This window comes from Cellulosimicrobium funkei, assembly GCF_900155925.1.
Classification (GTDB): domain Bacteria; phylum Actinomycetota; class Actinomycetes; order Actinomycetales; family Cellulomonadaceae; genus Cellulosimicrobium; species Cellulosimicrobium funkei.
Genome location: NZ_FTMI01000008.1, coordinates 171,204 through 227,730, shown reverse-complemented (window position 1 = coordinate 227,730; position 56,527 = coordinate 171,204). Strand labels below are relative to the sequence as shown.

At 75.2% G+C, this 56,527-nt stretch carries 54 protein-coding genes and 1 riboswitch (1 of these 55 running past the window's edge); of the genes, 14 read left to right on the top strand and 40 right to left on the bottom strand.

The window, feature by feature from the left end; genetic code table 11:
• Both argC and BXA05_RS18300 read right to left on the bottom strand, forming a co-directional pair.
• Positions 1–934, bottom strand: partial view of an N-acetyl-gamma-glutamyl-phosphate reductase gene (gene argC / locus BXA05_RS18305; protein WP_076406578.1) — the 5' portion only. It extends 161 nt beyond the left edge of the window; the window shows 934 of its 1,095 coding nt (coding positions 1–934); it begins with the start codon at positions 932–934; its stop codon lies off the left edge, out of view.
• A gap of 503 nt (positions 935–1,437) precedes the next feature.
• Positions 1,438–3,192, bottom strand: a complete 1,755-nt coding sequence (locus BXA05_RS18300) for a 2-isopropylmalate synthase (protein ID WP_076406577.1) — start codon at positions 3,190–3,192, stop codon at positions 1,438–1,440.
• Positions 3,193–3,372: 180 nt separating this feature from the next.
• Between BXA05_RS18300 and BXA05_RS18295 the strand changes: the two genes are divergently transcribed.
• Genes BXA05_RS18295 through BXA05_RS18280 form a run of 4 tightly spaced genes read left to right on the top strand, consistent with a single transcriptional unit; the run spans position 3,373 to position 6,466 of the window.
• The gene (locus BXA05_RS18295) at positions 3,373–4,065 is read left to right on the top strand and encodes a FadR/GntR family transcriptional regulator (RefSeq protein WP_076406575.1); all 693 of its coding nucleotides are present in this window, start codon (positions 3,373–3,375) and stop codon (positions 4,063–4,065) included.
• Between the two features lie 26 nt (positions 4,066–4,091).
• Positions 4,092–5,141, top strand: coding sequence for a quinone oxidoreductase family protein (locus tag BXA05_RS18290; RefSeq protein ID WP_076406573.1), 1,050 nt, complete (start codon positions 4,092–4,094; stop codon positions 5,139–5,141).
• Positions 5,138–5,419 carry a hypothetical protein gene (locus BXA05_RS18285; RefSeq protein WP_076406572.1) on the top strand — a complete coding sequence of 94 codons (282 nt, stop codon included), beginning with the start codon at positions 5,138–5,140 and terminating at the stop codon, positions 5,417–5,419. The genes BXA05_RS18290 and BXA05_RS18285 overlap by 4 nt, the downstream gene beginning before the upstream one ends.
• Positions 5,420–5,455: 36 nt before the next feature.
• A complete protein-coding gene (locus BXA05_RS18280; protein ID WP_076406570.1) occupies positions 5,456–6,466 on the top strand; it encodes a DUF4862 family protein in 1,011 nt (336 codons plus the stop codon).
• Between the two features lie 91 nt (positions 6,467–6,557).
• On the opposite strand, the gene thiD is transcribed toward BXA05_RS18280, so the two are convergent.
• On the bottom strand, positions 6,558–7,418 hold the full coding sequence (thiD, locus tag BXA05_RS18275; protein ID WP_244550512.1) for a bifunctional hydroxymethylpyrimidine kinase/phosphomethylpyrimidine kinase: 861 nt from the start codon (positions 7,416–7,418) through the stop codon (positions 6,558–6,560).
• 104 nt (positions 7,419–7,522) lie between these two features.
• Positions 7,523–7,617, bottom strand: a riboswitch (TPP riboswitch).
• 77 nt (positions 7,618–7,694) lie between these two features.
• Here thiD and BXA05_RS18270 point away from each other — a divergent pair.
• Entirely contained in the window at positions 7,695–7,919 is a 225-nt protein-coding gene (locus BXA05_RS18270; protein WP_076406567.1) for a hypothetical protein, read from the top strand.
• Positions 7,920–7,991: 72 nt separating this feature from the next.
• Here the strand turns inward: BXA05_RS18270 and BXA05_RS18265 are convergent, their stop codons facing one another.
• From BXA05_RS18265 to infC, 8 genes are all read right to left on the bottom strand, one after another.
• Complete coding sequence (locus BXA05_RS18265) at positions 7,992–8,876, bottom strand: SDR family NAD(P)-dependent oxidoreductase (RefSeq protein ID WP_076406566.1); 885 nt, start codon at positions 8,874–8,876, stop codon at positions 7,992–7,994.
• A complete protein-coding gene (gene pheT / locus BXA05_RS18260; protein WP_076406564.1) occupies positions 8,873–11,494 on the bottom strand; it encodes a phenylalanine--tRNA ligase subunit beta in 2,622 nt (873 codons plus the stop codon). Before pheT ends, BXA05_RS18265 begins: the two co-directional genes overlap by 4 nt.
• Positions 11,494–12,615 (bottom strand): phenylalanine--tRNA ligase subunit alpha, encoded by a 1,122-nt coding sequence (pheS, locus tag BXA05_RS18255; protein WP_083712017.1) that lies wholly within the window; start codon positions 12,613–12,615, stop codon positions 11,494–11,496. The genes pheT and pheS overlap by 1 nt, the downstream gene beginning before the upstream one ends.
• Positions 12,616–12,901: 286 nt before the next feature.
• A complete protein-coding gene (gene thpR, locus BXA05_RS18250; protein WP_076406563.1) occupies positions 12,902–13,546 on the bottom strand; it encodes an RNA 2',3'-cyclic phosphodiesterase in 645 nt (214 codons plus the stop codon).
• Complete coding sequence (locus BXA05_RS18245; RefSeq protein WP_076406622.1) at positions 13,543–14,421, bottom strand: TrmH family RNA methyltransferase; 879 nt, start codon at positions 14,419–14,421, stop codon at positions 13,543–13,545. Before BXA05_RS18245 ends, thpR begins: the two co-directional genes overlap by 4 nt.
• A 68-nt stretch (positions 14,422–14,489) precedes the next feature.
• Positions 14,490–14,876, bottom strand: a complete 387-nt coding sequence (gene rplT, locus BXA05_RS18240) for a 50S ribosomal protein L20 (RefSeq protein ID WP_024840664.1) — start codon at positions 14,874–14,876, stop codon at positions 14,490–14,492.
• Positions 14,877–14,943: 67 nt separating this feature from the next.
• The gene (rpmI, locus tag BXA05_RS18235) at positions 14,944–15,138 is read right to left on the bottom strand and encodes a 50S ribosomal protein L35 (protein ID WP_034653792.1); all 195 of its coding nucleotides are present in this window, start codon (positions 15,136–15,138) and stop codon (positions 14,944–14,946) included.
• A 108-nt stretch (positions 15,139–15,246) separates the two neighbouring features.
• Positions 15,247–16,215, bottom strand: coding sequence for a translation initiation factor IF-3 (gene infC / locus BXA05_RS18230; protein ID WP_240696753.1), 969 nt, complete (start codon positions 16,213–16,215; stop codon positions 15,247–15,249).
• Between the two features lie 432 nt (positions 16,216–16,647).
• On the opposite strand from infC, the gene BXA05_RS18225 reads away from it, so the two are divergent.
• The 6 genes from BXA05_RS18225 (at position 16,648) to BXA05_RS18200 (ending at position 21,386) form a co-directional block, all read left to right on the top strand.
• Positions 16,648–17,112, top strand: a complete 465-nt coding sequence (locus BXA05_RS18225) for a Fur family transcriptional regulator (protein ID WP_081600341.1) — start codon at positions 16,648–16,650, stop codon at positions 17,110–17,112.
• 113 nt (positions 17,113–17,225) lie between these two features.
• Positions 17,226–18,740, top strand: coding sequence for a catalase (locus tag BXA05_RS18220; protein ID WP_076406559.1), 1,515 nt, complete (start codon positions 17,226–17,228; stop codon positions 18,738–18,740).
• 154 nt (positions 18,741–18,894) lie between these two features.
• Positions 18,895–19,257 (top strand): DUF1844 domain-containing protein, encoded by a 363-nt coding sequence (locus BXA05_RS18215; RefSeq protein WP_043659864.1) that lies wholly within the window; start codon positions 18,895–18,897, stop codon positions 19,255–19,257.
• Positions 19,254–20,009: a hypothetical protein gene (locus BXA05_RS18210; protein ID WP_241005853.1), complete on the top strand. Its 756-nt coding sequence runs from the start codon at positions 19,254–19,256 to the stop codon at positions 20,007–20,009. Before BXA05_RS18215 ends, BXA05_RS18210 begins: the two co-directional genes overlap by 4 nt.
• Positions 20,006–20,767, top strand: a complete 762-nt coding sequence (locus BXA05_RS18205) for a S1 family peptidase (protein ID WP_061267597.1) — start codon at positions 20,006–20,008, stop codon at positions 20,765–20,767. Before BXA05_RS18210 ends, BXA05_RS18205 begins: the two co-directional genes overlap by 4 nt.
• A 94-nt stretch (positions 20,768–20,861) precedes the next feature.
• Positions 20,862–21,386, top strand: coding sequence for a hypothetical protein (locus tag BXA05_RS18200; protein ID WP_051028483.1), 525 nt, complete (start codon positions 20,862–20,864; stop codon positions 21,384–21,386).
• A gap of 72 nt (positions 21,387–21,458) precedes the next feature.
• Here BXA05_RS18200 and BXA05_RS18195 read toward each other — a convergent pair whose 3' ends face one another.
• The 6 genes from BXA05_RS18195 to BXA05_RS18170 form a co-directional block, all read right to left on the bottom strand.
• Positions 21,459–22,205 (bottom strand): SseB family protein, encoded by a 747-nt coding sequence (locus BXA05_RS18195; protein ID WP_076406558.1) that lies wholly within the window; start codon positions 22,203–22,205, stop codon positions 21,459–21,461.
• A complete protein-coding gene (priA, locus tag BXA05_RS18190; protein ID WP_085951364.1) occupies positions 22,202–22,945 on the bottom strand; it encodes a bifunctional 1-(5-phosphoribosyl)-5-((5-phosphoribosylamino)methylideneamino)imidazole-4-carboxamide isomerase/phosphoribosylanthranilate isomerase PriA in 744 nt (247 codons plus the stop codon). Before priA ends, BXA05_RS18195 begins: the two co-directional genes overlap by 4 nt.
• A 70-nt stretch (positions 22,946–23,015) precedes the next feature.
• On the bottom strand, positions 23,016–23,690 hold the full coding sequence (hisH, locus tag BXA05_RS18185; RefSeq protein WP_051028482.1) for an imidazole glycerol phosphate synthase subunit HisH: 675 nt from the start codon (positions 23,688–23,690) through the stop codon (positions 23,016–23,018).
• The gene (locus BXA05_RS18180; protein WP_061267595.1) at positions 23,687–24,199 is read right to left on the bottom strand and encodes a hypothetical protein; all 513 of its coding nucleotides are present in this window, start codon (positions 24,197–24,199) and stop codon (positions 23,687–23,689) included. Before BXA05_RS18180 ends, hisH begins: the two co-directional genes overlap by 4 nt.
• Positions 24,196–24,795, bottom strand: a complete 600-nt coding sequence (gene hisB, locus BXA05_RS18175; protein WP_009862956.1) for an imidazoleglycerol-phosphate dehydratase HisB — start codon at positions 24,793–24,795, stop codon at positions 24,196–24,198. The genes BXA05_RS18180 and hisB overlap by 4 nt, the downstream gene beginning before the upstream one ends.
• Positions 24,792–25,955 carry a histidinol-phosphate transaminase gene (locus tag BXA05_RS18170; protein ID WP_076406556.1) on the bottom strand — a complete coding sequence of 388 codons (1,164 nt, stop codon included), beginning with the start codon at positions 25,953–25,955 and terminating at the stop codon, positions 24,792–24,794. The genes hisB and BXA05_RS18170 overlap by 4 nt, the downstream gene beginning before the upstream one ends.
• Before the next feature lie 304 nt (positions 25,956–26,259).
• Between BXA05_RS18170 and adhP the strand changes: the two genes are divergently transcribed.
• Complete coding sequence (gene adhP / locus BXA05_RS18165; protein WP_061267614.1) at positions 26,260–27,282, top strand: alcohol dehydrogenase AdhP; 1,023 nt, start codon at positions 26,260–26,262, stop codon at positions 27,280–27,282.
• Between the two features lie 363 nt (positions 27,283–27,645).
• Complete coding sequence (locus BXA05_RS18160) at positions 27,646–29,913, top strand: RecQ family ATP-dependent DNA helicase (RefSeq protein WP_076406619.1); 2,268 nt, start codon at positions 27,646–27,648, stop codon at positions 29,911–29,913.
• A gap of 28 nt (positions 29,914–29,941) precedes the next feature.
• Here BXA05_RS18160 and BXA05_RS18155 read toward each other — a convergent pair whose 3' ends face one another.
• Complete coding sequence (locus BXA05_RS18155) at positions 29,942–30,397, bottom strand: GNAT family N-acetyltransferase (RefSeq protein WP_061267613.1); 456 nt, start codon at positions 30,395–30,397, stop codon at positions 29,942–29,944.
• A gap of 65 nt (positions 30,398–30,462) precedes the next feature.
• A complete protein-coding gene (gene hisD / locus BXA05_RS18150; protein ID WP_076406555.1) occupies positions 30,463–31,788 on the bottom strand; it encodes a histidinol dehydrogenase in 1,326 nt (441 codons plus the stop codon).
• Positions 31,789–31,921: 133 nt separating this feature from the next.
• On the opposite strand from hisD, the gene BXA05_RS18145 reads away from it, so the two are divergent.
• A complete protein-coding gene (locus BXA05_RS18145; protein ID WP_034652908.1) occupies positions 31,922–32,158 on the top strand; it encodes an RNA-binding S4 domain-containing protein in 237 nt (78 codons plus the stop codon).
• A gap of 28 nt (positions 32,159–32,186) precedes the next feature.
• On the opposite strand, the gene BXA05_RS18140 is transcribed toward BXA05_RS18145, so the two are convergent.
• The 21 genes from BXA05_RS18140 to BXA05_RS18040 form a co-directional block, all read right to left on the bottom strand.
• On the bottom strand, positions 32,187–32,591 hold the full coding sequence (locus BXA05_RS18140) for a pyridoxamine 5'-phosphate oxidase family protein (protein ID WP_076406553.1): 405 nt from the start codon (positions 32,589–32,591) through the stop codon (positions 32,187–32,189).
• Between the two features lie 58 nt (positions 32,592–32,649).
• Positions 32,650–32,781, bottom strand: a complete 132-nt coding sequence (rpmF, locus tag BXA05_RS20810) for a 50S ribosomal protein L32 (protein ID WP_082774420.1) — start codon at positions 32,779–32,781, stop codon at positions 32,650–32,652.
• A 24-nt stretch (positions 32,782–32,805) separates the two neighbouring features.
• Entirely contained in the window at positions 32,806–36,342 is a 3,537-nt protein-coding gene (gene dnaE, locus BXA05_RS18130) for a DNA polymerase III subunit alpha (RefSeq protein WP_061267591.1), read from the bottom strand.
• 98 nt (positions 36,343–36,440) lie between these two features.
• The gene (locus tag BXA05_RS18125) at positions 36,441–36,962 is read right to left on the bottom strand and encodes a GNAT family N-acetyltransferase (RefSeq protein WP_076406551.1); all 522 of its coding nucleotides are present in this window, start codon (positions 36,960–36,962) and stop codon (positions 36,441–36,443) included.
• Positions 36,959–37,888, bottom strand: coding sequence for an RluA family pseudouridine synthase (locus tag BXA05_RS18120; protein ID WP_043655591.1), 930 nt, complete (start codon positions 37,886–37,888; stop codon positions 36,959–36,961). The genes BXA05_RS18125 and BXA05_RS18120 overlap by 4 nt, the downstream gene beginning before the upstream one ends.
• Entirely contained in the window at positions 37,885–38,571 is a 687-nt protein-coding gene (locus tag BXA05_RS18115) for a signal peptidase II (protein WP_083712015.1), read from the bottom strand. The genes BXA05_RS18120 and BXA05_RS18115 overlap by 4 nt, the downstream gene beginning before the upstream one ends.
• A 59-nt stretch (positions 38,572–38,630) precedes the next feature.
• A complete protein-coding gene (locus BXA05_RS18110; protein WP_021482712.1) occupies positions 38,631–39,092 on the bottom strand; it encodes a TraR/DksA family transcriptional regulator in 462 nt (153 codons plus the stop codon).
• A gap of 138 nt (positions 39,093–39,230) precedes the next feature.
• Positions 39,231–39,905 carry a DivIVA domain-containing protein gene (locus BXA05_RS18105; RefSeq protein WP_061267590.1) on the bottom strand — a complete coding sequence of 225 codons (675 nt, stop codon included), beginning with the start codon at positions 39,903–39,905 and terminating at the stop codon, positions 39,231–39,233.
• 225 nt (positions 39,906–40,130) lie between these two features.
• Positions 40,131–40,421, bottom strand: a complete 291-nt coding sequence (locus BXA05_RS18100; protein ID WP_240696747.1) for a YggT family protein — start codon at positions 40,419–40,421, stop codon at positions 40,131–40,133.
• 150 nt (positions 40,422–40,571) lie between these two features.
• On the bottom strand, positions 40,572–41,057 hold the full coding sequence (locus tag BXA05_RS18095; protein WP_009861904.1) for a cell division protein SepF: 486 nt from the start codon (positions 41,055–41,057) through the stop codon (positions 40,572–40,574).
• 139 nt (positions 41,058–41,196) lie between these two features.
• Entirely contained in the window at positions 41,197–42,003 is an 807-nt protein-coding gene (gene pgeF / locus BXA05_RS18090) for a peptidoglycan editing factor PgeF (protein WP_244550511.1), read from the bottom strand.
• 34 nt (positions 42,004–42,037) lie between these two features.
• The gene (ftsZ, locus tag BXA05_RS18085; protein ID WP_076406550.1) at positions 42,038–43,375 is read right to left on the bottom strand and encodes a cell division protein FtsZ; all 1,338 of its coding nucleotides are present in this window, start codon (positions 43,373–43,375) and stop codon (positions 42,038–42,040) included.
• Between the two features lie 149 nt (positions 43,376–43,524).
• A complete protein-coding gene (locus BXA05_RS18080) occupies positions 43,525–44,595 on the bottom strand; it encodes a cell division protein FtsQ/DivIB (protein WP_076406548.1) in 1,071 nt (356 codons plus the stop codon).
• Positions 44,595–46,073 (bottom strand): UDP-N-acetylmuramate--L-alanine ligase, encoded by a 1,479-nt coding sequence (murC, locus tag BXA05_RS18075; RefSeq protein WP_076406547.1) that lies wholly within the window; start codon positions 46,071–46,073, stop codon positions 44,595–44,597. The genes BXA05_RS18080 and murC overlap by 1 nt, the downstream gene beginning before the upstream one ends.
• Entirely contained in the window at positions 46,070–47,218 is a 1,149-nt protein-coding gene (gene murG / locus BXA05_RS18070; RefSeq protein ID WP_128957523.1) for an undecaprenyldiphospho-muramoylpentapeptide beta-N-acetylglucosaminyltransferase, read from the bottom strand. Before murG ends, murC begins: the two co-directional genes overlap by 4 nt.
• Before the next feature lie 127 nt (positions 47,219–47,345).
• Positions 47,346–48,692 (bottom strand): putative lipid II flippase FtsW, encoded by a 1,347-nt coding sequence (gene ftsW, locus BXA05_RS18065; protein WP_082774411.1) that lies wholly within the window; start codon positions 48,690–48,692, stop codon positions 47,346–47,348.
• A gap of 12 nt (positions 48,693–48,704) precedes the next feature.
• Positions 48,705–50,153 (bottom strand): UDP-N-acetylmuramoyl-L-alanine--D-glutamate ligase, encoded by a 1,449-nt coding sequence (murD, locus tag BXA05_RS18060; protein WP_076406545.1) that lies wholly within the window; start codon positions 50,151–50,153, stop codon positions 48,705–48,707.
• The gene (mraY, locus tag BXA05_RS18055; protein WP_021483305.1) at positions 50,153–51,235 is read right to left on the bottom strand and encodes a phospho-N-acetylmuramoyl-pentapeptide-transferase; all 1,083 of its coding nucleotides are present in this window, start codon (positions 51,233–51,235) and stop codon (positions 50,153–50,155) included. Before mraY ends, murD begins: the two co-directional genes overlap by 1 nt.
• On the bottom strand, positions 51,232–52,680 hold the full coding sequence (locus BXA05_RS18050; protein ID WP_076406544.1) for a UDP-N-acetylmuramoyl-tripeptide--D-alanyl-D-alanine ligase: 1,449 nt from the start codon (positions 52,678–52,680) through the stop codon (positions 51,232–51,234). Before BXA05_RS18050 ends, mraY begins: the two co-directional genes overlap by 4 nt.
• A complete protein-coding gene (locus tag BXA05_RS18045; RefSeq protein WP_076406542.1) occupies positions 52,677–54,332 on the bottom strand; it encodes a UDP-N-acetylmuramoyl-L-alanyl-D-glutamate--2,6-diaminopimelate ligase in 1,656 nt (551 codons plus the stop codon). Before BXA05_RS18045 ends, BXA05_RS18050 begins: the two co-directional genes overlap by 4 nt.
• A gap of 115 nt (positions 54,333–54,447) precedes the next feature.
• Entirely contained in the window at positions 54,448–56,391 is a 1,944-nt protein-coding gene (locus tag BXA05_RS18040) for a peptidoglycan D,D-transpeptidase FtsI family protein (RefSeq protein WP_143311202.1), read from the bottom strand.
• Positions 56,392–56,527: the final 136 nt, after the last annotated feature.

Below are 56,527 nucleotides of genomic sequence, written 5' to 3'. Positions count from 1 at the left end.
GCGCGGTGTTCGCGCCGAGGGTCATCGCCGTCGTCGGCCACTGCCCCGCAGACAGCACGCGGACGAACGGCTCTCCCACGTACGCGTCCTCCCAGGCCTGGCGGACGCGCGCGTCGAGCGCCGCGGGGTCGAGGCGCGCGGCGTCGTCGGACAGGCGCGCCGTCACCGTGGCGAGGATGCCGCGCGACATGGGCACGAGTGTCGGCGTGAACGAGATGCTCACGGCCGGGGCTCCGGCGGCCCGCAGGTTCTGCGCGATCTCCGGGATGTGCCGGTGCGACCCGCCGACGGCGTACGGCTGCGCCGACCCGAGCGCCTCGGACGCGAGCAGGTGCGGCTTGAGCGACCTCCCCGCGCCCGAGTACCCGTTGGCGAGCACCGCGACGAGGTCCGTGCCCTCGACGAGCCCGGCGGCGACGCCCGGCTGGATGCCGAGCGTGACAGCCGTGACGTTGCACCCGGGGACGGCCACGCGCCGCGCACCGGCGAGCCGCTCACGCTGCCTGGTCTCGGTCGCCGCGGCACCCGGCACGTTCGTCAGCAGGAGCTCCGGCAGCCCGTACGGCCACGTGCCCGCGTGCTCGGAGCCGTAGAACGCCGACCAGTCCGCCGCGGACTCGAGCCGGTGGTCCGCGCCGAGGTCGAGCACGAGCACGTCATCGGGGAGCTGCGCCGCGATCTCGCCCGAGGCACCGTGCGGCAGCGCGAGGACGACGACGTCGTGCCCCACGAGGTGCTCGACCGCCGTCGGCAGGAGCACGCGGTCGGCCAGGGATCGCAGGTGCGGCTGGTGCTCGCCGAGGAGCGTGCCCGCGTTGCTGTGCGCCGTCACGGCGCCGATCTCCACCTCGGGGTGCCCGGCGAGCAGGCGGAGCGTCTCCCCGCCCGCGTACCCGGACGCACCCGCGACCGCGACTCTGATCGTCATATGCATCACTATACATACTTATGCAACGGTCGGGCCGGAGGTCCCGCCCCACGGTACGCGGGGTCGAGCTGGTGGGGTCAACGGTCCGCGGGTCACGTCCGCGGATCGGCATCGGCCTCCAGCCCCGCGGCCGGTCCGCCGGACTCGTCCGAGCCGACATGCGGTGACGACAAGCGAGAAGTGGCCCCACGAGCGGGGCTCGGAGGGGCCACTTCTCGCTTCTCAGCGGAACGTCCGGGACCGAGGCGACGGGCCGAGCCTGACCGAACCGCCGGGCCTGACCTCGGTCGTGCGGTGCGGGACAGGACGAGCGGTGGGGTCGGACCGTGCGCGAAGGACGTCAAGGCGCACTCCTTCGACCTCCGCCCGGAAGACCAGGGCGACGGTGCGCCAGTCCGAGCGCACGGTCCGACCCCACCGCGGACCCGACCCTGCGGGCCGTGGATACCTGCAGACCCGCGGACCCGACCCTGCGGGCCGTAGATCCCCGCAGACCCGCGAACCCGACCTCAGGCCGCCGCCGCGCAGACCGCGCGGACGGCCGCTCCCAGGACGGACGCGTCACGACCCACGGTCCAGCGCGGGCCGCCGTCGGGGCCGCGGTGCTCGAGGTAGGTCACCGCGGTCGCGTCGCTCCCGCTGCCGACGGACTGCTGGGTGAGCGAGAGGACCTCCACCGGGCGGCCGAGGCGGGCCAGCGCGTCGACGAGGGCGTCGACCGCGCCGGTGCCCGTCCCGGACGTGGCGACGCTCTCGCCGTCGACCGTGATTTCGAGGTCGAGGTGCTCCGTCCCGCCGTCAGCGCGCCGGCTCGTCCATGCGACGGGCGCGACGGCGCCCGGGCGCGCGTAGGCCGCGTCGAACAGCGCGAGGAGGACGTCGGGCGTCACCTCGGCACCGGTGGCGTCGGCGTGCTCCTGGACACGGCGCGCGAGGTCCACCTGGAGGCCCCGGGGCAGGTCCAGGCCGTGGACGGACTGCAGCACGTACGCGACGCCGCCCTTCCCGGACTGGCTGTTCACGCGCACGAGGGCCTCGTACGACCTCCCGAGGTCCGCGGGGTCGACCGGCAGGTACGGCACGCGCCACGGCGCGACCGCGGGGTCGAGGCCGGCCGCCGCGGCGTCGGCCCGGTGCCGCGCCATCCCCTTGCGGATCGCGTCCTGGTGGGTGCCGGAGTAGGCGGTGTGCACCAGGTCGCCCACGTACGGGTGGCGCGGGTGGACGTCGATCCGGTTGCACGCCACGACGACGTCGCGGATCGCGTCGAGGTCGGAGAAGTCGACCATCGGGTCGACGCCCTGCGCGTGCAGGTTGAGGCCCAGCGTCACGAGGTCGACGTTCCCGGTGCGCTCGCCGTTGCCGAACAGGCACCCCTCGACGCGCTGCGCGCCCGCGAGGACCGCGAGCTCGGCGCACGCGACGCCGGTGCCCCGGTCGTTGTGCGGGTGGACCGAGAGGATCACGCCGTCGCGGCGCGCGAGGTTCCGGTCCATGTACTCGATCTGGTCGGCGTAGACGTTGGGCGTCGCGACCTCGACCGTGGCGGGGAGGTTGAGGACGACGGGCCGCTCGGGCGTCGCGTCCCAGAGCGTCGTCATGCGGTCGCACACGTCGAGCACGTAGTCGGGCTCGGTGAGGTTGAACACCTCGGGCGAGAACTCGAACCGGACGCGCGGGTCGTCGCCGGCGTGGCGCAGCACCTCGGTCCCGGCGTCGGTGATCAGCCGGGCGAGCTCCTCGCGGTCGCGGCCGAGCACGACGTCCCGCCAGTCGGGCGCCGTCGCGGCGTACACGTGGACGACGACCGGGTTGCGCAGCCCGCGCACGGACTCGACCGTGCGCGCGATGAGGTCGGCGCGCGCGGCGGTGAACACGACGACGGTCAGGTGCTCGGGCGCGAGGTCGGTCTCGGCGAGCAGGCGCACGAAGTCGAAGTCGGTCTGCGACGCCGACGGGTAGCCCACCTCGATCTCGGTGTACCCCATCGCGACGAGCAGCTCGAAGAAGCGGCGCTTGCGCGCCGGGTCCATCGGTTCCGCGAGCGCCTGGTTGCCGTCGCGCAGGTCGACGGGGACCCACAGCGGCGCCTGGGTGAGCCGGCGGTTCGGCCAGCGGCGGTCGGGCAGGTCGGGCACGTCGACACGGGCGTGGACGTCGGCGTAGCGGGACGACGGCATGGGCGACGGGCGCTGCCGGTTCCACGGCGGCGTGGTCCTGGCGGCGGGGCGGTCCGTGCGGGCGGGCGTGGTGGAGACGGTCATGGCGGTCCTTCGGCTGGAGCCCCGGGGTGGCGGGGCGCGGGACGACCGGCGCACGACGGACCCCCACGGCGGGGGGCCGGTCCGGTCAGACCCCGCCGTGGCGCCGAAGGAGGAGCGCCGTCCAGGACATGCGGGGTACGCTAGCGCCGATCAAGTCCTCAGACAACCTGAGAGGTCTCCATGACCGCGCTGCAGCGACGCCCCCTGGCCGACCAGGCCGCCGAGCTCCTGCTCGAACGCGTGCGATCCGGTGCCTGGCCCCTCGACCACCGGCTGCCCGGGGAGCAGGCGCTCGCCGCCGAGCTCGGTGTGGGCCGCTCGACCGTCCGCGAGGCGATCCGCCAGCTCGCGGGCCGCGGCGTCCTTGACAGCAGGCAGGGCTCGGGCGTGTACGTCGTCTCGACGGACACCACCGACGACTGGGACGAGGTGCTGCGCCGCGGCGAGATCGTCGACGTGCTCGAGGTGCGCGCCGCGCTGGAGGCGGAGGCCGCGGGGCTCGCCGCCGCGCGCCGCACGCCCGCGGACCTGCGCACCATGACGACGGCGCTCGCCCGCCGCGGGCAGGTCACGGCGACGGCGTCGCCCGCCGAGTACGTTGACGCGGACCTCGCGTTCCACCGGGCGGTCGTCGACGCCGCGCACAACGCGGTGCTCGCCGAGCTCTTCGCGACCTTCGTCCCGCGCCTGCGTCGCGCGATGGTCGCCATGGTCGACCTCGACCGGACGGGCACGACGCACCGGGACGACCAGGACGCGCACGAGGCGATCCTGGACGCCGTCCGCGACCGGGACACCGGCCGCGCCGCGGCGGCGGCGCGCGAGCACCTCGCGGCCGTGCACGCGAAGGTCGCCGACCGAGGGCGACCGTGACCGCCGCGCGACCCTAGGCTGAGGCCATGCACGCGATCGTGGCCCGCGCGGCGGGCGGTCCCGAGGTCCTCGAGTACACCGAGCTGCCCGACCCGTCGCCGGGCCCGGGGCAGCTTCTCGTCCGCTCCGCGGTGGCGGGCGTGAACTTCATCGACACGTACAAGCGCTCCGGCGTGTACGCGATGGAGTACCCGCACGTCGTCGGGAGCGAGGGGGCCGGGGTCGTCGCCGAGGTGGGCGAGGGGGTCGAGGGGTTCGCCGTCGGCGACCGCGTCGTGTGGACCGAGGCGCCGGGGTCGTACGCCGACCTCGTCGTGGTGGACGCCGGGCAGGCGCTGCACGTGCCGGACGCCGTCTCGCTCGAGGACGCGACCGCCGTCGCGCTCCAGGGGCTCACGGCGCACTACCTGTGCACGTCGTCGTACCCCGTGCGTCCGGGCGACCGCGTGCTCGTGCACGCGGGCGCGGGCGGCGTCGGGCTGCTCCTGACGCAGATGCTCGTGGCGCGGGGCGCGCACGTGATCTCCACGGTCTCGACCCCCGAGAAGGCGGAGCTGTCCCGCGGCGCGGGCGCCGAGCACGCGATCCAGTACACGGCGTTCGCCGACCTCACCGCCGAGCTGCCCGAGGTCGTGCGGGGGCTCACGGGCGGCGAGGGCGTCGCGGCGGTGTACGACTCGGTCGGCAAGGACACGTTCGACGCGTCGCTCGCGTCGCTGCGCCGCCGCGGCACGCTCGTCCTCTACGGCGGCTCGTCGGGGCAGGTCCCCCCGTTCGACCCGCAGCGCCTCAACGCGGGCGGCTCGCTGTTCCTCACGCGGCCCAAGCTCGCCGACCACACGGCGACGCGCGCCGAGCTCGTCGAGCGCGCGACCGAGGTGCTCGGCGCCGTCGCGGGCGGCACGCTGCACGTGCGCGTCGGCGCGACGTTCCCGCTCGCCGACGCCGCCGACGCCCACCGCGCGCTCGAGGGACGGGCGACCACCGGCAAGGTGCTGCTCCGGCCCGCCGGGGCGGACGACGCTCCCGCCACCACGACCGGCACGACGACCGGCACGACGACCGGCACCGCGTGAGCTGGGACTGGGTGCCGCCGCGTCCCGGCGAGGAGGACGGCTCCGACGGCGGCCCCTCCCCCGCGCTGCGCCGCACCGTGACCGTGCTCGCCGTGCTGCTCACCGCGGTGTTCGTCGTCTACTACGTGACCGTGGCGGTGCGCCAGCAGGCGGACGCGTGCGTCGCCGACCGGCCCGCGGGCGTCGCGGTGCAGGACGTCGAGGCACGGTGGCGCTGGGTCCCGCCGGGCTACGCGTGCGAGTACGCCACCGCCGACCAGGACGTCGCCCGCGCCTGACGCGTGAGGCACCCCCACCACGACCGACGAGGACCGATGACCGACCTGCACGACCGCCCCCTGACCCTGCTCGGTGCCTACGCCCTCGCGGGCGTCCCCGACCCGGGCGGCTGGTACGCCGCCCTCGACGAGGACGGCCTCGGCGGCCTCGAGCACCCCGTCGACCCGGACGACCCGGGCGCGCTCGCGACGACCGCGGCCGCGCTGCCGGCGCACTGGGCGCTGCTGCCGACGACGGTCGCCGCGACGGCCCGCCGCGCCGGGGCCGACCGCTCCTACGGCCTCGCGTCCGACGACGAGGAGGGTCGGCGCGAGGCGGTCGACGGCGTCGCACGCGTCCTCGCGGCCGTGACCCGGCTCGCCGAGGCGGAGGGTCGACGACGCGTCGTCGCGGTCGAGCTCCAGTCCGCGCCCGGTCCGGGCCGCGGCTCCGGCGCGGCGCTCGCGCGCAGCCTCACCGAGCTGGCCGCCGTCGCGCCCGCCGGGCTGCCGCTCGTGGTGGAGCACTGCGACGCGCCACGCCCGTGGGGCGTCGCGGAGAAGGGCTTCCTCGCGCTCGACGACGAGATCGCCGCCGTCGCGCGCGCGGCCCGGGACACCGGCCACCCCCTGCACGTCGGGCTCAACTGGGGCCGGTCCGCCATCGAGGGGCGCAGCGCCGCGACGCCCGTCGAGCACGCGCGGGCGGCCGCGGGCGCGGGCCTCCTCGCGAGCGCGATGCTCTCCGGTGCCGCGGGCCGGGCCGGCCGGTGGGGCGCGCCGTGGGAGGACGCGCACGTGCCGCCTCACGGTCCGGACCCCGCGCTCCCCGGCCCGGACGAGTCGATGCTCGGCCCGGCCGAGGTGCGCGAGTTCCTCGCCGCGGCCGGGCCCGTCCCGCTCGTCGGCGCCAAGGTGACCACGCGGCCCGCGGACGCCCCGCCCGCGCAGCGCCTCGCCGTCGCGCGCGCGACGCTCGCCGTGCTCCGCGACGCGCTTGCCGATCTCGACACCGACCGCGGAGCCGACCGCAGGGCCGCCCACGCACCGAGCCGCCCCACGGCCTGAGCGCGTCCCGCGGGCCGGGCGCAGGCACGTCACGGCAGCCCGGGCTCGCCCGGTCGGCCCGGTCGGCCCGGTCGGCCCGGTCGGCCTGGGCTCAGCCCGGCCGCACGGGCGCCGAGCGGTGCAGGTGGTCCACGGGCCCCCGGCCCGTCCCCACCCGCAGCGCGGCGCCGGCACGCAGCGCGCCCGTGAGCCACTCCTTCGCCTCGCGCGCGGCCTCCTCCCAGCTCGCGCGCTGCGGCCGCAGCGCTGCGAGCGCCGCCGAGAGCGAGCACCCCGTGCCGTGGGTGTGAGGCGTGTCGACGCGCTCGGCGTCGAACGTCGTGACGGTGGCCGCCCCCGGCGCGCGGCCCGTCGTCGGCCCGGGCGCGGGGACGACGAGCGCGTCCGGCGACGTGCGTCCGGTGAGGTGACCGCCCTTGAGCAGCACGACGGCGTCGCTCGCGGTCGCGTACGCCGTCGCCTGGCGCAGGGCGTCGTCCCACGTCGTCGCGGGCTCCTGCCCGCCGAGGACGGCGAGCTCGGGCAGGTTCGGCGTGACGACGTCGGCGCGCGCGGCGAGGTCGCGCACGGCCTGCTCGGCGCCCGCGTCGAGCAGGCGGTGGCCGGACGTGGCGACCATCACCGGGTCCAGGACGACCCAGGGCCGCGGACCGCCCGCGGCGGCGCGCGCCGCGGCGAGGTCGTCGAGCCACTCCCCGACGGTGCGGGCGTTCGCCTCGTCCGCGACCATGCCGATCTTCACGGCGTCGACCTCGACGTCGTCGGACACGGCGTCGAGCTGCGCGCGCAGGAACGCCGGCCCGGGGACGTGCACCGACCGCACGCCGTGGGTGTTCTGCGCGACGAGCGCCGTGGTGACGGCCATGCCGTAGGCGCCGTGCGCGCAGAACGCCTTGAGGTCGGCCTGGATCCCGGCCCCGCCGGTCGGGTCGGTCCCCGCGACGGAGAGCACGCGGGGGCGGGACGGTGCCGGGTCGGGCCCACGGCCCGGGTCGGGTCGGTGATCACGGTCCGCGGGGGCGGGGACCGGGTCGGAGGTGTGCCGAGGCAGGGCGAGCGTCATCGCGCGGACATCCCTTCGCTGGTACGAGCCAGATCAGGTTCGACGGGTCTCATCTCAGCCCCGGTGCGGGGCACCCCGTGTCGCGGGCCATGCTACGCGGCGACCCGTGCGCTTTTCACCCGCCCCGACGCGTGAGACGACGCGCGTGCGCGCGTCTTTCCGGGTATGACGCAGCACGTCGCCCCCGCGACCCGCCCCTTCCTGCCGGACGAGCCCGTCCCGGTCCAGGTGCCCGCCCTCTGCACGACGTTCGACCGCGACGGCCGGCGGGTCGTGCTCACGGGCGTCGTCACGCACGACGCAGGCGGGCTCGTGGCGTTCGAGTACGAGCACCCCGAGCGGGGCCTGTGGCACGTGTGGGTCGACCGGGACACGTGCGTCCCGCTGTGACCCGGTGCCCGGACGCACGGACGCCGCCCGACCGGGGGGTCGGGCGGCGTCGGCCGTGCGGGGTGCGTGCGCTCAGCGGGCGGGGAGCTCTCCCGGCATCGGGTCGTCGGCGCCCCAGCGCGTGACGCGCAGCCGACGGCCGTCCGGCCCGGGCAGCGCGACGCCCGCGCGGGCGGCCTCCTGGGCGGCCGCGCGGAGCGACCCGGGCGAGTCGTGCGTCACGCGCACGAACGCCCCCGAGAACGCGTCGAGCTCGCCGCGGGCGATCGCGACGACCATCTCGACCGTGCGCTCGACGGGCGTCCACTCCGTGCGACCCTCGTGCATGACCATGGACGCCGTCATGTCGGTCTGCACGACGCCCGGCGACACCTCGAAGGTCCGCAGCCCGAGCGCGTGGCCCGAGCGGTGGAGGTTCGCCCCGAGGCGCAGCAGCGCCGTCTTGCTCGCGTTGTACGCGCTCGCGCCCTCCATGTCGTGCGAGCCCGCGCCGCTGTTGAGGTCGACGACGCGGCCGCCGCCGCGCGCGAGCATCCCGGGCACGACCGCGCGCGCGAGCAGGAACGGCCCGCGCACGTTGGTCTCCAGGACGGCCCACCACTCGTCGGGGTCCGCCTCCCAGAGCGGCACCTCGGCGTCGACCCGGCCCGCGTTGTTGACGAGCAGGTCCACGCTCCCGAGCGCGGCCTCGGCCTCGCGGACGGCCGCGGCCACCGCCGCCGCGTCGGTCACGTCCGCCGTGACGACGACGGCCCGGCCCGCGCCGTCGAGCGCGGCGATCTCGTCGGCCACCCCGGCGAGCCGGCCCGCGTCGCGCGCGAGGAGCGCGACGTCGAGACCGGCCGCGGCGAGCCCGACGGCGACCGCGCGGCCGATGCCGCGCGACGCCCCGGTGACGAGCGCGGTGCGCGCGGGCACCACGTCCGGCGTCGTGCCCTCCCCCGGTGCGTCGCTCATGCGCGCAGCTCCGCCCCGACGCGCTCGCGCGCGGCGGCCACGGCGCCCTCCCGGACCCGCGCGACGTCGTCGGCGGTGAGGGTGCGGTCCGCGGCGCGCAGCCGCAGCGAGAACGCGAGCGACTTGCGCCCGGCGCCCACCTGCTCGCCCGTGAAGACGTCGAACAGCACGACCTCCTCCGCGAGCTCGCCGGCGCCCTCGACGACCGCGGCGCGCAGCGCCTCGGCCGGCACGTCGGCGGCGACGACGAACGCGAGGTCCTCCTTCGCCGCCGGGAACCCGGAGACCGGGGTCGCCTGGACGGGCTCGTCGGACGCACCCGCGACGAGCGCCGACAGGTCGAGCTCGAACGCCACGGAGCGGGCGGGCAGGCCGACGTTCTCGAGCACCTTGGGGTGCAGCTCGCCCGCGTGCCCGACGACCGTCCCGTCGGGGAGCTCGAGGCGCGCGCAGCGGCCCGGGTGGAACGGGGCCCGCGCGGTGTCGGCGACCACGCGCACGGCGGCGTCCCCCCGCAGGCCGGCGCGGTCCGCGACCAGGCGCGCCGCGTCGAGCGCGTCCGTCCAGTCCGCCGGCCGGCCGGGGCCCCACCAGCCCGCCCGCTCGCGACGACCGACCAGGACGCCCGCGACGTGGCGCGGCTGCGCCGGGAGCGCGGCCTCGATCGCGGCGAGGTCGTCGTCGGAGGGACGCACCCCGCCGGGCAGCGACGGCGCGGCCGGGGCGCCCAGGCGCGGGTGCGTCACGAGACCGACCTCGAACACGGCGACGTCCCCGAGCCCGCGGCCCACGTTGCGGCGCGTGGTCTCCAGGAGCGTGCTCAGCACGTCCGTGCGCATCAGGGGACGGTCGTCGGCCAGCGGGTTGAGCAGGCGCAGCGCCCGGCGGCGCTCGTCGTCCGCGGGGATCCGCAGCGCGTCGAGCTCGCCCTCGCCGACGAACGGGTAGCTCAGCGTCTCGACGAACCCGTGCTCGGCGAGCGCGCGGGCGACCGACCGGCGCACGCGCTGCTCGCGCGTGAGCCCGCGGCCGCCGGGCGCCGCGGGGAGCACCGACGGGATCTCGTCGTACCCGACGAGGCGCGCGACCTCCTCGACCAGCTCGGCCGGCTCGGTGAGGTCGGGGCGCCACGACGGCGGGGTCACGACGACGACGCCCGTCGCGGCGGCGTCGTCCGCGTCGACCGTGCACCCGATCGCCCCGAGCGTCCCGACGACCTGCTCGAGCGTGTAGGGCACGCCGACGAGGCGCTCGGCCTCGCCGACGGGCAGGTGGATCGGGGCGGGCGCGGTCACGCGGTCGAGGTCGCTGACGGCCGGGTCGGCGGTCCCGCCGCCCAGCTCGACGAGCAGGTCGACGACGCGCTGCGCCGCGACCGCGGGCAGCAGCGGGTCCACGCCGCGCTCGAACCGCTTCGCGGCCTCGCTCGACAGCTTGTGGCGGCGCGACGTGCGCGCGACCGTCACGGGGTCGAAGTGGGCGGCCTCGACGAGCACCGCCGTCGTCTCCGGCCCGACCTCCGACGAGGCACCGCCCATGACGCCGGCGAGACCCAGGACGCGCGCGCCGCGCGCACCGTCGGGGCTGTCGGTGATGAGCAGGTCCTCCGGGTCGAGCGCGCGGTCCACGTCGTCGAGCGTCGTGAGCCGCTCGCCCGGGGCGGCGCGCCGCACCACGACGGGGGCCGCGACCTTCTCGAGGTCGTACGCGTGCAGCGGCTGCCCGAGGTCGAGCATGACGTAGTTCGTCACGTCGACCGCGAGCGAGATGGGCCGCATGCCCGACGCCGTGAGGCGGCGCTGCATCCACGCGGGCGTCTGCGCCGCGGGGTCGAGCCCGCGCACGACGCGCGTGACGAAGCGGTCGCACCCGACGACGCCGTGGACCGGAGCCGCGTCGTCGACCTCGACGGGGAAACCGTCGGGCGTCGCCGCGGGCGGGGGCGTGGGCAGGGAGCCGGGCAGGCCCGGGTCCGTGAAGCGCGCGCCCGTCGAGTGCGAGAACTCGCGCGCGACGCCGCGATAGGAGAACGCGTACCCGCGGTCGGGCGTCACGTTGATCTCGAGCACCTCGTCGCCGAGCCCGAGCAGCGCGACCGCGTCCTGCCCCGGGGTGAGGTCCTCGGCCGCGTACCCGAGCCGCGGCAGCACGATGATGCCGTCGTGGTCCTCGCCGAGGCCGAGCTCGCGCTGCGAGCAGATCATGCCGTCGGACACGTGCCCGTACGTCTTGCGGCTCGCGATGGGGAACGGACCGGGCAGGACGGAGCCCGGCAGCGCGACCACGACGAGGTCGCCCGGCGCGAAGTTGTGCGCGCCGCACACGATGCCGCGCGCACCGCCCGCCGGCATGTCTGCCGGCTCGACGCCCTTGATCTCGGCGACGTTGTGCTCCGGCCCGACGTCGACCAGGCACCAGTTGATCGTCTTGCCGTTCTTCTGCGGCTCGGGCGTCATCTCGAGGACGCGCCCGACGACGAGGGGACCCGTCACGGCCGCGCCGTGGATCGCCTCCTCCTCCAGGCCGACGCGGACGAGGTCGGCGGCGAGCCGCTCGGCGGTGAGCCCCGCGGGCAGCTCGACGTGGTCGCCCAGCCAGTCGATGGCGACGTACGGCATCAGATCTCCGTTCCGAACTGGGCGGAGAAGCGCACGTCGCCCTCCACCATGTCGTGCATGTCCGCGATCCCGTGGCGCAGCATGAGCGTGCGCTCGATGCCCATGCCGAACGCGAAGCCCGAGTACTCGTCGGGGTCGACCCCGACGGACCGCAGCACGTTCGGGTTGACCATGCCGCAGCCGCCCCACTCGATCCAGCCCGGCCCGCCCTTCTTCTGGGGGAACCACAGGTCCATCTCGGCGCTCGGCTCGGTGAACGGGAAGTACGCGGGCCGCAGGCGCGTGCGCGCGTCCGGGCCGAACATCGCGCGCGCGAACGCGTCGAGCGTGCCGAGCAGGTGCGCCATGGTCAGGCCCTTGTCGATCGCCAGGCCTTCGACCTGGTGGAAGACGGGCGTGTGCGTCGCGTCGAGCGCGTCCGTGCGGAACGTCTTGCCCGGGCACGCCACGTACAGCGGCACGCCGCGCTCGAGCAGCGAGCGGGCCTGGACCGGCGACGTGTGGGTGCGCAGCACGAGGTTCGACGGCTCCGCGCCGTCCTCGCCGTCGGGGCCGGCGACGTAGAACGTGTCCTGCATCTGGCGCGCGGGGTGGTCCACGCCGAAGTTCAGGGCGTCGAAGTTGAACCACTCCGCCTCGACCTCGGGGCCCTCCGCGATCTCCCAGCCCATACCGACGAAGAAGTCCGCGACGCGCTCCTGCAGCGTCTCGAGCGGGTGCCGCGCGCCCGCGGGGACGCGGTCCACGGGCAGCGTGACGTCCACGGCCTCCTCGACGAGGACGCGCTCGTCGCGCTCGGCCTCGAGCTCGGCCTGGCGCGCGGCGAGGGCCTGGTTGAGCCGGCCGCGCAGCGGGCCGAGGAGCTTGCCCGCGGTCTTCTTGTCCGCGGGGGCGAGCGAACCGATCTGGCGGTTCGCGAGCGCGAGCGGGCTGCGGTCGCCCGCGTGCTCGGTGCGCACGCGCTTGAGCGCGTCGAGGTCGCCGGCCGCGGCGACGGCGGCGAGCGCGGCGTCGAGCGCGCGCTGCAGCGCGTCGGCGTCGAGCGGGGAGGGTCCGGTGGTGGTGTCCGGTCCGCCGTCGCCCGCGTGGGGGGTGACGACGTCGGCGTCAGGGCTGGACATGCGTGCCTTCCTGGCGAGGGCGGGACTGCGGGGAGCGGACGACGGCCGGCGTCGACCCGCGGCACGCGCCGCTCGGGGCGGGGCGTGCGGGGCGCGCACGTGCGCGCGTCGCCGTCATTCTAGGGCGCCCGTCCGGGCCAGGACCCGTCCCGCCACGAGGCGGGCGGGGAGCACGCGTCAGTCGCGCGGGCCCGTGACGGGCCCGGGAAATCGACGACCACCGCGCAGGCTCATGCGGCCCATCCTCGCACAGGCGTCTCCGGGCGCGGCCGGAGGGTGGTCCCGCTCAGCGCGCGGCGGGCCCGAGCGGCAGGGTCCGCAGCGTCCGGTGCACCGGGTGCCCCGAGGCGTCGCCGAGGTCGGACTCGACGAGGTGCAGCGCGTCGGTCGTCCACCCCGGGCCGGCGTACACGGCGAGGGCCGCGGCGGGCGCGGCGAGCGGGTCGCCCGCGGTGCGGTCGGGCCGGGTCGCGCCGCGACCGCGCGCCCGGCGGTTCGCCTGGCGCGCCCCGGCCGCGGCCCGCGCGACGGTGAGGTGCGCGCGCTGCCGGGGACGGCGGTCCACCCGGACGCCGGCGTCGCCCGCCGCCTCGGCGACCGCGGCGCTCAGCGCGCGCAGGGCGTCGGCACCGTCCCCGCCGACGCCGACCCACAGGACGCGGCGGTCGAACACGCCCGCGCCCCGGAGCCGGAGGTCGAGCGGCGCGGCCTCGTGCGCGACCGGCTCGAGCGCCGCCGCGAGGTCGGGGACGGCCCCCTCGGGCACGTCGCCGAAGAACGACACCGTGAGGTGCCACAGCTCGGGGGACGTCCAGCGGACGAGCGGTGCGCCGTCGGGCCGGCGGGCCTCCTGGGCGTGGGCGTCCGCGAGGGCGAGCGCGAGGTGGTCGAGCGCCGCGGCGCTCGGGTAGAGCGCGGCGAACAGCCTCACGCGCCGCCCTCCGGGTCGGCGCCCGGACCTCGGGCGGGCCGGTGCGCGCGGCTGGAGGCGTAGAGGCAGACCGTCGCCGCCGTCGCGAGGTTCAGGGACTCGGCCCGGCCGCGGATCGGCACGCGCACGACGGCGTCGGCGAGCGCGCGGTCCTCCGGGGGCAGCCCCCACGCCTCGTTCCCGAAGACCCATGCGGTCGGCGCGGCGAGGTCGACCGGGCGCTCCGTACCGGCGCCCGCGGCGCCGGCCACGTCGAGCAGGTCGTCGAGGTCGAGGTCCCCCGCGCCGTCGGCGGCGAGGACCGCGAGCCCCGCGCCGCGCAGCGCGGCGACGGCCTCGGCCAGGCTCACGCCCGTGACGACCGGGAGGTGGAAGAGCGACCCGGCCGTCGAGCGCACGACCTTCGGGTTGTGCACGTCGACGCTCTCGCCGGCGAGCACGACGGCGTCGGCCCCGGCGGCGTCCGCCGCGCGGACCACGGTCCCCGCGTTGCCCGGGTCCCGGACCGTCGCGAGCACCGCGACGAGCGCCGGGCGGTCGCGCCGCGCGAGCGTCGCGACGACGTCCTCCAGCCGCGGCGCGTCCGCACGCACGACGGCGAGCACGCCCTGCGCGTCGGCGCTCATCGCCGCCAGCACCTCGGGCGTCGCGCCGTGCACGTGCAGCCCGGCCGCGCGCGCGTCGGCGACGATCTCCGGGTGCCGCTCCGCCGCGGCGGGCGTGACGTAGACGTCACGGACCTGGTCGGGGGCGTGCCGGACCGCCTCGCGGACGCCCTGCGGGCCCTCCACGAGGAGCTGTCCGTGCCGTGAACGCGCCGGACGCCCGGCCAGCGCACGGACCGCCTTGACCCGGTCGCTGCGAGGGTTCGTCAGCGTGGGGTCGAGCGGGCCGGGCGCCGGACGGGCGTCCGTGGCCGACGGGCGGCCGGGCGAGGCGCTGGTCAGGCTGCGGCCTTGGGCGCGTTGACGTCCTCGGGGAGCGCGTCCTTCGCGACCTGGACGAGCGCGTTGAACGCGGCCACGTCGTTGACCGCGAGCTCCGCGAGCAGGCGACGGTCGACCTCGACACCCGCGGCCTTGAGGCCCTGGATGAGGCGGTTGTACGTCAGGCCCTGGGCGCGCGACGCAGCGTTGATGCGCTGGATCCACAGCTTGCGGAAGTCGCCCTTGCGCGCCTTGCGGTCACGGTAGGAGTAGACGAGGGAGTGGGTGACCTGCTCCTTCGCCTTGCGGTAGAGGCGCGAGCGCTGGCCGCGGTAGCCGCTGGCGCGCTCGAGGGTCGTACGGCGCTTCTTCTGGGCGTTGACCGCCCGCTTCACGCGTGCCACGTGATGCTCCTTGCAGTTCGGGGCTCAGGGGTGAGCCGGTCGGTGGCGGGTCCCGCCACCTGCCGGGTCACTTGCCGAGCAGCTTCTTGATGGACTTGACGTCGGCGGGCGAGACCACCTGGTCGGCAGCGAGGCGGCGCTTGCGCTTGGTCGCCTTGTGCTCGAGGTAGTGACGGGCGTTGGTCTGCTCGCGCATGACCTTCCCGGAACCCGTGATGCGGAAGCGCTTCTTGGCACCCGAGTGCGTCTTGTTCTTCGGCATGACTGCCGTCTCTCCTTGTGTCCGGTCAGCCACCTCGCGGTGGCCGACGTGTTCGGGTCCGGGCCGGTGGGCCCGGACCCCGAGCAGGGTCCGTCCGTGGTGCCGGTGTCAGCCGGCCTTGCCGCGCGGCGTCGGCTTGGGAGCCGGCTTGGGCGCGGGGCGCGGGGCGCCCGGCTTCGGCGCGGCGGGCCGGGGTGCTGCGGGCTTCGCGCCGTCCGACGACGCGGGCGAGGCCGCGGGCGTCGGGCGCGGCGCTGCCGGCTTCGAGTCCGCCGCCGGTCGAGCCGCGGGACGCGGGGCAGGAGCCGACCGCGGAGCCGGAGCCGACCGCGGAGCCGGAGCCGACCGCGGAGCCGGAGCGGAGCGCGGAGCCGGAGCGGCCTGCGCCGGGGCCTCGGCAGGGGCGGGCTCCTCGACCGGGGCGGCGGCCTCGACCGCGGCCGTGGTCTCCGTCGCCTCGACCGCGCCGGTGGCCTCGACGGTCTGCGTCTCGACCGTCTCGGGCTCGTCGGTCACGTCCGCGTCGTCGCCGGAGCGCGCAGCGGCGCGCTGGGCGGACTTGGTGAGACGCGGCTCGGCCTCCTGCGCGCGCTTGCGCTGCTCGCTCTTGGCGTCGGCCTTCTTCTTCACCGGACCGAGCACCATGGTCATGTTGCGCCCGTCCTGCTTCGGCATGGACTCCACGAAGCCGAGCTCCGCGACGTCGTCCGCGAGGCGCTGGAGCAGGCGGACACCCATCTCGGGGCGCGACTGCTCACGGCCGCGGAACATGATCATGACCTTGACCTTGTCGCCCGCCGCGAGGAAGCGCTCGACGTGGCCCTTCTTGGTGCCGTAGTCGTGCGGGTCGATCTTCAGGCGGAAACGGATCTCCTTGAGGACCGTGTTCGCCTGGTTGCGCCGCGCCTCACGCGCCTTCATGTCGGACTCGTACTTGAACTTGCCGAAGTCCATGAGCTTGGCGACGGGGGGCCGGGCGTCCGGGGCGACCTCGACGAGGTCGAGGTCCGCGTCCTGGGCAAGGCTCAGGGCAACCTCGGTGCGGACGACGCCGACCTGCTCCCCGCCGGGACCGATGAGTCGGACCTCGGGGACGCGGATCCGATCGTTGATGCGAGGCTCGCTGATGTGATGCTCCTAGGAAGTCGTCGGTAGACCGCCCGGACACGAAGAAGGCCTCCGTCCCTGGCGCAGGGCGGAGGCCATCAGGTCGGGACGTCACGCGAACGCGACGACCACGGCGGAACGGTCCCCGAGGGGCTCGCTCCGGACCAGGACCCGGCCTCTGTCGCGACGTGAGTCGGCGGTCGAAGCCCGGGTGGGATGTCATCCACTTGCGCACCCGCACGTCTTCCCCACCACCCGGAACCGGGCGGTGCAGACACGAACGGGTCGGTCAGCTGTCAAGGATAGCAGAGCGGCCGTGCAGGTCGAGCCGACCGCACCCGTGGACATCTGATCCGATCCATCAATGGAACTCTTCCAGAATAGGGGGGTAGAGTGGGCGCCATGACCACAGGAGCGACGTCGACCGCGGGCACCGGCCTCGAGGACGGGCCCCGCCGCGCACGCCACGAGAGCGAGCTCCGCGACCACGGCCTGCGCGTCACCGCCGCACGCCTCGCCGTGCTCGACGCCGTCGAGGTGCAACAGCACGCGGACGCCGACGACGTGCTGCGCGCCGCGCGCACGGCGCTCGGCTCCGTCTCCGTCCAGGCGGTCTACGACGTCCTGCACACGCTCACCGACAAGGGGCTCGTGCGCCGCATCGAGCCGGCCGGGCACCCGGCCCGCTACGAGCGCCGGCTCGGTGACAACCACCACCACGTGGTGTGCCGGGGCTGCGGCGCCGTCGCCGACGTGGACTGCACCGTGGGCCACGCCCCGTGCCTCACCCCCAGCAGCACCGCGGGGTTCCGGATCGACACCGCCGAGGTGACGTTCTGGGGACTCTGCCCGGACTGCGCCGACTGACCCCGCACCACCCGCTCCGGGGCCTCGTGCACCCGGAGCGCGTCCGTTTCCTCACGGATGCACTGTTTGAGAACGCCAGACGAGCCGTACCCGCGGCTCACGGAAGGAGACCCATGACCGCCCCCTTCACCACCACGAACGCCGGCGCCCCCGTCGCCTCGGACGCCCACTCGCAGTCCGTCGGCGCCGACGGCCCGATCGTCCTGCACGACCACTACCTCGTCGAGAAGCTCGCCCAGTTCAACCGCGAGCGCGTCCCGGAGCGCGTCGTGCACGCCAAGGGCGGCGGTGCGTTCGGCACGTTCACCGTGACCCAGGACGTCAGCGCGTACACCCGCGCGGCGCTGTTCCAGCCCGGCACGACGACCGAGATGCTCGCGCGCTTCTCCTCCGTCGCCGGCGAGCAGGGCTCGCCCGACACCTGGCGCGACCCCCGCGGCTTCGCGCTGAAGTTCTACACGACCGAGGGCAACTACGACCTCGTCGGCAACAACACGCCCGTGTTCTTCCTGCGCGACGGCATCAAGTTCCCCGACTTCATCCGGTCGCAGAAGCGCCTGCCGGGCTCGAACCTGCGCGACAACGACATGCAGTGGGACTTCTGGTCCCTCTCCCCCGAGTCGGCGCACCAGGTGACCTGGCTCATGGGTGACCGCGGCCTCCCGTCGAGCTGGCGCCACATGGACGGGTTCGGCTCGCACACCTACCAGTGGATCAACGCGGCGGGCGAGCGGTTCTGGGTCAAGTACCACTTCAAGACGCAGCAGGGCATCAAGAACCTCACCGCGGACGAGGCCTCGCAGCTCGCCGGGTCGGACTCGGACCACCACATCCGCGACGTGTACGAGCACATCGAGGGGGGCGACTTCCCGCGCTGGACGCTCTCGGTCCAGGTCATGCCGTACGAGGACGCCAAGACCTACCGGTTCAACCCGTTCGACCTCACGAAGGTGTGGCCGCACGCCGACTACCCGCTGATCGAGGTGGGCGTCATGGAGCTGAACCGCAACCCGGAGAACTACTTCGCGCAGATCGAGCAGGCGACGTTCGCGCCGAGCAACTTCGTGCCGGGCATCGCGACGAGCCCGGACAAGATGCTGCTCGCGCGCATCTTCTCCTACGCCGACGCCCACCGGTACCGCGTGGGCACGAACCACGCCCAGCTCCCGGTGAACGCGCCGCACGCCGCGGCCGAGGCCGGTCACTCGTACGCGAAGGACGGGTCGATGCGCTACTCGTTCTCGTCGGCGACCACGCCGGTGTACGCGCCGAACAGCCGCGGCGGCGCGCACGCCGACCCGGCCCGCGCGGCGGAGTCCGCCGGCTGGGAGGCCGACGGCGAGCTGACGCGCAGCGCCGCGACGCTGCACCCGGAGGACGACGACTTCGGCCAGGCGGGCACGCTCTACCGCGAGGTCTTCGACGACGCCGCCCGCGCGCGCTTCCTCGAGACGATCACGGGCCACGTCGGCGCCGTGCGCAGCGAGGACATCCGCGAGCGCGCCGTGCAGTACTGGACGTACGTCGACGCGAACCTGGGTCGCGAGCTGCGTGCAGCCCTCGCCGCCGCGGACGCCCCGCTCGAGGGCGGCCAGCCCGGGACGGCCGCGGAGCCGGTCCGCGTCTGACCCGTCGTGGCCGCCCTGCGGGGCGGTCGCACCCCGTCGGCCGTCGCCCCTCGCCGGGGGCGGCGGCCGACGTCGTCCCCGGCCCGGGGCGCGTCGGCCGTCCTTCTCGCGCACCGGGCCACCGCTCCCGCCGTCGGATGGAAAGATGGTCGCCATGAGTACCGAGAACGCCGCCGTGCCCGACCCCACCACCGACGCGGTGCGCGACATCGCCGACGTGGCCGCCGTGGAGGTCATCACGTCCGCGGCCGTCCACCTCATGAGCGCCGCCGCCGTCAAGTGCGGCCTCGCGGAGGACGCGCAGGAGCAGGGCCACCTCGACCTGGACGAGGCGCGCAAGCTCATCAACGCGCTCGCCGCGCTCGTGACGGCGAGCGCCCCCGACATCGGCAACCAGCACGCCCGCTCGCTCCGCGACGGGCTGCGCTCGCTCCAGCTGGCCTTCCGCGAGGCGTCGGTCTACCCGGACGCCCCGGGCGAGGGGCCGGGCGAGAAGTACACGGGCGCCGTGAGTTGAGCACGCCCCCGGTCCCGCCCCCGCACGGCGGTCCCGCGGGCCCGCCGCAGCCGCCCGAGAGCGTGCCGCGGGGCACCCCGGCCGACGCGGTCCCGGCGGCCCGACCGGGCGCCGTCGGGCCGCCGTCGTTCGCGCCGGCGGCCGGCCCCGGGGGTGCCGCACCCGGGGCGGCGTCCGCCACGGCGACCGCGCCGGGCGACGGCGCGCCGGCGAGCGACGACGCCGCGGCGACCCGGCCGCGTCGGCGTCGCGGGGCCGTGGTCGCGGTCGTCGTGCTCGCGCTGGCCCTCGCCGCGGCGCTGGGCGTCGGCGCGTACCTGTGGCTCACCACGACGCGCTGGCAGGAGACGAGCGCCGGGTGGGAGGCGCAGGCGCGCGGGCTCGGGCAGGACGTCGCGCAGCTGCGCACCGAGCTCGACGGCGCGAACGCGGAGCTCGAGTCCGCGCGCACCCAGCTTACCGCCGCCCAGGACCGCATCAGCGACCTCGCCAACGAGAAGGCCCAGCTGGGCGACGAGAACGAGGCGTCCCAGCAGTACCTGGACTACCAGAGTCGGGTCTCGGACGCCGCGGGCAAGGTCGCGGCCGCGCTCGGGCAGTGCACGACGGCGCAGACGCAGCTCATCGGGTACCTCAACAACCGGGACGCCTACGACCCCGCCGACATCGACCGGTTCGCGGACCAGGTCGGCGTGCTCTGCCAGGAGGCCACCGACGCGAACGCCCAGCTCCAGCAGGAGCTCGCCGGATGACGCGCCGCCCGTCCCGGCGCGCGGCGGTGCGCGTCGTCGGCGCGCTGCTCGGGCTGTCGCTCGCGGGCGGCTCGCTCGGCGCGTGCGGCGTCCTGCCGGAGCTCCCCGAGCCGGTGCCGGGCTCGGTCGTGCCGTCGCTCGTGGCGCCCGACGACCCGGCCGGCTCGGAGAACCTCTCCCCCGACGGGTTCGACGCCGTCCAGCGCATGGCCGTGCGCATCCGCAACGTCCGGTGCGACGGCCTGTCCACCGGCTCGGGGTTCGCCGTCGACTCCCGGACCCTCATCACCAACAAGCACGTGGTCGACTCGTCGCGCTCGCTCCAGCTCCTCACCTACGACGGGCGTGACATCGCCGCCCAGACGGCGAGCGTGGCCGGTCTGGCGGACCTCGCGATCGTCCGGACCGCGGAGGACCTCCCGTCCGCCCCGACCCTCGCCGCCGCCGACCCGGCGCCCGGCGACGCGGTGACGGTCGTCGGGTACCCCGAGGGCGGGCGGCTCACCGTGACGCAGGGGTCGGTCATCGGCACGACGACGGACCCGCTGCACGAGAACCTCGGCGAGGTGCTCGTCACCGACGCCCCCGTCGAGCCCGGCAGCTCCGGGTCCGCCGCGCTCAACGAGGCGGGCGAGGTGATCGGCGTGGTCTACGCGAAGACGTCGACGGAGAAGTCGCTCCTCGTGCCCGTGAGCACCCTCCAGACGATGCTCGGCGACGAGTCCGCGTTCACGGCCCTCCCGGAGTGCGACGCCTGACCCGTCCGGGCGCCCGTGCACCGACGGCCTCGACGACGAGGCGGTGCGCGCGGTTCCCGCGCGCACCGGGGGGCCCAGGTCTACCCTTCGTGCCATGAGCACACACGCGAGCTCGGACACGCCTCCCGTCGACCCGGCGCACATCACCCACGCGGCGCGCGACACGCTCACCGTGCGTCGCGTCTTCGGGGAGTCGTACGAGCGGGACGGCACGCTCGTCATCCCCGTCGCGACGGTCTGGGGCGGCACGGGATCCGGCTGGGGGTCCGGCGCCGGCGAGCTCTCCGGCAAGGGCGCGGCGGACTGGCGCCGTCGCGTCGGTGCGGCGGCCCGCGGGGCGGACGCCGGTCCCGACGACGGCACCGCGGACGGCGGCTCGACGTCCGACCCGGGCTCCGGCAACGCCGGGGGCGAGGCGGGCGGCGAGGGCTCGGGCGGTGGCGGCGGGTTCGGGGTGCGCGTCGTCGCGAAGGGCGTCTACGTCGTCGACGACGCGGGCGTGCGCTGGCAGCCCGCCCTCGACCTCAACCGCGTGATCCTCGGCGGGCAGGCCCTGGGCGCGGTCGTGGCGTTCTCGGCCGCGCTCGCGTGGGGCCTCAGCCGCCTGCGCCGGCGCTGAGCCCGGACCGCGCTGCCCGCCGACCCGTACGGCCGACGCGTCCGCGCGGGCCGGACCAGGCGGACGACCGCCTCAGTCGGCCCGGCCGACGCGGAGCTCGAGCCCGTCGACGCGCTCGGACACCACGGCGTCCGTGGCGAGCGCGGCGTTGACCTGCCCGAGCACGGCGTCGAGACCGGCGCGGTCGAGACCGGCGTCGATGCGCAGGACCACCGCGACCTCGGCCCGGCGGCCCGGCTCGGCCCAGACGCGCGCGACGTGCGGCACGCCCGCGAGCGACCCCTGCACGGCGGCGAGCACCTCCGGCACGACGACCCCGTCGACGACCGCGGGCGACCAGTCCTTGCCCTGCGCGAGCGCCCACACGGCCGGGCGTGGCACGAGCGCGGTGACCGGTCCCGCCGGGTCGAGCACGAGGAGCGACCAGTCCTCGCTCACGGCGGACAGCGCCGCGCGGCGCGCGTCCACCGGCACCGGCCGCGCGCTCGCGCGCCAGGCCGCCATCGCCGCGACGGACGTGAACACGGGCAGCGCGCGGCGCCCGTCCGGCGCCTCGATGGCGACGACCCCCGCCGACGCCTCCTTGTCGACCGTGTGCCCGTGCTCGCCCTCGCCCGCGCTCTCGAGCTCGGCGAGGATCGGCACGAGCACGCGCGTCTCGCCGAGTCGCGCGACGACGTCGGACAGCGAGGCCGAGCCCGCGGCGTACGCGTCGAGGAGCCCCGCGAGCGCCGGGTCCGCCGACCCGTCGTCGCCCGCGAAGCCGGACGACGGCGGGAGCGCCTTGCCCGGGCCCGCGGGCTCGTGGTCGGTCGTCACGGCCGGCCCGCGACGTCGAGCGCCTGCGGGAGCGTGAACGCGCCCGCGTAGAGGGCCTTGCCCACGATCGCGCCCTCGACGCCGGCCGGCACGAGCGAGCGCAGCGCCTCGAGGTCCTCGAGGCTGGAGATGCCGCCGGACGCGACGACGGGCGCGTCGGTGCGCGCCGCGACGTCGCGCAGCAGGTCGAGGTTCGGGCCGCGCAGCGTCCCGTCCTTGGTCACGTCCGTGACGACGTACCGCGCGCACCCGGCGGCCTCCAGGCGGTCGAGGACCTCCCACAGGTCTCCGCCCTCCTGCGTCCACCCGCGCGCGGCGAGCGTGGTGCCGCGCACGTCGAGCCCGACGGCGATCGCGTCGCCGTGCTCCGCGATGACCTTCGCCGTCCACTCGGGGTTCTCCAGCGCCGCGGTGCCGAGGTTGACGCGGCGCGCGCCGGTGGCGAGCGCGCGCTCGAGCGACGCGTCGTCGCGGATGCCCCCGGACAGCTCGACCTGCACGTCGAGGCGCGCGACGACGTCGGCGAGCAGCTCCGCGTTGGAGCCGCGGCCGAACGCGGCGTCGAGGTCCACGAGGTGGATCCACTCCGCGCCGCCGGACTGCCAGTCGAGCGCGGCGGCGAGCGGGTCGCCGTACGAGGTCTCGGAGCCCGCCTCGCCCTGGACGAGGCGGACGGCCTGGCCGTCGGCGACGTCGACGGCGGGGAGCAGCACGAGGCGGTCGGTCACGAGGGTCTCCATCGGTGTAGGCGGTGGCGCGTCGCTCGCGCCGGGTGGTGCGCGCCGGGCGTGTGCCTCGGCGCGCGGACGGTCAGAGCGAGCGGACCCAGTTCTCGAGCAGGGTCGCGCCGGCGTCGCCCGACTTCTCGGGGTGGAACTGCGTCGCGGACAGCGGGCCGTTCTCGACGGCCGCGACGAAGCGGCCACCGTGCTCGGACCACGTGACGAGCGGTCGGCGGACGGGCGAGTCCGCCGGGAGGTCCTGGCCGGTCGTGAACGACCGGGCCGCGTAGGAGTGCACGAAGTAGAAGCGCTCGTGCTCGACCCCGCGGAACAGCACGCTGCCCTCGGGCACGTCGACGGTGTCCCAGCCCATGTGCGGCACGACGTCGGCCTCGAGACGGTCGACGAGGCCCGCCCACTCCCCGAGCCCGTCGGTGAGCGTCCCGTGCTCGTCGCCCTGCTCGAACATGACCTGCATGCCCACGCAGATCCCGAGGACGGGCCGCCCGCCGGCGAGCCGCCGGCCGACGATCTCGTCGCCCCGCACGCCGCGCAGACCGGTCATGACCGCGGCGAACGCGCCGACGCCCGGGACGACGAGCCCGTCCGCGTCCTGCGCGCGCGCCCGGTCCGCCGTCAGCTCGACGTCCGCGCCGACGCGCTCGAGCGCGCGCACGGCCGAGCGGACGTTGCCGAACCCGTAGTCGAGCACGACGACGGACGGGCGGCGGGCGGCGGGCGTCGCCGCGGTGGGCTCGGTCATGCGCCGTCCTTCCGTGCGCGCCGCGCCGCCGACGTGAGCAGGCGCATCGCCTTCCAGCGCGAGATCGACGAGCTCGCCACGACGCCGTCCTGGTCCGCGAGCGTCGTCGTGCCGGTGAGCAGGTCCTCGAGCGACTCGGGCGCACCGCCGAGCACGAGGCCCGGCGCGAGGGTGTCACCCTGCACGCCGTCCGCCCAGCGCGTCATCGTGAGCTGCTCGCCGCTGCGCTCGACGAGCACGAGCGGCACGCCCTTGACGAGGGTCGTCAGAGCGGCGGCCGCGTGCGCGGGCGCGTCGCCTGCGGGGTCGCGCAGCACCGCCACGGCACCGACGTCGGTCGGGACGACGTCCGCCTCGACCTGCGCGAGCGAGCACGCCGCCGCGAGCGGCTCCGCGCCCGCGATCTGCGTGATGAGCGCCACGAGGTCGGGGACCGCCGAGGCCGTCAGCGACGAGAGGTCGTCGGGGATCTCGACGCCGTCCAGGCCGTCGTCGTCGTGCGTGCTCACAGGGCTCCCTTCGTGGACGGGACGCCCTCGACGCGCGGGTCCGGCGCGACGGCGGCGCGCAGCGCCCGGGCGAGCGCCTTGAACTGCGCCTCGACGATGTGGTGCGGGTCGCGGCCCGCGAGGACGCGCACGTGGATGCAGATGCCCGCGTGGTGGGCGATCGACTCGAGCACGTGCCGCGTGAGCGACCCCGTGAAGTGCCCGCCGATGAGGTGGTACTCCTGCCCCTCCGGCTCGCCCGAGTGCACGAGGTACGGCCGCCCGGACACGTCGACGACGGCGAGCGCGAGGGCCTCGTCCAGCGGGACCGTCGCGTCGCCGAAGCGCCCGATGCCCACCTTGTCGCCGAGCGCGACGCGCAGCGCCTCGCCGATCGTGATCGCGACGTCCTCCACCGTGTGGTGCGCGTCGATGTGGGTGTCCCCCGTCGCGACGACCTTGAGGTCGATGAGCGAGTGCTTGCCCAGCGCCGTGAGCATGTGGTCGTAGAACGGGACGGTCGTCGAGATCTCGGTCCGTCCGGTCCCGTCGAGGTCGAGCTCGACGAGCACGCTCGACTCGGACGTCGCGCGCTCGACGCGCGCGGTGCGCTTCACAGTCCTGCCACCTCCACGAGGGCCTGACGGAAGGCCCTCATCTCGTCGCCGGTGCCGATCGACACCCGCAGCCAGCCGTCGGGACCAGTCTCCCGGATGAGCACGCCCCGCTCCAACAACGCCGCCCAGACCGCGTGCCGGTCCGCGAACGTGCCGAACAGGACGAAGTTGGCGTCGGACTCCGCGACCTCGACCGGACGGCCGTCCGGGTGCCGCAGCGAGCGCAGCCACGCGACGGTCTCGTCGCGGCGCTCGCGCAGCGCGGAGACTTGCGCGAGCAGCTCGCCCGAGTGCGCGAGGGCCGCGCGCGCGACCGCCTGCGTCACCGCCGACAGGTGGTACGGCAGGCGCACGACGCGCAGCGCGTCGACGAGCTCGCGCGACGCCGCGAGGTACCCGACGCGAGCGCCCGCGAGCGCGAACGCCTTGGACATCGTGCGCGTCACCGCGAGGTTCGGGTAGCGCTCGAGCAGCTCGAGCGCCGACGGCGTCCCCGCGCGCCGGAACTCGCCGTACGCCTCGTCGACGACGACGACGGCGGGCGCCTCCTGCCCCCCGGGGAGCGGGACGCGCACCGCGAGCGCCGCCTCGCACACCGCCTCGACGGTCGCGGCGGGCAGCGCCGTGCCGGTCGGGTTGTTCGGGCTCGCGAGCAGGACGACGGACGGCTGCTCGCGCGCGATCACCTCGCGGGCGTGCTCCGGGTCGAGCGTGAAGTCCCCCGCGCGGCGCCCGACGACCCAGGCCGTGTGCGTGTCGCGCGCGTACTCCGGGTACATCGAGTACGTCGGCGCGAAGGAGACGGCCGTGCGCCCCGGGCCGCCGAAGGCCTGCAGCACGTGGAGCATGATCTCGTTCGAGCCGTTCGCGGCCCAGAGCTGCTCCGCCCCCAGCGCGACGCCCGCCTCCGTCCCGAGGTAGGCGGCGAGGTCGGAGCGCAGGCCGAGGAAGTCGCGGTCGGGGTAGCGGTTCAACCCGGTGGCGGCGTCGTGCACCGCGCGCGTGATGGTCGCGACGACGGCCTCGCTCGGCGCGTGCGGGTTCTCGTTGACGTTGAGCAGGACCGGGACGTCGAGCTGCGGCGCGCCGTACGGCTCGACGCCGGCGAGCTCGGGGCGCAGCGGGAGCAGGGGTCGTCCCGCGACGGAGGGTGGGGTCACTCCCCCAGTCTACGAAGCGTGGACGCGCGGCCGCCCGTGACGTCCGGCACGCGGGCACCCGGGACGACGGGCACGCGGCGGTCCCCCAGGACGGTCGGCGAGCGGTCGGCCCGCGGTCGGCCGGGACGGTCGGCCTCGCCGACGAGAGGCGGAGGTCCCGACCTGGGCGGACGTCGGTCGCCGGTCCGGCCGTCCGGGGCGCCGGAGCGGCGTCGCGCGCGTAGCGTCGAGAGGGAAGGGAGGACCGTCGGCAGGGTCCTCCTGGCCCTCTCCCCGAGAAAACGAGGTGATCCCCGTGCCCGCCATGCGTGCCGCCGTCGTCCGCTCGTTCACCGACCCGCTGGTCGTCGAGGAGCTCGACGTCCCGTCGCCCGGGCCCCACGAGGCCCTGGTCAAGGTCGACTACACCGGCGTGTGCCACACGGACCTGCACGCCGCGCACGGCGACTGGCCGGTCAAGCCCGCTCCCCCGTTCGTGCCGGGCCACGAGGGCGTCGGCACGGTCGTCGCGGTCGGCGACCAGGTCACGCGCGTGCGCGTGGGTGACACGGTCGGCAACGCCTGGCTGTGGAGCGCGTGCGGCGAGTGCGAGTACTGCGAGACGGGCTGGGAGACGCTGTGCCCGCAGCAGAAGAACGGCGGCTACTCGGTCGACGGCTCGTTCGGCCAGTACATGCTCGTCGACTCGCGGTACTGCCCGGTGATCCCCGACGGGGTCGACCTCTCCGCCGTCGGGCCGATCCTGTGCGCCGGCGTCACCGTCTACAAGGGGCTCAAGGTCACCGACACCCAGCCCGGCGAGTGGGTGCTGGTCTCGGGGATCGGCGGCCTCGGGCACATCGCGGTGCAGTACGCGGTCGCGATGGGCCGCCGCGTCGCCGCGGTGGACGTCGACGACGAGAAGCTCGCGCTCGCGCGCAAGCACGGCGCGGAGGTGACGGTGAACGCGGCGACGTCGCCCGACGCGGCGGCCGAGATCCGCGAGAAGACGGGCGGTGGCGTCCACGGCGCGCTCGTCACCGCCGTCAACGCGCACGCGTTCCCGCAGGCCGTGGGGGCGCTGCGCCGCGGTGGCACGGTCTCCCTCGTCGGCCTCCCGCCGGAGAAGTTCCCGCTCGACATCTTCACGACCGTCCTCTTCGGCCTGACCGTGCGCGGGTCGATCGTCGGGACGCGCAAGGACATGGCCGAGGCGCTCGACTTCTTCGCGCGCGGCAAGATCAAGCCGACCTACACCGTGCGTCCGCTCGACGACATCAACGCGATCTTCGCCGAGATGGAGGAGGGGCGGATCGACGGGCGCGTCGTCATGGACATGCGCTCCTGACGTCGGGCCGCTGCCCCGTCGTCCCCGGCCCGTGACCCCCGACCGGGTCGCGGGCCGGGGCTGTGCACGACGGCCCGAGGGTCGGCGGGTGCGCCTACGATCGTGCGGGTGAGCCCCACCGACCCGTACGCCGACCTGCCCTTCGACCCGGCCGACGAGCCGCCGCTCGACGAGCCCGCCGACCCGTTCGGCGACCCGTGGGCGGGGGCGGCGCCGCAGGCACCGGCGGCCACGGCTCCCGCCGCGCGCACGGCCGGCGGCGAGGTCCCGGGCGCGGGCGCCCGGGGCGACGACCCCGCGCCCGACCCCACGCCCGTTCCGGCGGCCGACGGCGGCGAGGCCGCCAAGCGCGCCAAGCTCGCCATGCTGCGCGGCCTCCTCGACGGGCAGTCGCTGCGCGAGGACGCCGAGACCGCGCTGCGCGCCCTCGTGGGGCGCGACGACGCGACGCTGCGCGAGGACCAGTGGCGCGCGATCGAGGCGCTCGTGGCGTTCCGCCGTCGTGCGCTCGTCGTGCAGCGCACCGGGTGGGGCAAGTCGGCCGTGTACTTCGTCGCGACCCGGCTGCTGCGCGACCGCGGCGCCGGCCCGACGGTGATCGTGTCCCCGCTCCTCGCGCTCATGCGTGACCAGATCTCGGCCGCCGCGCGCGCCGGGATCAAGGCGGTGACGATCAACTCGGCCAACGTCACGGAGTGGGACGACGTCCACCGCGCGATCGCGGACGGCGAGGTCGACGTCCTCCTGTGCTCGCCGGAGCGGCTCAACAACCCCGGCTTCCGCGACGAGGTCCTCCCCCGGCTCGCGGCCGACGCGGGCCTCGTCGTCATCGACGAGGCGCACTGCATCTCGGACTGGGGCCACGACTTCCGGCCGGACTACCGGCGCATCCGCACCCTGCTCGCCGACCTGCCGCCCGGCATCCCGGTGCTCGCGACGACCGCGACGGCGAACGAGCGCGTGACCGCCGACGTCGCGGAGCAGCTCGGCGTCACCGCGGCGCACACCGCGGGCGGGGCCGCCGGCGACGTCGCGGGCGGGGCGGCCCACGAGGACGTGCTCGTCCTGCGCGGCGGCCTGGACCGCGAGTCGCTGCACCTCGCCGTGCTCCGCCTGCCCGACCAGCCGACGCGCGTCGCGTGGCTCGTCGAGGCGCTCCAGGACGTCGACGGCTCGGGGATCGTGTACTGCCTCACCGTCTCCGCCGCCGAGCAGGTCGCGAGCCAGCTCCGCGCCGCCGGTCTCGCCGTGGCGTCGTACACGGGCCAGACGGACCCCGCCGAGCGCGAGCGGCTCGAGGAGGACCTCAAGGAGAACCGCGTCAAGGCGCTGGTGGCGACCTCCGCGCTCGGGATGGGCTTCGACAAGCCGGACCTGGCCTTCGTCGTCCACCTCGGGGCGCCGAGCTCGCCGATCGCGTACTACCAGCAGGTCGGGCGCGCGGGCCGTGGCGTGGACTCCGCCGTCGTGGTGCTCCTGCCGGGCGAGGAGGACCGCCGCATCTGGGAGTGGTTCGCGTCCACCGCGTTCCCGCCGCAGGACCAGGTGCGCGCGACTCTCCACGCCCTCGGCGCGGGCGGCACGCAGTCCGTCGCGCAGCTCGAGACGCAGGTCGACCTCAAGCGGTCACGCCTCGAGGGGATGCTCAAGGTGCTCGACGTCGACGGCGCGGTCCGGCGCGTCAAGGGCGGCTGGGAGGCGACCGGTGAGCCCTGGACGTACGACGCGGAGCGCTATGCACGCGTCGACGCCACGCGCTCGGCGGAGCAGCAGGCGATGCTCGACTACGAGGCCACCGACGGGTGCCGCATGGCGTTCCTGCGCGCCGCGCTCGACGACCCGGAGCTCGAGGACGGGTGGCGGTGCGGCCGCTGCGACACGTGCGGCGGCGTGACGCTGCCCGCGCTCCCCGACGCGGAGGCCGTCGCCGCCGCGCGCGCCGACATGGACCGCCCCGGCGTCGAGGTCGTGGCCCGTCGGCAGTGGCCGAGCGGCATGGACCGCCTGGGGCTCGACCTGCGCGGGCGTCTGGGTGCGGACGAGCTCGCGGAGACCGGGCGCGCGGTCGCGCGCCTCGACGGGCTCGGCTGGTCCGCGCCGCTGCGCGAGCTCTTCGCGGCCACGACGCCCGACGGCGACACCCCCGTCGCGCTCCGGCGCGCCGCCGCGCGCGTCCTCGACGACTGGGCGGAGCTCTACGAGTCCGCGCCGCAGCCGGACCCGGGGACCGGGGCCGACGATGACACCCCCGACGGCACCGCCCCGGCCGAGCGGCGGCTCCTCGTGGACGGCGTCGTCGCGGTCCGCTCCGCGACGCGTCCGCGGCTCACGTTCCATCTGGCGAACGGGCTCGCGAGCTACCTCGGCAAGCCGCTCATCGGCGCGGTCGGGCCGGTCCCGGGCCGCGAGGAGCCGGGCCGGCACGACGTGAACTCCGCGACGCGCCTCGCGGGCGTCGCGGGCCGCCTCCAGCTCGAGCTGTCGGACGCCGCGCGCGCGGGGCTCGCCGGCCGCCGCGTGCTGCTCGTCGACGACTACACCGAGTCGGGCTGGACCCTCACAGTCGCGGCACGCCTGCTGCGCCGCGCCGGGGCGGCGGCGGTGCACCCGTTCGTGCTCGGGGTGCGCTGACGCGGGCTCGGCCCGGCGACCGGGCGCGTCACCAGCGCAGGCGCAGCTCGGTGTACGTCGTGTCCACGAAGCCGAGCGACCGGTAGAGCGGCTCGCCCTCCGGCGTCGCGTGGAGGGACACCGAGTCCGCGCCCGCCGTGCGGGCCCAGTCCAGCGCCGCTCCGACGCACGCGCGACCGAACCCCCGGCCCCGGTCTCCTGGGTGCGTGCAGACGTTCGACAGGTGCGCCGTCGTGCCGCGCGGGTTGCGCGCCGACGGCGCGGACCGGTGCAGCTCGACGAGCGCGCACGCCGCGAGGCGTCCCGGCGCGTCGACCACGAACGCGACGACGTCGGTCGTCGCGAGACCCGCGGCGAACCACGCGCGTGCCCGGCCCTGCCACGTCGGGTCCTCCGCGCCGGGCTCGCCCATCGCGCGCATGAGGTGCACGCGCAACGACACGAGGTCGGCCGCGTCGCGCGGGACGGCACGTCGCACCCGCACGACGGCATTCCGCGCGGAGACCCCGTGCGGGACGCCGTCGAGCGGCGCGCCGGACCGACCGGCGGTCACAGGAACCGCGCCCGCACCGCCTCGCCGTGCGCCGGGAGGTCCTCGTCGTTCGCCACGGCGACGATCCGGTCCGCGAGGTCCTCGAGGGCGTCGCGGTCGTACTCGACCACCTGGACGGCCTTGACGTAGCTGTGCACGCCGAGCCCGCTGGAGAAGTGCGCGCAGCCGCCCGTCGGCAGCACGTGGTTCGAGCCGGCCATGTAGTCGCCGAGCGAGACCGGCGACCAGGGCCCGACGAAGATCGCCCCCGCGCTCGTGACGCGCTCGGCGAGCTCGGCCGCCCCCGCGGCCTGGATCTCCAGGTGCTCCGCGCCGTAGGCGTCCACCACCTGCAGCCCGTGCTCGAGGTCGTCGACGAGCACGATCGCGGACTGCGGGCCCGCGAGCGACTGCGCGACGCGCTGCGCGTGCTTCGTCGCGGTCACGAGGTCCGCGAGGCGCGCCTCCACCGCGGCGGCGAGCTCGACCGACGGGGTGACGAGCACCGCGGCGGCCAGCGGGTCGTGCTCCGCCTGGCTGATGAGGTCGGCCGCGACGTGCCCCGGGTCCGCCGAGGCGTCGGCGAGGACCGCGATCTCGGTGGGGCCCGCCTCCGCGTCGATGCCCACGACGCCTCGCACGAGCCGCTTGGCCGCCGCGACGAAGACGTTGCCGGGGCCCGTCACCACGTCGACCGGCTCGCACAGCACGTCGCCGTCCTGCGGCTCGCTGCCGGCCGCACCGTACGCGAACATCGCGACAGCCTGCGCCCCGCCGACGGCGTACACCTCGTCGACGCCGAGCAGCGCGCACGCCGCGAGGATCGTCGGGTGCGGCAGGCCGCCCCCCTCACGCTGCGGCGGTGATGCGACGGCGAGGCTCGGCACGCCCGCCTCCTGCGCCGCGACGACGTTCATCACGACGGACGACGGGTAGACGGCCAGACCACCGGGCGCGTAGAGCCCGACGCGGCGCACGGGCACCCACCGCTGGCGGACCTGGGCGCCCGGCGCGACCTGGACCGTGAAGTCCTGCGGGCGCTGCGCCGCGTGCACGAGCCGGACCCGGCGGATCGACTCCTCGAGCCCTGCCCGGACCTGCGGGTCGAGCGCCGCGAGCGCCGCGGCGATCTCGTCGGCCGGGACCCGCAGGTGCTCCGGCCGCACGCCGTCGAAGCGCTCGGCGTACTCGCGCAGGGCCTCGGCCCCGCGCGTCCGCACCGCCTCGAGGATCGGCGCGACCCGATGCGCCGCGTCCTCCACGCCGACCTCTGCGCGCGGCAGGGCCTCGGCGAGCTCGCGTGCGGACAGGGAACGCCCTCGGAGATCGATGCGGGAGATCATGCGACGAGTCTAGGAGCCCGGGAGGCCCGCGACGAGCGCGTTTCGCCCGCCGGTCGTCTTGGTGGCCCGCGCCGGGCGCGTTCTCGTCGGGAGTCGTGTCGTCGCGGCACGCGGCGCCGGGGAGAATGGCGTCATGAACGCCTCCGACGACGCCCGCCCGGTCGAGATCTCCGACGACGTCATCCGCCTCGGCCAGTTCCTCAAGCTCGCCGGGCTCGCCGAGTCCGGCGCGGAGGCGCGCGAGCTCGTCACCGAGGGCGAGGTCCGCGTGAACGGCGAGGTGGACACGCGCCGGGGACGCCAGCTGCACCGGGGCGACGTCGTCACGGTGGACCGGCCGCAGGGCGGGGAGAGCGCGACCGTCGCCTGAGCCGCGAGTACGACCCGCCGGGCAGGGGTCAGGCCATGTACGTCGAGGCCATCACCTTGTCCGGCGTGAGGCGCAGCACCACGCGCTCCGGCTTGGGCGTCAGCGGGCGGTAGCGGCGGGCGTAGCGCGCGACGGCGTCCGCCACCTCCTCCGCGTCCTCGACGACCTCGATCGTCCCCTCGAGCGTGAGCCACCGTCCGCCGTCGACCTGGCACACCGCGGCGCGCGGGTGCGCCCCGTCCGGCCCGGTCCGGCGGGCGTTGCGCGCCTTCACCGACCCGCGGTTCGTCGTGATCCGCACGACGCCCGCGTCCGGGTCCCAGGTGAACGCCACCGGGACGACGTGCGGGCTCCCGTCCTCGCGCAGGGTCGTGAGCGTGGCCAGGTGCCGCTCGGTGACGAAGACGCGCTGCTCGGGGTTGAGTCGGATCACGCTCGCGAGTCTAGGCGCGGCCTGCCCGGCACCGGCCGGAGCCGTCTCGTGCCGGTCGTCACACGACGCCGCCGACGAGCCGCAGCGGGTGCGCCGTCCTGCGTGCGCCGCAGCGCGGGCAGGACGGCACCGCCCGGGCGGTGGCACCGTCTGCGCGGCGGGACCGTCTGCGCGGCGGGACCGTGCGCAGTGCCGGACCGACGGCGTCGGCGTGTCAGAGCAGGCAGGACGGCCCGAGCAGCGCCTTGAGGTCGCCGAACAGCGCCGGCGACTTCTCGACCCGCAGCCCGTCGCCCGCGCGCACGACCGTGGTCTTGCCGGGCTCGAGGACCTGGACGTGCACCTCGGCCGAGCCGGGGTGCGTCGCGAGGACCTCGCGCAGGCGCAGGATGATCGGCTCGACGCAGCGCGTGTGCGAGACCTTCACGGCGAGCGGCGACTCGGCGCCCACGGTGATGTCCGGGAGCGAGACCTCCATCGCCTGGAGCTGCATCGTGTCGTCGCGCCGACGCACGCGCCCGCGCAGGACCACGACCTGGTCCTCGGCGAGGACGGTCGAGTACGCGAGATACGTCTCGCCGAAGAACATGACCTCGACGGCGCCCTCGAGGTCCTCGATGGTCACCGCGGCCCACGGGTTGCCGTTCTTGCTCATCTTGCGCTGGAGCGACGTCACGAGGCCGGCGATCGTCACGGTGGAGCCGTCGGGCCGGCCCTCGTCGGCGAGGAGGTTCGCGATCCCGGTGTCCGCGGCGCGCGTCAGCACGTGCTCGAGCCCGGACAACGGGTGGTCGGACACGTACAGGCCGAGCATCTCGCGCTCGAACGCGAGGCGCTGCTTCTTGTCCCAGTCCGGGAGGTCGGGCACGTCGACGGAGAACGACATGCCGTCCTCGGCGTCGGCGCCCCCGAAGTCGGCGAAGAGGTCGAACTGGCCCTCCGCCTCCTTGCGCTTGACGCTGATCACCGAGTCGACGGCCTGCTCGTGCACGACGAGCAGGGCGCGCCGCGCGTGGCCGAGCGAGTCGAACGCGCCTGCCTTGATGAGCGACTCGATGGTGCGCTTGTTGCACACCACGGCCGGCACCTTGTCGAGGAAGTCGGTGAACGACGTGAACGCGCCCTTCTCCTCGCGCGTGCGGATGATCGCGTCGACGACGTTCGCGCCGACGTTGCGCACGCCCGTGAGACCGAAGCGGATGTCGCCGCCCACCGCGGTGAACTTCGCCGCGGAGTCGTTCACGTCCGGCGGGAGCACGGTGATGTGCATGCGGCGGCACTCGTTGAGGTAGAGGGCCAGCTTGTCCTTGTCGTCGCGCACGCTCTGCAGGAGCGCCGCCATGTACTCCGTCGGGTAGTTCGCCTTGAGGAACGCCGTCCAGTAGGCCACGAGGCCGTACCCGGCGGAGTGCGCCTTGTTGAAGGCGTAGCCCGCGAACGGGACCAGCGTGTCCCAGACCGCCTGGATCGCGGCGTCGGAGTACCCGCGCTCCCGGCAGCCCGCCTGGAACGGCACGAACTCCTTGTCGAGGATCTCCTTCTTCTTCTTGCCCATCGCGCGCCGCAGCAGGTCGGCCTGTCCGAGCGAGTACCCGGCGAGGATCTGCGCGGCCCTCTGGACCTGCTCCTGGTAGACGATGAGGCCGTAGGTCTCGTCGAGGATCTCCGCGAGAGGCTGCTCGAGCTCCGGGTGGATGGGCTCGATCTTCTGCAGCCCGTTCTTGCGCAGCGCGTAGTTCGTGTGCGAGTTCATGCCCATCGGGCCCGGGCGGTACAGCGCGATGACGGCCGAGAGGTCGTCGAACTTGTCCGGCTTCATCTGGCGCAGGAGAGCACGCATGGGGCCGCCGTCGAGCTGGAACACGCCCAGCGTGTCACCGCGCGCGAGCAGCTCGTACGACGCCTTGTCGTCGAGCGTGAGCGACTCGATCTCGATCGGCTCCTTGCCGTTCATCTCGATGTTCTCGAGCGCGTCGTCGAGGATCGTGAGGTTCCGCAGCCCGAGGAAGTCCATCTTGATGAGGCCGAGGCCCTCGGACGTCGGGTAGTCGAACTGCGTGATGACCGCGCCGTCCTGGGGACGGCGCATGATCGGGATGATGTCGATGAGCGGGTCGCTCGACATGATGACGCCCGCGGCGTGCACGCCCCACTGCCGCTTCAGCCCCTCGATACCCCGCGCGAGCTCGACGACGCGCTGCGCCTCCGGGTCGGTGTCGTGGAGCTGGCGGAACTCCGCCGCCTCGGAGTACCGCTCGTGCTTCGGGTCGAAGATCCCCGACAGGGGGATGTCCTTGCCCATGACGGCCGGCGGCATCGCCTTGGTGAGCTTCTCCCCCATCGCGAACGGGAAGCCGAGGAGCCGTGCCGAGTCCTTGAGGGCCTGCTTGGCCTTGATCGTCCCGTAGGTGACGATCTGGGCGACGCGGTCGTCGCCGTACTTCTCGGTGACGTACCGGATGACCTCCCCGCGCCGACGCTCGTCGAAGTCGACGTCGACGTCGGGCATCGAGACGCGCTCGGGGTTGAGGAACCGCTCGAAGATCAGCCCGTGCTCCAGCGGGTCGAGCTCGGTGATGCCCATGAGGTACGACGCCATCGAGCCTGCGGCGGACCCACGGCCGGGGCCGACGCGGATGCCCTGGTCCTTGGCCCAGTTGATGAAGTCGGCGACCACGAGGAAGTACCCCGGGAAGCCCATCTGGATGATGACCTCGGTCTCGTACTGCGCCTGCTTGCGCGCCGCGTCCGGGATGCCGTTCGGGTAGCGGCGGTGCAGCCCGCGCTCGACCTCCTTGACGAACCAGCTCGTCTCGTCCTCGCCCTCGGGGACGGGGAACCGCGGCATGTAGTTGGCCTTCGTGTCGAACGACACCTCGCACTGCTCGGCGATGAGCAGCGTGTTGTCGCACGCCTCGGGGAGCTCCGCGAAGACCCGGCGCATCTCGGCCGCCGACTTCACGTAGTAGCCGGTGCCGTCGAACTTGAACCGGTCCGGGTCGTCGAGCGTCGAGCCGGAGTTGATCGCGAGCAGCGCCTCCTGGCTGGAAGCGTCCTCCTCGCGCACGTAGTGGAGGTCGTTCGTCGCGACGAGGCGCGCCCCGATGGTCTCCGCGAGGCGCAGGAGGTCCTTCGTGACCCGTGTCTCGATGTCGATCCCGTGGTCCATGAGCTCGACGAAGAAGTTCTCGCGGCCGAAGATGTCCTGGAGCTCGCCCGCCGTCCGCACCGCCTCGTCCCACTGGCCGAGGCGCAGGCGCGTCTGGATCTCGCCCGACGGGCACCCGCTCGTCGCGACGAGGCCCTTGCCGTAGCGCTGGAGGAGGTCGCGGTCCATGCGCGGCCACTTGCCCATCTGCCCCTCGAGCGACGCGAGCGACGACGCCCGGAACAGGTTGTGCAGACCCTCGTTGTCCTTCGCGAGCAGCGTCATGTGCGTGTACGCACCGCGCGCCGACACGTCGTCGGACTCCTGCCCCTGCTGCCCGAACCGCACGCGGGTCTGGTCGAACCGGCTCGTGCCCGGCGTGACGTACGCCTCGACGCCGATGATCGGCTTGATGCCCTTCGCCTGCGCCCGCGACCAGAACTCGAACGCCCCGAACACGTAGCCGTGGTCCGTCGTCGCGATGGCCTTCTGGCCCAGGCGCTCGACCTCGTCGAACAGGTCCCCGATCCGGGCCGCACCGTCCAGCATCGAGTACTCGGTGTGGACGTGGAGGTGGACGAAGTCCTCGGTCGCGGTGGGCATGCACCGATCTTAGGCGTGCCCCACCCACACCCGGGCGAGGTCGCGGCGGGTCGTGCGGCACGTCACGCGAACGGCGCGCGGTGCCCCGCCGAGAGGGGTCAGACGTCCGTCGTCAGGGTCTTGGCGGCGTCGCGGTGGTCGATGCCCGCGTCGAGGTAGACGGGTCCGGACACGGCGTACCCGAGCCGCTCGTAGAAGCCGATCGCCTGGACCTGGGCGGAGAGGAGGACGCGCACGGCGCGGCGTCCGTCCGGCCCTGGGACCGCGTGCTCGGCGAGCGCGACCTCCTCCAGCGCGCGCATCACCGCGACTCCCGCGCCGGTGCCGCGCGCGACCGCGGCGACCGCGACCCGGCCGACGTGCACCTCTCCCGGGTGCGCGGGGTCCGTGAGGAGCCGGCCCGTGCCGACGACGTCCCCGCCCCGGTCGCGGTCCCGGACGAGCACGTGCGTGGTCGTCTCCGCGGTGTCCAGGTCGTCGATCTCCTCCTCGACCGGCACCCCCTGCTCGTCGACGAACACCGCGAGCCGCAGCGCGTGCGCGGCGGCCAGCCCGGCGTCGTCGGCCACGCGCTCCACGGCGAGCCGGGCGTCGCCCGGCCCCGAGGCGGCGACGGTCACGCGTACGCCCCGCGCAGCACCTCGAGCGCGTGCGCGAGGTCGTCCGGGTACTCGCTCGTCAGCTCGAGCCACTGCCCGGTCGTGGGGTGCTCGAACCCGAGGCGCATCGCGTGCAGCCACTGGCGCGTCAGGGACACGCGCGAGGCCAGCACCGGGTCGGCACCGTACGTGAGGTCGCCGACGCACGGGTGCCGCAGCGCGGAGAAGTGCACCCGGATCTGGTGCGTGCGACCCGTCTCGAGGTGCACCTCGACGAGGGACGCGGCGGGCAGCATCTCGAGCACCTCGTAGTGCGTGACCGAGGGCTTGCCCTCCGCCGTGACCGCGAACTTCCAGTCCGCGCTGGGGTGCCGCCCGATCGGCGCGTCGATGGTCCCGGTGGTGGGCTCGGGATGGCCCTGGACGAGCGCGTGATAGACCTTCTCGACCGTGCGCTCCTTGAAGGCGCGCTTGAGCGCGGTGTACGCGACCTCGCTCTTCGCGACGACCATGAGTCCCGACGTCCCGGCGTCGAGGCGGTGCACGATGCCCTGGCGCTCCGCGGCGCCCGACGTCGAGATCCGGTACCCCGCGGCCGCGAGGGCGCCGACGACGGTCGGGCCCGTCCAGCCCGGCGACGGGTGGGCCGCGACCCCGACGGGCTTGTCGACGACCACCAGGTCGTCGTCGTCGTGCACGATGCCCATGCCCGGCACGGGTTCCGCGACGACCTCGACGGCGGGCGCGGCGTCGGGCACGTCGACCTCGAGCCACCCGCCCGGGACGAGCCGGTCGGACTTGCCGACCTCGCGCCCGTCGAGGCGGACGGCGCCGCCTGCGGCGAGCTCTGCGGCCCGCGTCCGCGAGAGGCCGAGGAGCCGGGACAGCCCGGCGTCGACCCTCTCGCCCGCGAGGCCGTCGGGCACCGGGAGCGACCGGAGGCTCACCGCGCCCCCTCGTCGTCGGTCCGCGTGGCGGTCGGCTCGGGTGCGGGCCCGGACGTCGGCTCGACGGCGTCGTCGGCGCTCGTCCCGGCGCCCGCGTGGTCGCCGCCGTGGCGCGTCCCGTCCAGCCCGACGCCGAGCACCGACAGGACGGCGATCATCACGGCCGCGGCCACGATCGCGATGTCCGCGACGTTGCCCACGAACCAGTTCGCGTAGGCGATGAAGTCGACGACGTGCCCGCGCGCGAAGCCGGGCTCCCGGAAGAAGCGGTCGACGAGGTTCCCGAGCGCGCCGCCCAGCAGGAGGCCCAGCGCGACGGCCCACGCGCGCGAGCCGATGCGGCTCACCATGCGCACGATGACGACGACGACCGCGACCACGACGATGGTCAGGAGCCACGTCATGCCGGTCGCGATGGAGAGCGCCGCACCGGGGTTGTAGATGAGCCGCAGCCCGAGCAGCGACCCCACCAGCGGGATCGTGTCGTCGCCCAGCGTGAGGCTCGACTCCGCCCACCACTTGGTGAGCTGGTCGAGCACGAGGACGAGGACGGCGAGGACGACGGTCCACACGACCAGGACGCGTCGCGGACCGCGCCGGACGGCTCCTGCGGCGAGGTCGGCGGGCGCCTGCGGGGAGGCGTCGGCGGGGTCGGTGGGCTCGGGGCGCGCGGAGGTGGACATCGGCCGCAAGTCTGCCACGTCGTCGCCCCGGTCGACGCGGCCCCGCGACGCGTCGGCGCTCAGCGCCGCTCGGCGCGCTGCTTGGCCTCGACCGAGAGGTTCGCGCGCGGGAACGCCTGGAGGCGCGCCTTGCCGATCGGCAGCCCCGTCTCCTCGCACGTCGCGTACGTGCCGGCCGCGATGCGGTCGAGCGCGTGCGACGTCTGCGCGAGGAGGTCGCGCACGTTGTTGACGAGCGTCAGCTCCTGCTCTCGCTCGAGGGCGCTGGACCCGGAGTCCGCCTGGTCGTCGCCGGCGCCGTCACCGGAGTGCCGCAGGAGGTTCGACAGCTCCTCGTCCGCGACGGCGAGCTCCCCCTCCAGCCGCTCCTTCTCGGCGAGCAGCTCCGCGGCGAGCTCCTCGGCCTCCCGCAGGGTCCAGGGCTCCTCCCCGTCGCGCACGGGGAAGGACTTGACGTCCTTCGCGAGGTTCGGGAAACGGTCGCGCACGGCCGAACGGGCCGCGGTGGTGAGCTTGGTCATGTCGCCCCTCCAAGTTCGAGTCACGCGAGAGTAGACGCAGCGGCCGGTACGCACAACACACCACGCCGGTCCGCCGAGGCGGGAGAGAAGGCGTAGGTGCGTGGCGTACCGGCCGCTGCCGGACGGTCGACGCAGGTGCTAGATGCCGGGAGCGAGGTCGCTCGTGCGGCTCGCCCCGCCGACGTTGCTGCGCGGCGGGAGGGCGCTGCCCCGGTTGTCCAGGTCGCCCAGCAGGTTCTGCAGGTAGCTCTTGAGACGCGTGCGGTAGTCGCGCTCGAAGATCCGCAGCTCGTCGATCTTGCGCTCGAGGAGCGAACGCTCCTGCTCGAGCTGCGAGAGCGTGCGGTGCGAGGTCTCCTCGGCCTCGCGCACGATGCGCGAGCCCTCCTCCTTGGCCTCCGCGATGAGGCGGTCACCCTCCTCCTGGCCGGAGCGCACGTAGTCGTCGTGCAGCTTCTGGGCCAGCTGGAGCATGCCCGTCGCCGACTCGGGCTCCGCCGCGTTCTTCGTGACGACGGCCTGCGAGATCGGGGCGGCGCGCACGGGCTCCGGCTCCGGCTCGGGCGCCTTCGGCGTCTCGACGACGGGGGGCTGCACCGCAGCGCTGGACGCGTCGGCTCGGCTGAGCTCGGCGAGACGACGCTCCGCCGCGGCGAGCTTCGCCTTGAGGTCCTCGTTCTCCTCCTGCACGGAGTTGAGGGTCCTCACCACCTCGTCCAAGAAGTCGTCGACCTCTTCGACGTCGTAGCCCTCGCGGAACTTCGTCGCCGAGAACTTCTTGTTCAGGATGTCCTCTGCAGTGAGCAGTGCCATCGGTTCACCTCATAGCGTTTGCGTGTCGGTCCGGGCGACCTCGCGATCACCAGACTCCAAAGTAGCGGACATTGCCCTCAGGGGCGGGAGCAGCCGCGCCGTCGCGCGCCGTCGAACCGTGCCGACGGCGTGCAGCGTGCGCGGGCGTGCGGTGGGGGTCGGGGCGAACCGGACGTAGCGGCCCTGTACGGGCCGCCCGGACACCCCGATCGGGTGACGTGCGTCTCAGAGCGAGGACACGACCTGCGCCGCGATCGTCACCGCGAAGAACAGGATGATGAATGCGAGGTCGAGGCGCACCTGACCCAGCGAGAGCGGCGGGATGAGCCGACGCAGCGCGCGCAGGGGCGGGTCCGTCGCCGAGTAGATCACCTCGGCGAGCACCAGCAGGACCCCCCGGGGCCTCCAGTCGCGAGCGAAGAACTGCACCCAGTCGAACACGAGCCGACCGATGAGCAGCAGCAGGTAGAGCCAGAGCAGGAATCCGACGATGCCTGTGATGAGGTCCCAGATCACGGGTCAACTGTGCCAGACGCACCGCCCCCGGCCCCGCCGGGGACACGCGCTACGCCCAGGGCGGACGCGCAGGAGGGACGGGCGCGTCACCGCGCCCGCCCCTCCGTGCGTGCGGCGCGTGCTCGGCGGGTCACCGCGCCGCGCGCACGCTCAGCTCTGGTTGTAGAAGCCCGCGCGACCGGGGGCCGGCGCGGCGGTCTGCTCCTCGCCGGTGATCTCGACGTGCTCGGGCGAGAGCAGGAACACCTTGTTGGTGACGCGCTCGATGGCCCCGTGCAGCCCGAAGATGAGGCCCGCGGAGAAGTCGACGAGGCGCTTCGCGTCCGCGTCGTCCATGTCCGAGAGGTTCATGATCACCGGGGTGCCGCCGCGGAACGCCTCGCCGATCACGCGCGCGTCGTTGTACGACCGCGGGTGCACCGTCGTGATCCGCCGCAGCTCGGCCGCCGACATGCTCGTCTGCGGCACCTCGCGCGGCCCGAGCGCGCGGTGCAGCGGCGTCACCGGTGCCTGGTAGTCGTGCGCCACGTCCGCCCCCGTCTCGTCGAGCTCGTCGACGTACTCGTCCTGCTCGTCCTCGCCGCGATCATCAGCGAGGCCCAGATACAGCATGGTCTTGCGCAGCGCTCCCGCCATGGGCCTTGCTCCGTCCTCGATCGATCCTCGGTCCACCGGCCGTCGGACCGGTGCGTTCACGCTAACCGAGGGTGCGCGGCGAGCCCCGGACGACACGCCCGGCGTGCGCAACCTCGTGCGGAGGTCGGACCGAGCCGTCTCACGCGCCGGTGAGCGCCACGAGCCCGGCGAACCGACCGGTCGTCGTGCCGCGGCGCGCCGCCCGACGGTGCGAGAAGAACCGCTCGTCCTCGATCGTGCACGCCGGGACGCGCACGACGTCTGCCACGCCCGCCGCGACGAGGTCGGCGACGACCCCCGCGGGCAGGTCGAGCGCCGGCGTCCCCCAGGACGTCGTCGACCACGTGGCCGGACGCGCGAGCGCGACGTCGTCGCGCATCCACGCGGGCACCTCGTAGCACCGCCCGCACGCACTCGGCCCGACGGCGGCCCGCACCCGGTCGACCCGCGCGCCGGCGGCGACCAGGGCGCCCAGCGCCGCGTCGACCACCCCGTGCGCGAGGCCACGGCGCCCGGCGTGCGCGACGCCGACGACGCCCGCCTCGGCGTCCGCGAGGAGGACGGGCACGCAGTCGGCCACGAGGACGCCCAGACCCACGCCGCGGGACGGGGCGACGAGAGCGTCGGCCTCCCCCACCGTGTCGACGGGGTCCGCACCGCGCGGCGCAGGTTCCACCGTCGCGACCCGGGTGCCGTGGACCTGCGTCGCGAAGGCCGGGTCCGCACCGAGCCACGCGGCTGCCCGCGCGCGGTTCGCGCGCACCCGGTCGGCGTCGTCGGTCACGTTCAGCCCGAGGTTGAGCGTGTCCCACGGCGCCGGCGAGAGCCCGCCGTCACGCGTCGTGAAGCCGGCGCGCACCCCCGGCCCGAGGTCCACCTCGAGCACGACGGGAGGGGCGGCGCCGTCGGCACCACCCCTCCCGTCGTGCACGGTCCCGGCGCTCACACGGCCCCGCACCGCGCCACGCGGTCGCGCACCGTCACTTGAGGAAGTCGGGCACGTCGAGCTCCTCGACCTTGCGGCGCGGGGGCTCCTCGTCGAAGATCCGCGGGGGCACGTCGACGCCCTCGTTCTGCCCGCCCGGCACGGCCTCCGCGTTGTGGTTCCCGGCGTCGCCGGAACCGACCACGGTGAACGGCGCGGGGGCGACCGGCTGCACCGGCACCGGGCCGTGACCGCCGTCGAGCGTGACGGGGACGTCGTCGGCCTCCGGCTGGATCGGCACGACCGGCCGCGGCAGCGTGTGCGCGCCCGTCGTCGGTGCCGGCGGCACGGCCCGCGCGGCGGGCACGACCGGGATCGCGCTCGTCGCGGGGCGCTGGGCGCCGGCCACCTGGCCGAGCGCCCGCGCGTCGCCCCGCACCTGCGGGGCACCGCCGTCGAAGCCGGCCGCGATGACGGTGACACGGACCTCGTCGCCCAGCGCGTCGTCGATCACGGCGCCGAAGATGATGTTCGCCTCGGTGTGCGCGGCCTCGTGGACCAGGCGCGCCGCCTCGTTGATCTCGAACAGGCCGAGGTCGGAACCACCCTGGATGGAGAGCAGCACGCCGTGGGCGCCGTCGATGCTCGCCTCGAGGAGCGGCGACGAGATCGCCATCTCGGCGGCCTGCACCGCGCGGTCGTCGCCCCGCGCGTTGCCGATGCCCATGAGGGCGCTGCCCGCGCCCTGCATGACGGACTTGACGTCCGCGAAGTCGAGGTTGATGAGACCGGGGGTCGTGATGAGGTCGGTGATGCCCTGGACACCGGACAGCAGCACCTGGTCGGCCTGGTGGAACGCCTGCAGCGCGCTGACGTTGCGGTCCGACATCGACAGGAGGCGGTCGTTCGGGATGACGATGAGGGTGTCGACCTCGTTGCGCAGGTTCTCGATGCCCTGGTCCGCCTGGACCGAGCGGCGGCGGCCCTCGAACGTGAAGGGCCGCGTCACGACGCCGACGGTCAGCGCGCCGAGCGAGCGCGCGATGCGGGCGACGACCGGTGCGCCGCCCGTGCCGGTGCCGCCGCCCTCGCCCGCCGTGACGAAGACCATGTCCGCGCCGCGCAGCACGTCCTCGATCTCCTCGGCGTGGTCCTCGGCGGCCTTCTTGCCGACCTCGGGGTCGGCGCCGGCGCCGAGACCGCGCGTGAGCTCGCGACCGACGTCGAGCTTGACGTCCGCGTCGGACATGAGGAGCGCCTGGGCGTCCGTGTTGATGGCGATGAACTCGACACCCTTGAGGCCGACCTCGATCATCCGGTTGACGGCGTTCACGCCCCCACCGCCGATGCCGACCACCTTGATCACTGCTAGGTAGTTCTGCGGAGTTGCCACGTCAATGCCTCTCGATCGGTCAGCCCTGAACCTTCACCCTCAAGTAGAGGGTTATAGTTATGTCAGGTCGTTCATGGGTCGACCGTAGGTGTCGACGTGCCCATCATCAACGACCGTCTCGCGCGTGTCGGGGATCGCCACGCGCGCATTCACCGCGTCACCGGGAGCCGTGGGGCCGAGACGTCGTACACGGTGACCCCCGCGTTCTCCGGGACGGCCCGGAGCGTCTGCAGGACGCGCACCTTCAGCGCCGCCTCCTCGGAGCTCCCCCACTCGACGACGACGCCGTCCCGCAGCGTCATGCGGACCGCGTCGCGCGTCGGCGCCGAGACCTCCGCGACCTGCGCGTGGAGGTCCGCCGGGAGCGCGTTGAGCAGCACGAGCGCGGCGTCGAGCGCCCGCGCCCCCTGGTCGTCGAGCGGCGCGTCGATCTCCGGCAACCCCTCGGGCACGACCGGGTCGGTGCGCACGTGGACGCCGTCGGCGTCGAGCAGCGCGAAGCCGTCGTCCACGGGCACCGCCACGACGGGCTCGCGCGACTCGAGGAGCACAGCGAGCCCCGAGGGCCACGCACGCCGGATCTCGACGTCGCGCACGCCGTTGAGGCCGAGCACCTGCTCGCGCAGCGCGACCGTGTCGAGCCGCGGCAGCGGCACGCCGTCCGCGGCGGCGACCACGTCGCGGACCTGCTGCGGGTCGATCACCGTGCCCTCGCCGGAGACCGTGACCTTGTCGAGGTCGAGGCCGAGCACGGGCGAGAAGAACGCCACCCACGCGAGACCGGCGACGACGAGGAGCGCCGCGACCCAGCCGAGGACGCGCGTGCGGACCCGGTGACGGCGCATCGCGTCGCGCTCGGCGAGCCGCTCGGCCATGCCGTGCGAGACGACCCCGATCGGGGCGGCGGACGCGCCGCGCGGTACGGACGTCGTCGTGCCCGTGGCCCGGCCGCCGCCACCGCGCGCGGCCGGAGGACGACCGGTGCCGGGTCGGCCGCCCGACGAGCGCACGAGCTCGGAGCCCGGCGCCGCGACGCGGCGCACCGGTCGCGTCGGCGTGTCCTCGACCGGCGCACGGCGCGCGCCCGCGGGCGGGGCCGGCTTCGCGGAGCTCGGGGCCGGCTTCGCGGGGCCCGGAGCCGCGGACCGTCCGGCCCGTTCGCCCGCGCCCGACCGGCCCGGCCGCGGCGCGGCGGGACGAGGCTGGGGCGGCGGACGCATCAGGCCTCGCCTCCTCCGGGCGCCGGGGCGCCGTCGCGACGCGCGCGGAGGCGCTCGAGGACGACGGCGCCCAGCTCCGTGACGTCCCCCGCCCCGACGGTGAGCACGAGGTCTCCCGGGCGGGCGGCGTCCGCGATGCGGCGGGCCGCCTCGACGCGGTCCTCGACCGCGTCGACGACCACGCCGGGAGCGTCGACCAGGTCGGTGATCGTGCGCGCGCTCACGGCCGGGTCCGGCTCCTCGCGCGCCGCGTAGACGCCCGTGACCACGACCTCGTCCGCGCCGGCGAGCGCCTGCGCGAACTCGCGGGCGAACGTCGCGGTGCGCGAGTACAGGTGCGGCTGGAACAGCACGAGCACCCGGCCGCCGGCCGCGACGGGCCGGGCGGCGGCGAGCAGCGCGGCCACCTCGGTGGGGTGGTGCGCGTAGTCGTCGACGACGCGCACGCCGCCCGCCTCGCCGCGGGCCTCGAAACGACGGCCGGTGCCGAGGAAGCCGTGCGCGGCCGCGACCGCCGCCGCCGGGTCCACGCCGAGCACGACCGCCGTCACGACGGCCGCGGTCGCGTTGAGCGCGTTGTGGTGCCCCGGCACGCGCAGCAGCAGCGCGAGCCCGTCGAGGCGCGCCGCACCGACCGTGCCCGTGAGCGACGCCCGCACCCCGGGTCGGCCCGCCTCGTCGGCGGGGGCCACGTCCGCGAGGCGCACGTCGGCGTCCGCGGCCGTGCCGTACGTGACCACCGCTCCCCCGGCCCGGGCGTGGGACGACGCGAGAGCGCGCGCCCCCGCGTCGTCGGCGCACGCGACGAGCGTCCCGCCCGGGACGATCCGCGCCGCGAAGTCGACGAACGCCTGCTCGAACGCGTCGCGCGACCCGTAGTGGTCGAGGTGGTCCGGCTCCACGTTGGTGACGACGGCGACGTCCGGGGCGTAGTTGAGGAACGACCCGTCCGACTCGTCGGCCTCGGCCACGAGGACGTCCGACCCGAGGTGGCCGCCCGCGACGGGGCCGTCCTCGGTGAGCACCGTGCCGCCGATCGCGAACGACGGGTCGAGGCCCGCGCCGCGCAGGACGGTCGCGATCATCGCGGACGTCGTGGTCTTGCCGTGCGCGCCCGCCACGGCGACGGACCGGCCGCGCGCCATGAGCGAGGCCAGCGCCTGCGAGCGGTGCAGCACGCGCAGCCCGGCCGCGCGTGCCGCCGCGAGCTCGGGGTTCGTCTCGCGCACTGCGCTCGACACCACGACGGTGTCCGCGTCGGCGACGTGCGCGGCGTCATGGCCCACCCACACCCGGACGCCGTCGGCGCGCAGCGCCGCGAGCGCGTCGCCCTCGCGCGCGTCCGAGCCCTGGACGGGCACGCCGTGCGCGGCGAGGAGACGGGCGACGACGGACATGCCCGCCCCGCCGACGCCGACGAGGTGGACCGTGCCGAGCGCCTCGAGCGCGAGCGGGCCCTCGCCCGACGCCGCCGTCACGGTCGTGCCCCCGGCGCACCGGCGACGGCCTCGGCGACGAGGTCCGCGACCCGCGCGGCGCCGTCGCGCACACCCGCTCCCGCGGCGGCCGCGGCCATCGCGTCGAGCCGGCCCGGGTCACCGAGCAGCGCGGGGACCTCGCGCGCGACCCACGCCGCGTCGAGCTGCGCGTCGTCGACGAGCAGGCCGCCACCCGCGGCGACGACGGGGCCGGCGTTGAGCCGCTGCTCCCCGTTGCCGATGGGCAGCGGCACGTAGACGGCCGGGATGCCCAGCGCCGCGAGCTCGCCCACCGTGCCCGCGCCCGCGCGGCACACGACGAGGTCCGCGACCGCGAGCGCGAGCTGCATCTCGGCGAGGTACTCGCGCACGTCGTAGCGCGCGCCGGGGTGGCCCGCGACGGCACCGGCCGCCGCCTCGCGCACCGCGCCGTCCTTGCCCTTGCCCGTCAGGTGGAGGATCTGCGTGCCCGCCCCGAGGAGCGCGCCGGCGGCACCGGAGACCGCCTCGTTGAGGCTCTGCGCCCCCAGCGAACCGCCGGTGACGACGAGCGTGCGCGCGCGGGGGTCGAGGCCGAGGCGCGCCGCGGCGTCCGCGCGCACCCCGGCGGCGTCCGCCGCCCGCGCGGCCACGAGGTCCTGGATCTCGCGGCGCAGCGGCAGCCCGGTGACGACGCCGCCCTTGAGCGGCGTGCCCTCGAACGTCACGCCGACGCGCGCGGCCCACCGGGCACCGAGGCGGTTCGCCAGGCCGGGGCGCGCGTTCTGCTCGTGGATCACGACCGGGACGTCGCGACGGCGCGCGGCGAGGTACGCGGGCGTGGAGACGTAGCCCCCGAAGCCGACGACGACGCGCGCGCCGGTCTCGTCGATGACGGCGCCCGCCGCGTCCACGGCGGACTTGAGACGGCCCGGGAGGTTGACCCACTCCGCGCTCGGGCGGCGCGGGAGCGGGACGCGCGGCACGTGCCGCAGCGGGTAGCCCCGGGCGGGGACCAGGTCGTCCTCCAGGCCGCCCGCGACCCCGAGCGCGGTCACCACCACGCCGGGCTCACGCGCCCGGAGCTCGTCCGCCACCGCGAGGAGCGGGTTCACGTGCCCCGCCGTCCCGCCGCCTGCGAGCACCACCGAACCGATCGTCGTCACGTACCTCGTCGTCCTTCCCTGCGGCAGGTGCCGCGTCCTGTCCGTCGTGCGGAGGTCTGTCGTGCGGGGCGCGGGGCGCCCCACGGGTCCGGCGTCGCGGCCGGAGCGGCCGCGACGGCCGGGGAGGTCATCGCGCGGTCCGGCGCCGGGGGCGCGCCGCCCGGCCGACGACGGCGAGCGAGCGCCGCACGACGCTCCCTCGCGCGGCGAGCGCCTCGGCCGCGCCCGGTTCCGAGCGCGCGAACGAGATGAGCACGCCGAGCGCGGCCATCGTCATGATGAGCGCGGAGCCGCCCGCCGAGACGAGCGGCAGCGGGACGCCGATCACGGGCAGGAGCCCGATGACGACGCCGATGTTGATGAACGCCTGGCCGACGATCCAGCACGCGATCCCGGCCGTCGTGATCTTCACGAAGGGGTCGGGGTGGCGGCGCACGATCCGGCTCGTGGCGACGCCGACGATGACGAACAGCCCCAGCACCAGGAGCGTGCCGAGCAGCCCGAGCTCCTCGCCGATCACGGCGAAGATGAAGTCGTTGTGCGCCTCCGGCAGGTACGACCACTTCTCGCGGCTCGCCCCGAGGCCGACGCCCGTGAGCCCGCCCGTGCCGAGCGCGTACAGACCGTGCATCGACTGGTAGCACTCGCCGAGGGTGTCGGTGCACTCGCGGTACGTCGCCATGATGCGCGAGAGCCGGTCGCCGCCCGACTGGTTGAGGATGAACACGTACCCGACGACGAACGCGGCACCGCCCGCCCCGAGGGCGAGCAGACGCCCGTCGGCCCCCGAGACGAAGAACGCCCCCGCGATGATCGCCATGACGACGAGCGCCGTGCCGAGGTCGTGACCCGCGAGCACGAGGCCCACGACCGCGACCGCGACGGGGACCGCCGGGATCAGCACGTGCCGCCACTGCCCGAGCATCCGCTGCTTGCGTCCGAGCACGACACCGAGCCACAGCGCGAGCGCGAGCTTCGCGACCTCGGCCGGCTGGAACGTGAAGAGCCCGAGGTCGATCCAGCCCGTGTTGCCGTTGACGTTCTTCGCGAGCGGCGTGAACACGAGCATCTGCAGCCCGAGAGCCACGAAGAGCGCGGGCCACGCGAGCCGCTTGTACCAGTCGACCGGCACGCGCGTGGCGACGAGCAGGACGGGCAGGCCCATGAGGGCGAACTTCGCCTGGTCGAGGAACGCCCCGAACGGCGACTTGCCCGCGGCGATCTGCGTGACCGCCGAGCTGGAGAACACCATGACGAGGCCGATGATCGCGAGCAGCGTGGTCGCGCCGACGAGCAGGTAGTAGCTCGTCACCGTGCTGTTCCACTGCCCGAGCCACGGTCGCTCGGCGGGCTCGGGCCGCGGGCGTCGCGGCTCGCGGGTCGTCGCCCGGCCCCGCGGCACCGTCCGGCTCGTGCCGGCCCGGGGGACGGTGCGCGTCGAGGGCGCGCCTCGCCCGTTCGCGGTCTGGGTCATCGGCTGCCCGGCCTACCCGTGGTCGGGGCGCAGGGCGCGCGCCGCCTCGGCGAACGCCTCGCCGCGCGCGGCGTACGAGCGGAACTGGTCCATCGACGCGCCGGCGGGCGCGAGCAGCACCGTGTCGCCGGCCTGCGCGAGGCGGCGGGCGGAGTCGACGGCGCGGGGCATCACGGTCCCAGTGTCGCCAGGATCCACGCGCACGACGGGGATATCGGGCGCGTGTCGGGCGAGCGCACCGGCGAACGGCTCGGCGTCGACGCCGATCAGCACCACCGCACGCAGCCGGTCGGCGCGCGCCGCGACGAGCTCGTCGAACGACGCCCCCTTCGCGAGGCCGCCCGCGACCCACACGACGGTGCCGGGCGCGAACGCCGCGAGGGACGCGGACGCGGCGTGCGCGTTGGTCGCCTTGGAGTCGTCGACGTAGGCGACGCCGTCGACCGAGGCGACCTGCTCGATGCGGTGCGACCCCGTGCGGAACGCGCGCAGCCCGTCGCGGACGGCGACGGCCGGGACGCCGTGCGCCCGTGCGAGGGCGGCCGCGGCGAGCGCGTTCGCCACGACGTGCGCGGGCACGACGCCGTCGGCGCCCGCGAGGTGCGACAGGTCGCCGAGCGTCGCGAGCTCGGCGGCGTGCGTGTGCCGGTCCGGCGCGTCCGCGGGCGCGTGGAACGCGCGGTCGACGAGCACGTCCTCGATGACGCCGAGCTGGCCGCGCGCCGGGGCGCCGAGCGTGAAGCCGACGGCGCGGGCCCCCTCGACGACGTCCGCCTCGCGCACGAGCGCCTCGGTGCGAGGGTCCGCGACGTTGTAGACGCACGCGACCCGGGCGTCCTCGAAGACCCGGCCCTTGTCGGCCGCGTAGGCGTCGATGCCGCCGTGCCAGTCGAGGTGGTCGGGGGCGACGTTGAGGACGGCGCCCGCCTCGGGCGACGTCGTGTGCGTGAAGTGGAGCTGAAAGCTCGACAGCTCGACCGCGAGCACCTCGAGCGTCGGGTCGAGCGCGGCCTCGGCCACGGGCGTCCCGACGTTGCCGACCGCCGCCGTCCGCAGGCCCGCGGTCCGCAGGATCGTCTCGAGCATCTCGACGGTCGTCGTCTTGCCGTTCGTCCCGGTGACGGCGAGCCAGGGCGCGGGCCGCCCCGACGGGCCGGCGACGCGCAGGCGCCACGCGAGCTCGACCTCGCTCCACACCGGCACGCCGCGCTCCGCGGCGGCCACGAGCAGCGGGTGGCTCGGGCGCCAGCCCGGCGAGACGACGACGAGGTCCGTCGCCGCGAGGTCCACGTCCGCCGCGTCGTGCAGGTCGGCGTCGGCGGCGCCGTCGTCGAGCGTGACGACCGACGCCGCGCGCGGGCGGAGCGCCGCCGCGGCGGCGCGCCCGGACACCCCGAGACCGGCGACGACGACGCGCGCACGCTCGAGCGGGACGGCGAGGTCATGGGGGTCGCGTGCCACTAGCCGACCACCCACTCGGCGTAGAAGATCCCGATGCCCAGCGCCGCGAACAGCCCGGCGATGAGCCAGAAGCGGATGACGATCGTGACCTCGCCCCACCCGGACAGCTCGAAGTGGTGGTGGAGCGGCGCCATCTTGAACACGCGGCGCCCGGTCATCTTGAAGAAGCCGATCTGGATGACGTCGGAGAGCACGATGATGACGAAGAGCCCGCCGATGATGAGCGCGAGGAACTCGGTGCGCGTGAGGATCGACAGGCCGGCGAGCGCGCCGCCGAGCGCGAGCGATCCCGTGTCGCCCATGAAGATCTTCGCGGGGCTCGCGTTCCACCACAGGAACCCGAAGCACGCGCCGACGATCGCGGCGGCCACGATCGCGAGGTCCTGCGGGTCGCGCGTCTCGTAGCAGCTCGGCCCCGCCGACGCGAGGCGCTGGCAGGTCTGGTTGAGCTGCCAGATGCCCACGAGCACGTACGAGCCGAACACGATGAGCGAGACGCCCGTCGCGAGCCCGTCGAGACCGTCGGTGAGGTTGACCGCGTTCGACCACGCGGTGATGAGGAAGTTGGCCCAGAGCACGAACAGGATCAGCCCCACCGTGACGCCCGCGAACGCGAGGTCGAGGTTCGTGTCGCGCAGGAAGGAGATGCGCGTCGACGCCGGCGTGCGGCCGTGCTCGTTGGGGAACTGCAGCGCGAGCACCGCGAACGCGATCCCGACCGCGCCCTGGCCGATGATCTTCGCGCGGGCCGTGAGCCCGAGGCTGCGCTGCTTGCGGATCTTCGTGAAGTCGTCGAGGAAGCCGACGATCCCGAGCCCCGTCATGAGGAACAGGACGAGCAGGGCGGACACGCTCGGGAACCGCCCCGAGACGACGTACGACATCGCCCAGCCGAGCAGCGTCGCGCCGATGATGACGACCCCGCCCATCGTGGGCGTCCCGCGCTTGGTGAAGTGCGCCGTCGGGCCGTCCTGGCGGACGAACTGCCCGTAGTTGCGGTGCACGAGGAACCGGATGAACAGCGGCGTCCCGAAGAGCGCGACGAGCAGGGAGACGCCCGCCGCGACGATGATCGCGATCACGCGCGTTCACCTCCTGCCGCACCGGCGCCCGCGGCCGCCAGCTCGTCGCCGAGCCGCCACAGCCCGGACCCGTTCGAGGCCTTCACGAGCACGACGTCCCCCTCCTGCAGCTCGTCGCGCAGCAGCGCGGACGCCGCCTCGACGTCGGGGACGAAGCGCGCCTCGTCGCCCCACGACCCCTCCTGGGTCGCACCGTCGTGGATCCCGCCGGCACCCTCGCCGACCACGACGAGCAGCTTGACGTTCAATCGGACCACGAGCCGGCCGATGTCGTCGTGCGCGACGCGCGAGTCCTCGCCGAGCTCCAGCATCTCGCCGAGCACGGCGACGGACCGCCGGTCGCGCCCCGCCATGACGGCGAGCGCCTTGAGCGCGGCGCGCATCGAGTCCGGGTTGGCGTTGTAGGAGTCGTCGATCACCGTGATGCCGTCGGGACGCTCGGTGACCTGCATCCGGTGCGGGCTCAGGGCGCGCGCGTCTGACAGCCGGGCCACGACGTCGGGCAGCGCGACGCCGAGGCGCAGCGCGGCCGTCGCGGCCGCGAGCGCGTTCGTCACGTGATGCTCGCCGACGAGGCCGAGGGTCACGCGCGCGCTCGTGCCCTCGCCGCGCGTCGCGTCGCCCGACGCGCCGGGGCGCACGCGCAGCGTGAAGGACGCCCGGCCCGTGCGGTCGATGCCCAGGTCCTCCGCGCGCACGTCCGCCGCAGGGATCGTCCCGAACGTGACGACCTCCCCCGGCGCGACGTCGGCCATCGCCGCGACCCGCAGGTCGTCCGCGTTGAGCACGGCCACGCCGCCGGGCGCGAGGCCCGTGACGATCTCGGACTTGGCGCGCGCCACGGCCTCGATCCCGCCGAACTCGCCCAGGTGAGCGCTGCCCACGACGAGCACGACCGAGACGTCCGGGGGCGCGATGCGCGTGAGGTAGGTGAGGTGACCCACGCCGCTCGCGCCCATCTCCAGCACGAGGAACCGCGTGGACTCGTCGGCCTCCAGCACCGTGAGCGGCAGGCCGATCTCGTTGTTGAACGACCCGCGCGGCACCACGGTGGGGCCCTCGGGGCGCAGGAGCTGGCCGAGCAGGTCCTTCGTCGTGGTCTTGCCCACGGAACCCGTGACGCCGACCACGCGCACGTCGCCGCGCTCGCGCAGCGTCGCGAGCACGTGGCGGGCCAGCTCGCCGAGCGCGGCCTGGACGTCGTCCACGACGACGCACGGCACGTCGAGCTCGCGCGCGGCGAGGACGAGCGTCGCGCCAGCCTCGACGGCGCCGGCGGCGTAGTCATGACCGTCGACGTGCTCGCCCGGCAGCGCCACGAAGAGCGACCCCGGCGCGACCCGGCGCGAGTCGACGACGACGGGCCCCCCGACCCGGACCTCCGGGTCGGCGGACAGGCGTCCGCCGGTCGCTGCGGCCACCTGCGCCGCAGTGAGCTCGATCATGCGTGGTGCTCCTTCAGGTCGGGGGTGTCGTGGGGCGGCGTCGTCGCGGGGCGCTCCTCGAGCGCAGCGCGCGCCTCGACGCGGTCGTCCAGGGGGTGGTCGACGCCGGCGATCTCCTGCCACACCTCGTGGCCGCGGCCCGCGACGAGCACCGTGTCGTCCGGGCCCGCGGCGAGGATCGCCTCGCGGATCGCCCGGGCGCGGGGCGCGACCTCGAGCACGACGACGTCGCGCGGCTCGGGTGCGGCGGCCGCGGCCTCGCGCGCCGCGTGGGCGCCGGGCAGCACCTCCGCGCGGATCGCGGCCGGGTCCTCGCCGTGCGGGTCGTCGTCGGTCACGACCACGACGTCGGCGCCCTCGACCGCGACGCCGCCCATCGTGGGCCGCTTGCCGCGGTCCCGGTCGCCGGTCGCGCCGAACACGACCACGAGCCGGCCCGTCGTGGTGGGCCGCAGCGCGTCGAGCGCGAGGGCGAGAGCGTCCGGGTTGTGGGCGAAGTCGACGACGACGCGCGGCCGGTGGGGTGGCTCCGAGACGACCTCCATGCGGCCCGGGACCGCCGGGTCGAGCCCGCCGGCCGCCGCGAGGGCCGTCTCGAGGTCGCGCGCGTCCGTGCCCGCCTCGAGCACGAGGGCCAGGGCGAGGGCGGCGTTGGCGACGTTGAAGTGCCCGGGCAGCGACGTCGTCGTGCGCACGCTCCGGCCGTCGCGGTGCCGCAGCGTGAACGTCGAGCCACCTGCCTCCGACGGCTCGACGTCGTGCACGGTCCAGTCCGCCGCGGGCTGCTCGTCGCCCGCCGCGCTGGGGCTCACGCGCAGCGTGGCGACCGGGACGCGCGCGGCCGAGACCATGCGTTCGCCCCACGCGTCGTCGACCACGACGACGCCGCGGCGCGCGTGCTCGGGCGTGAACAGCAGCGCCTTGGCCTCGAAGTACTCCTGGAGGTCGCCGTGGAAGTCGAGGTGGTCCTGGCTGAGGTTCGTGAAGCCCACGACGTCGTAGACGAGCCCGTCGACGCGGTGGAGCGCGAGCGCGTGCGACGAGACCTCCATCGCGAGCGTGCGCACGCCGTCCTCGCGCATCGCCGCGAGCAGGGCCTGGAGGTCGGCCGCCTCCGGGGTCGTGAGGCGGCTCGGCAGCACCCGGTCGCCGGAGCGCATCTCCACGGTGCCGATGAGGCCGCCCGTCCAGCCGAGCGCGCGCAGCGCGTGGTCGACGAGGTACGTCGTCGTGGTCTTGCCGTTCGTGCCCGTCACACCGAACGTCGTGAGGTCCTGCGCGGGGGCGCCGTACACCCAGGCCGCGACGGGGCCGAGGAGCGCGCGGGGGTCGGGGGCGACGAGCACCGGCACGTCGAGGCCGGCGTCCGCGAGCAGGTCGGCGCCCTCGGCGTCCGTGAGGACCGCACGGGCGCCGCGGCCCACGGCGGCGGGCGCGAACCGCGCCCCGTGCGCGCGGGCGCCGGGCAGCGCCACGAAGAGGTCGCCCGCGTCGGCGGCGCGGTCGTCCGACGCCACCGACCACACCTCGGCGGAGCCCGGTGCGGCGGCCGCGCCACCCGCGCGGACGTCGAGCCCGAACCGTGCTGCCAGGTCCGCCACCGACCGACGGGTGGTCGTGGCAGGGCGAAGACGGTCGATCGGGGATGTCACGTGTAGAACCTACCGTGCCGGGACGGGCCGCCCCGCAAGCCCGCTGGCGGCTGCACCCGGGTCGGGGCGCGCTTCACGGGACCTTCACCGGGGACCGGGAGAGGGGCGGTGAGGTTCACCACGTCGTCGGGAGCGGCACGTAGGGCTCGGTGCTCGGCTGGACGCCCTCGTGCTCGAGGGTGAAGCCCATGATCTCGCTGAACACCGGGGCCGCGACGACGCCACCGAAGATCGACGAGTGCGGGTTCTTGAGGAACACCGACACGGTGAACCGCGGGTCGTCCGCGGGCGCGACGCCGATGAACGACGCCATGATCCCGGACAGCCGCCCGTCGTCGCCCGCCGCCTCCGCGGTGCCGGTCTTGCCCGCGACGCGGTAGCCGGGCACCGAGGCGCTCGAGCCGGTGCCCTCCTCCACGACGGACTCCATCATGTGCAGCACCGTGTCCGCCGTCTCCTGGGACACGACGCGCTCCGGCGTCGGACGCTCCGCGGGCACGAGCTCGCCGCGCTCGTCCGTCGTCCCGGCGACGATGCTCGGCGTCGCGCGGACCCCGCCGTTCGCGATCGTCGAGAAGACGCTCGTCGCCTGGATCGCGTTGACCGACACGCTCTGGCCGAAGAGGACCGCGTACTCGGTGCGGCCGTCCCACGAGTCCGCGGGGTGCAGGATGCCCGCCGACTCGCCGGGCAGCCCGAGGCCGGACTTCTGGCCGAAGCCGAACTTGCGCAGGTAGTCGTAGCGGACCTGCTTGGGGATCTTCTCGCCGACCTGGACCGTGCCCGTGTTCGACGACTCCGCGAGGATGCCCGCGAGCGTCAGGCGCTCGACGGGGTGGTCGTGCGAGTCCTTGAACGTCTGACCGTTCGGGGTGGTGTAGCGGTCGGGCACCTCGAACCGCGACCCGGCGTCCGCGTGGCCGCCCTCGATGGCCGCCGCCATCGTGATGACCTTGCCCGTCGACCCGGGGTCGAACACGTTCGCGACGGCGCGGCTCGGGCGGGCGACGGCGTCCGTCGAACGGTCGTTCGGGTTCACCGTGCCCGAGTCCGCGAGCGCGAGCACCTCGCCCGTGCGGACGTCCTGCACGACGGCGATCGCGTACTCCGCCCCCGTCTCGCTCACCGCCCGGTCGATCGCGTCCTGAGCCTTCCACTGCACGTCGCGCACGGTCGTGAGGCGCACGTTCAGGCCGGGCACCGCCTCGACGACGTCGCACCGACCCGTCGGGATGAGCTGTCCGCCGAGCCCTGCCTCGCACCGGCGCGAGCCCGGCGTCCCGGCCAGGACGTCGTCGTACGACGCCTCGATGCCGCCGCCGCCCGTCTGCTCGTCGTTGACGAAGCCCACGAGGTTGCCGGCGACCGTGCCCGCCGGGTACGTGCGCTCGCTCGTCATCGTCGTGCTGACGAACGCGGACAGCCGCAGGTCGGCGATCTGGCGCTGCACCTCGGGCGTGACGTCCTTCTCCAGGACGAGGTACCGCGACGTGCCGACGAGGTCGGCCGCCAGTTCGACCGCGGACCGGTCGAGGATCGGGGCGAGCAGCTTCGCGACGCCCACCGCCCCGCCCTCCTCGAGCGGCTCGCCGTTGACCAGGTCGCCGGCACGGGGCTCGAAGCGCGCGATCGCCTGGAGGTCGGCCGCGACGGTGTACCGGTCCACGGAGGTCGCGAGCACCACGCCGTCGGCGTCCGTGATGTCGCCGCGGTGCGCGATCGTCGTCGAGCTGCGCGTGCGGTCGTTCTGGGCCTCGGCCGCGAGCGCGGGCCCGCGGAGGACCTGGACGTTGACGAGCTGCGCGATGAACACCGCGGTGATCACGCCCGCGACGACGATGAGCCAGCGCTGCCGACGCTCGGGCCGGCCGGGCTCGCGGGTCCCTCGGGCCGGACGGGCCGGCGGGCGGCCGGCCCCGCGCGGCGCCCGCGACACCGGGGCACGCCCCGACGTGCTGCGCGTGGTCGGCACGCGACCGGACGTGGTGCGCGCCGTCGAGGCGCGACCGGACGCGGCGCGCGCCGAGGCGGTGCCCGTCGAGGCGGTGCGCGCGGGCACGGGACCTCCGGAGCGAGCACCCGCGGCCCGACCGGTGGACGCAGGACGGCCTCCCGAGGAGGCCCGGGAGGCCGCGGTGGCGGGACGGGGGCGCGGGGCGCCCGCCGCCGGTCGTGACCGGCCGGTGCGCCCGGCA

Excerpts from the sequence above, each read along its gene's own strand:
- BXA05_RS18300 (WP_076406577.1), bottom strand. The coding sequence starts at position 3,192 with ATGACCGTCTCCACCACGCCCGCCCGCACGGACCGCCCCGCCGCCAGG.
- BXA05_RS18295 (WP_076406575.1), top strand. The coding sequence starts at position 3,373 with ATGACCGCGCTGCAGCGACGCCCCCTGGCCGACCAGGCCGCCGAGCTC.
- BXA05_RS18290 (WP_076406573.1), top strand. The coding sequence starts at position 4,092 with ATGCACGCGATCGTGGCCCGCGCGGCGGGCGGTCCCGAGGTCCTCGAG.
- BXA05_RS18280 (WP_076406570.1), top strand. The coding sequence starts at position 5,456 with ATGACCGACCTGCACGACCGCCCCCTGACCCTGCTCGGTGCCTACGCC.
- BXA05_RS18270 (WP_076406567.1), top strand. The coding sequence starts at position 7,695 with ATGACGCAGCACGTCGCCCCCGCGACCCGCCCCTTCCTGCCGGACGAG.
- BXA05_RS18265 (WP_076406566.1), bottom strand. The coding sequence starts at position 8,876 with ATGAGCGACGCACCGGGGGAGGGCACGACGCCGGACGTGGTGCCCGCG.
- pheT (WP_076406564.1), bottom strand. The coding sequence starts at position 11,494 with ATGCCGTACGTCGCCATCGACTGGCTGGGCGACCACGTCGAGCTGCCC.
- pheS (WP_083712017.1), bottom strand. The coding sequence starts at position 12,615 with ATGTCCAGCCCTGACGCCGACGTCGTCACCCCCCACGCGGGCGACGGC.
- rpmI (WP_034653792.1), bottom strand. The coding sequence starts at position 15,138 with ATGCCGAAGAACAAGACGCACTCGGGTGCCAAGAAGCGCTTCCGCATC.
- BXA05_RS18225 (WP_081600341.1), top strand. The coding sequence starts at position 16,648 with ATGACCACAGGAGCGACGTCGACCGCGGGCACCGGCCTCGAGGACGGG.
- BXA05_RS18220 (WP_076406559.1), top strand. The coding sequence starts at position 17,226 with ATGACCGCCCCCTTCACCACCACGAACGCCGGCGCCCCCGTCGCCTCG.
- BXA05_RS18215 (WP_043659864.1), top strand. The coding sequence starts at position 18,895 with ATGAGTACCGAGAACGCCGCCGTGCCCGACCCCACCACCGACGCGGTG.
- BXA05_RS18205 (WP_061267597.1), top strand. The coding sequence starts at position 20,006 with ATGACGCGCCGCCCGTCCCGGCGCGCGGCGGTGCGCGTCGTCGGCGCG.
- BXA05_RS18200 (WP_051028483.1), top strand. The coding sequence starts at position 20,862 with ATGAGCACACACGCGAGCTCGGACACGCCTCCCGTCGACCCGGCGCAC.
- priA (WP_085951364.1), bottom strand. The coding sequence starts at position 22,945 with ATGGAGACCCTCGTGACCGACCGCCTCGTGCTGCTCCCCGCCGTCGAC.
- hisH (WP_051028482.1), bottom strand. The coding sequence starts at position 23,690 with ATGACCGAGCCCACCGCGGCGACGCCCGCCGCCCGCCGCCCGTCCGTC.
- adhP (WP_061267614.1), top strand. The coding sequence starts at position 26,260 with ATGCGTGCCGCCGTCGTCCGCTCGTTCACCGACCCGCTGGTCGTCGAG.
- BXA05_RS18160 (WP_076406619.1), top strand. The coding sequence starts at position 27,646 with ATGCTGCGCGGCCTCCTCGACGGGCAGTCGCTGCGCGAGGACGCCGAG.
- hisD (WP_076406555.1), bottom strand. The coding sequence starts at position 31,788 with ATGATCTCCCGCATCGATCTCCGAGGGCGTTCCCTGTCCGCACGCGAG.
- BXA05_RS18145 (WP_034652908.1), top strand. The coding sequence starts at position 31,922 with ATGAACGCCTCCGACGACGCCCGCCCGGTCGAGATCTCCGACGACGTC.
- dnaE (WP_061267591.1), bottom strand. The coding sequence starts at position 36,342 with ATGCCCACCGCGACCGAGGACTTCGTCCACCTCCACGTCCACACCGAG.
- BXA05_RS18115 (WP_083712015.1), bottom strand. The coding sequence starts at position 38,571 with ATGTCCACCTCCGCGCGCCCCGAGCCCACCGACCCCGCCGACGCCTCC.
- BXA05_RS18110 (WP_021482712.1), bottom strand. The coding sequence starts at position 39,092 with ATGACCAAGCTCACCACCGCGGCCCGTTCGGCCGTGCGCGACCGTTTC.
- BXA05_RS18105 (WP_061267590.1), bottom strand. The coding sequence starts at position 39,905 with ATGGCACTGCTCACTGCAGAGGACATCCTGAACAAGAAGTTCTCGGCG.
- BXA05_RS18095 (WP_009861904.1), bottom strand. The coding sequence starts at position 41,057 with ATGGCGGGAGCGCTGCGCAAGACCATGCTGTATCTGGGCCTCGCTGAT.
- BXA05_RS18080 (WP_076406548.1), bottom strand. The coding sequence starts at position 44,595 with ATGCGTCCGCCGCCCCAGCCTCGTCCCGCCGCGCCGCGGCCGGGCCGG.
- ftsW (WP_082774411.1), bottom strand. The coding sequence starts at position 48,692 with ATGACCCAGACCGCGAACGGGCGAGGCGCGCCCTCGACGCGCACCGTC.
- BXA05_RS18050 (WP_076406544.1), bottom strand. The coding sequence starts at position 52,680 with ATGATCGAGCTCACTGCGGCGCAGGTGGCCGCAGCGACCGGCGGACGC.